This is a genomic window from Mesorhizobium sp. M1348, assembly GCF_040317925.1.
GTDB lineage: Bacteria > Pseudomonadota > Alphaproteobacteria > Rhizobiales > Rhizobiaceae > Mesorhizobium.
The window spans coordinates 1-55555 of record NZ_JAMYLH010000033.1; the positions used below are offsets into that span (position 1 = coordinate 1).

The window sequence follows — 55555 nt, forward strand, 5'->3', positions numbered from 1 at the left end:
TCGGGTCATCCGATGCTGGCCTCCACTCCAGCCAGCATCTTGAATCACAAAACAGATAAATCTGGAATCCCCTTTGATTCCGTCAAAGGGGGAACCGCTCTAGGCTTCTCCGGACATCAGGGCGCCATGAGCTCGGCGGTCAGGCTCGTTCGTCGACCGCCGAACGCCAGGAGCGCACGTAACTTGTCCAGAGTGGATCGGCCGACGGTTCGGTCCTTTCGCCTCTGCCTTGCGGTGTCCCCTGGTCCGACGCCAGCAAGGCGGCGCCGATGCTGGTGCCTGTCGCAGCCTTGGAGGCAATGACGGCGCGCGCTGTCGCCGCAGCCAGCATGCGGGTGAACAGCCGGTTGCGGGCGAAGGGTCCTTCGACGATGGTTGACCCCTCGCCGCCGATCAGGTCGAGGCAGGTCGCGGTCATCAGCGCCAGGTAGAACGAGATGGCGACAAAGCGCTGGCCGGCCGTCATACCTTCGGCATCGAGCCACGCGGCGGTGTGGTGCGGAAACGGCCCCGAGCCCTGTTGCGTGGAAGGCAGTAGCATTGTCTTGTGCGCCAGCACCGCGGCGACATCGTCTTCGGTCCAGTTCTCCGATTGGCCCTCGGTCAGCACGGAAAACTCGCGACCGCCCATGAAGCGCGCCGAGGGCACGGGATCGCCGAGTGCGTTGACATTGACCAGCGTGTCGCGCGCCGGATCGAGCGCGACCTTGCTGCAGCCGACCGCCATCGACACCACCCAGGTGCCGGTCGAGACAACGGAGAAGGGCGGCTTGTCGGACAGGAGATGCGGCAGCAGCGAGGCGTTGGAATCGTGCAGGCCGCAATACACCAGCGTTTGCGGATCGAGGCCGGTTTGCCGCGCCAGAGCGGGCAGGATCGGGCCCAAGCGGTCCTTGGCCTGCCGCACCGGCGCCATTAGCCGGCGCCATTGCAGCCGGTCGACCAGTGAGGAAAAATCCGCTTTCCATGGGTTCCACAGATCGGTGTGGCAGCCGAGCGAAGTCACCTCGCTGGCGGCGACGCCGGTCAGGCGCAAGGCCCAGTATTGCGGATACATCAGCATCGCGGCGGTTCTGGCGAAATCCGCCGGAAAGCGCTTCTGCTGCCAGAACAGCTGCGCGCCGAGATTGAGGCCGGCCGGCAGGCGTGGCGTGCCGGTCTCGAAGAATGCCGGACGGATCGTGTCATAGTCCCCGGCAAGGGCATCCGGCCCGTCGAATTCGTAGTCGAGCACCGGCAGCGCCAGCTCGCCTGATGCGTCGACCAGCACGCCCGTTGCGCCATGGGTGGTGATCGATATCGCATCGATGCGCTGCTCGCGATCGATCTCGGCCAGGCTGCCGAGGATAAACGCCCATAACCGCTCGACGTCATGGTGCGGGTACGGGGCTTGCCGAACCGGCTCGTTCGCCACCGTGCGCAGGGCCACTTCGCTCGATGTGGCGAGATCGACCAGCGCCACCTTGGCGTTGGTCTTGCCGATATCGATAACGGCGACGTGGCGGGTCATTCCATATGGAACATTGTTTCCAGCGGCACCGCCACCGGCTCGTTGTTCGGCCTGGTCTCCATGATGTCCGCCATCTCGGCCCACCAGCGCTGCATCACCGGATGCTTCGGCAATTCGTCCATTCCGTGGTCATCGCGTCGCCACAGCACGCCGAACAGGGTGTTGGTCTCCTCGTCGAGATGGATCGAATAATCGGAGATGCCGGCCTGTTTCAGCAACGCGACGAGTGACGGCCAGATGTCGTCGTGGCGCCTCTTGTATTCGGCCTTCATGCCCGGATTGAGCTTCATCTTGAACGCATATTTTTCGGGCATCAGGCAAAGCGCTCCCGCCGCACGCGCCGCCACAGGATCGGCAGCGCGATGACGATGATCAGCAGCAGGCCGATGAAGATCGACATGACGATCCCGGGCACATTGAGCAGGCCGAGGCCGAAGGTCACCAGTCCCATGATAAAGGCCGCCAGCACCACGCCCAAAATGCTGCCGGCGCCGCCCAGGATGCTGACGCCGCCGAGCACCACCATGGTAATGACTTCGAGCTCGTAGCCCTGCGCGATAGACGGCCGGGTCGAGCCGAGCCGCGATGTGATCAGCACCGACGCGATGCCCGCCATCAGTCCGGTCAGGCAAAACAGGATGAATTTGATGCGGCCTACGCGTACGCCGGAAAACTGCGCCGCGACCGGGTTGTTGCCGATGGCAAAGACCCGGCGGCCGAAGCTCGTGCGGTGCAGAAGGAACCAGTAGATAACTGCCGCGATCAGGAACAGCGTCAGTTCGAACGACACGACCCACCAAACATAGCCCTGGCCGAAGAAGGCGAAACTCGCGGGGTAGCCCTTATAGGCACGGTCGCCCAGGATGATGAAGGCAATGCCGCGAAACAGGCTCATCGTGCCGATTGTGACGACGATCGACGGCAAGCCGAGCCTGGTGACGAGCAGGCCGTTGAATGCGCCGCAGCCGAGCCCGACGACGAGGCCGATTGCCACCAGCACCGGAGTGCCGGCGCCGGCCTGCACCGCCATGCCCATCATCGTTGACGCCAGCGCAATGATGGCGGCGACCGACAGGTCGATTTCGCCGGAGATGATCAGCAGCGCCATGGCCAGCGCGATCAGCGCCTTTTCCGTGAAGTTGAAAGTCAGGTCCGACAGCGACCACGCGTCGAGGAAATAGGGCGAGGCAAAACTGTTCACGGCAAAGATAGCGATGGCCACCGCGATTAGCAGCGCCTCCCATGAGAAAATCGCCGCAGTGAAAGGCTTGTCGAGCCGATCGGGAATGTGGCGTGTGGCAGGGGTGTCGGTCATGCCGCTTCCGCCTTCTTGAGAATGATGCGGCCTTGCCGGCGTTCGCCGCGTGCGTTGAGCACTACGGCCAGGATGATGGCGCTGCCTGAAATCGCCATTTGCCAGAAGGGCGAGATGTTGATGACCGGCAGCGCGTTGGAGATGATGCCAAGGAACAGCGCACCGAGCACCGCGCCGCCGACCGAGCCGATGCCGCCGGCAATCGAAATGCCGCCGATGACGCAGGCGGCGATGATGTTGAGCTCATAGCCATTGGCGACCTCGACCGAGGCGATGACGTAGCGCGAAATCCAGAGATAACCGCAGAGGCCGCCGATCATCCCCGAAATGCAGAAGACGATGAACTTGGTCCGGCCGACATCGATGCCGGCATAGACCGATGCGGTCGGGTTGACGCCGATGGCATAGATCGAGCGGCCGAGCGCGCTGCGCGTCATCACGAGGAAAAACAATGCAATGACCAGCAGGGCGATCCACGACAGCACCCGAATACCGAGGAACGCCGCGCGCTGCAGGCCGATGAAATCAGCGCTCATCTGGTCGGCATTGACCCAGGCGCCGCCTGATATGACAAAGGTGGCGCCGCGGTAGATGGTGAGCGTGCCGAGCGTAACCACGATCGAGGGAATGTTCAGCCGCCATACCAGCAGGCCGTTGATAGCGCCGAGCACCAGGCCGACCAGAAGTGCGATGACGATCAGCAGCGGGATCGGGATTGCCGGATGCGCGGCGTTCAGCATCGCCACCACCATGCCGGTGAAGCAGAGATTGGAAGCCATCGACAGGTCGATCGAGCGGGTCAGGATGACGACCATCTGGCCGAGCGCCAGGATCATCAGGATCGACGTGTCGTTGAACACCTGGCGCAGATTGGCCGGATCGGCAAAACCTGGAAAACGCGTTGAGATCAGCCCGATCAGCACGACGATTGCCGCCAGCAGCCAGACCTCGCGATATCTGAGAAAAGCCTTCATGCCGCGATCCCCGCTGCCGTCTTGACCAAGGTTTCGGCGTCGAGCCCCATATTGTCGTAGACCGCGGCAATGCGGCCCTCGCGCATGACGACGACGCGGTCGGACATGCCGAGGAGTTCCGGCAATTCGGACGACACCATGATCACCGACAGACCTTGCGCGACGAGCTCGGCCATGAAGCCGTGCACGGCCGCCTTCGAGCCGATGTCGATGCCCTTGGTCGGCTCGTCCAAGATGATCACCTTGGGCGCGGTCGCCAGCCATTTGGCGATGACGATCTTCTGCTGGTTGCCGCCCGACAGCGTGCCGACGTCCTGGCTGAGCGAGGAGGCGCGCAGGTCGAGCCGCTCGGTGTAGGCGCGGGCCAGGGCAAACTCCTCCGCCAGCCGCAGCATGCCGGACTTGGAGGTACGCTTGAGCGAGGGCAGCGAGACATTCTGGAAGATCGGCAGGCCGATCACCACACCTTGCTTGCCGCGCTCCTCCGGCACGTAGACGATGCCGGCATTGATCGAATCGGCCGCCGATCTCGGCGCGATCGCCTTGCCTTCCAGCGTGATTGTGCCTCCGCTGGTGCGGGTGATGCCTGATATCGCCTGCATCACCTCGCTGCGCCCGGCGCCGACAAGGCCGTAGAAGCCGAGGATTTCGCCCCTGTGCAGCTCGAAGCCTATGTCGTCGAACTCGGTCGGATGCGACAGGCCGGAGACAGTGAGCACCGGCGCGCCGATCTCGGCCTTGCGCTGCGGAAAGATATGATCGACGGCGCGGCCGACCATCATGCGCACGATCTGGCTCTGGCCGGCATCCCTAATCAGGCCTTCGCCGACCATCTCGCCGTCGCGGAACACCGTATAGCGGTCGGCGATGCGGTAGATCTCGTCGAACTTGTGGCTGATGAACAGGATCGCCTTGCCTTCGCTCTTCAGGAATTCGATCAGCAAGAAGAGCTCTTCGATCTCCTTCAGCGATAGCGCTGCGGTCGGCTCGTCCATAATGACGATTTGGGCATCAATCGACATGGCGCGGGCGACGGCGACGAGATGCTTGTTGGCGATGCCGAGGTCCTTCAGCCGCGCATCGGCGTCGATGTGCCCGGCACGCATCGTGTCCAGCACCTCGCGGGCGTTCTTGCGCATGGTGCGCCAGTCGATGGTTTTGAAACGCGTGCGCGGCGCATGGCCGAGGAAGATGTTTTCGGCCACCGTCAGGTCGTCGAACAGCACGGTTTCCTGGTGGATGGCGGTGATGCCATGCCCGAACGCGGCGTGGGCGCTGGGCAGTGTGACCGGCTGGCCGTCGATGCTGATCGTGCCAGCATCAGGCTGGTAGATGCCGGTCATGATCTTGACCAGCGTCGACTTGCCGGCGCCGTTTTCGCCGATCAGCGCGGTTACCTGGCCGGGATAGAGCGACAGGCCGACATCGTGCAGCGCGCGCACGCCGGGAAAGCTTTTCGAGATGCCGGACAGCGTTAGGCGCGGTCCGGGTGACAAAGGCGCTTCATTCGCCACTTCGTGTTGGGCTGTCGTGTCCATAATCGTATCAAGCCCTGAAACAAGGTTCGTTTGAAAGCGCGGCGGGACCTGAGCCCCGCCGCACCAGTTCGAAGGCTCCAGGATCAATAGATCTTGGAGAACTTTTCGATGTTCGACTTGTCGAACTGGAAGGGCGGAGCCATCGCGGCCGAGTTGGTGTCATCGAGCGTGACTTTGCCGACACGGCCGATCGACAGCGTCGCGCCGGGCTTCGCCTCTTCCTTCTTCACCGCCAGGTCATGGGCGAGGTAGACGGCGGAGTAGCCGAGATCGATCGGGTTCCACAGCGCAACCGCTTGGCTGGCGCCATTGTCGATGAACTTCTTGAACTCCGACGGCAGCGCCAGGCCGGTGACGTTGACCTTGCCGATCAGGCCTTCATCGGTCACCACCTGCGCGGCGGCAACGACGCCGACCGTGGTCGGTGCGATGATCGCCTTGAGGTTCGGATAGGACTTCAAAAGACCCTTGGCCTCGTCCGTGCTCTTGGCCGAGTCGTCGTCGCCATAGACGGTGGCGACGAGCTTGATCTTGGGGAACTTCTCCGGCAGCACCTTCTTGGCCGCGTCGATCCAGGCATTCTGGTTGGTCGCGGTCGAAGAAGCCGACAGGATGGCAACATCGCCGCCTTCCGGCAGGTAGTCGGCGGCAAGCTTGATGATGGTCTCGCCGATCAGGTTGGTGTCGGAGGGGTTGAGGTGAAGCTGGCGTCCTTCCGGCGCGACGCCTGAATCCCACGAGATGACGGTAATGCCGCGCTCCATTGCCTTCTTCAGCACCGGCACCAGCGCGTCGGCGTCGTTCGCCGAAATGGCGATGGCGTTGACCTTCTGTGCGATCAGCGAATTGACCACTTCGATCTGCGCTTCGGCGGTCGCCTTGGTCGGGCCGGTGTAGATGATGTCGACATCGCCGAGCTCCTTGGCCGCCTCTTCGGCGCCCTTGTTGGCGGCGTCGAAGAAGCCGTTGCCGAGCGACTTCACCACCAGCGCGATCTTGACGTTTTCGGCGTAGGCGGCATTCACGAACATGGCGGCGGAGAACGCCGCCGTAACCATCAATTTCTTCAGAAAGCTCATCGAATATCCTCCCTTGAGCGTTGCATTCCATCGCCGCTGCGGGCGTGAGGTTTCTCAGGCCTGCAGCGAAGATTCTTCCTTATTGCCCAGCGTTGTGCGGGCGACGATCAGCGTCACGCCGGCGGTCTCCAGCATCTTGGCCTCGCGATCCTCGATGCCGTCGTCGGTGATCACCGTGGCGATGCGCGACAGGCCGCACAGGATCAGGCTGGAGCGCTTGCGGAACTTCGAGGAATCGACCAGCACCACCAACTCGTCCGCCTGGTCGATCAGCTTCTGCTCGGCCTGGATCAGCAGCGGGTCGCCTTCCATAAGACCCAGCGGCCCCAGCCCCTGAGCGCCCATGAACATGCGGCGCGCGTAGAAATTGCGCGTCACGTCATTGTCGAACGGCGACAGGATGATGTTCTGCTCGCGGTAGATGGTGCCGCCCGACAGCATCACCGTGTTCTTGGAGTGCCTGAGCAAGTGCTCGGCGATCGGGAAGGAATTGGTGAAGATCGGCATGCGGCGGCCGGTCAGGAAATGTACCATCTGGAAGGTGGTGGTGCCGCCATTGATGATAATCGGCTCGCCGTCCTTGCAGAGTTCCACGGCTTCCCGCGCGATTGCCCGCTTCTGCGAAGCGTTGATGGTCTCGTTGACGGAAAAGGGCCGGCCGGCAAGGCCGATGAATTGCGGCGGCGAGAGCGCCTCGGCGCCGCCGCGCACCCGGCGCAGGCGCTTTTGCACGTGCAATGCCGCGATGTCGCGCCGGATTGTCGCCTCGGACGACTCCGTCAGGTCGACCATCTCCTGCACCGTCACCACAGGCTTTTCCTGGACGGCGGACAGAATGATCCTGTGGCGCTCTTTCTCGTGCATGGTTCCTCCCTGCCTGAGCATCTAGGCACCCAAAGCGCGCAGTGTCAATCATTTCCGATCAGATAATTTCATTGTGCAGTGCAATATGATTGATGTTGATCGTTTGTGATTGACAAGACGGCCGCTTGCGTAGAAATTCGCACAAAAGGGACCCGCGCCGTTTGCGTGTCCCAAAGGGAGGATATCTATGCTCGACAAGCGCTCCGGCACGCGCCTCGCCAATCTTTGGGATGACCCAAAAGCGCAAGCAATGAGCGAGCCCGAACGTCTGGTCTATCGCTCGAACGTCCTTGGCTCCGACAAGCGCGTCACCAATTATGGCGGCGGCAACACCTCCTCCAAGATCTGGCAAAAGGATCCGCTCACCGGCGAGAGCGTGGAAGTGCTGTGGGTCAAGGGCTCGGGCGGCGACAGCGCCTCGATCAAGCTCGACGGCTTCGCCACGCTCTACATGGACAAATTGCGCGCGCTGAAAGGTCTCTATCGCGGCCTCGAACATGAGGACGAGATGGTCGGCTATCTGCCCCATTGCACCTTCAACCTCAACCCGCGCGCGGCTTCCATCGACACGCCGCTGCATGCCTTCGTGCCGAAGCCTTATGTCGATCATATGCACCCCGATGCCATCATCGCCATTGCCGCCGCCAAGGATTCGCAGGCGCTGACCAAGGAGATCTTCGGCGACACGATCGGCTGGCTGCCATGGAAACGGCCAGGCTTCGAGCTCGGCCTGTGGCTGGAGAAATTCTGCCTCGAGAACCCCGAGGCCAAGGGTGTCGTGCTGGCCAGCCATGGCCTGTTCAGCTGGGGCGACACGCCGAAGGAATGCTACGAGACGACGATCTCGGTGATCAACCAGGCGATCGACTGGTTCGAGCGCAAGAGCCAGGGCAAGCCGATCTTCGGCGGCGAAGTCGTCAAATCGCTCGATGCGCCGGCGCGTCGCGCCGTGGCCGCAAGACTGATGCCGAGGATCCGCGGCTTGATCTCGGAGAAAAGCCACAAGCTCGGTCATTTCGATGATTCTCCTGCGGTGCTCGAATTCGTCAATTCCAGGGATTTGCGGCCGCTGGCGGCACTCGGCACATCCTGCCCGGACCACTTCCTGCGCACCAAGATCCGGCCGCTGGTCATCGAGTTCGATCCCAACAATCCGGACGTCGATGCCGTCATTGCCCGTCTTGCCGACGATGTGGCGGAGTATCGCGTCGGCTATCAGGCTTATTATGACCGCTGCAAGCACGCGGATTCGCCGCCGGTGCGCGATCCCAACGCCGTCGTCTATCTGATGCCCGGCGTCGGCATGTTCACCTTCGCCGGCGACAAGGCGACGGCGCGCATTTCGGGCGAATTCTACGTCAATGCCATCAACGTCATGCGCGGTGCCTCGACGGTCTCGACCTATGTCGGCCTGCCCGACCAGGAAGCCTTCGACATCGAATACTGGCTGCTCGAAGAGGCAAAGCTGCAGCGCCTACCCAAACCAAAGGCCCTTGCCGGCCAGATCGCGCTGGTCACTGGCGGCGCCGGCGGCATCGGCCGGGCGACCGCCAACCGGCTGTTGCGCGAGGGCGCCTGCGTCGTGCTGGCCGATATCGACGAAGCAGCCCTCGCCAGCGCCAATGACGAACTGGCGAAAGCCTACGGCAAGGATTTCGTGCGGCCCGTCGTCATCAACGTCACGTCCGAGGATCAGGTGATCTCCGGTTTTGCCGAAACGGCGGTCGAATTCGGCGGCATCGATATCCTCGTGTCGAATGCCGGTCTGGCAACGTCGGCGCCGATCGAGGACACCACGCTGGCGCTGTGGAACAAGAACATGGACATCCTGTCGACCGGCTATTTCCTGGTTTCGCGGGAGGCGTTCCGGCTGTTTCGGGCGCAGAAGATCGGCGGCAACGCCGTCTTCGTCGCCTCCAAGAACGGGCTTGCCGCATCGCCAAACGCCGCCGCCTATTGCACGGCCAAGGCAGCCGAAATCCATCTGGCACGCTGCTTGGCGCTGGAAGGCGCGGAAGCGCAGATCAGGGTCAATGTCGTCAATCCCGACGCCGTGCTGCGCGGCTCGAAGATCTGGACCGGCGAGTGGAAGGAACAGCGCGCCGCCGCCTACAAGATGTCGACCGATGATCTCGAAGAGCACTACCGCTCGCGTTCGATGCTGAAGCGCTCGGTGTTCCCCGAAGACATCGCCGAGGCGATCTATTTCTTCGCCTCCGACATGTCGGCAAAATCGACCGGCAACATCATCAACGTCGACGCCGGCAACGCGCAGAGTTTTACGCGATAAGCAGTCATTTGAGGGTTGGCGCCGACGCCGGACCTTTACCCTTCTCCCCGTCACTATACGGGGAGAAGGTGCCGGCAGGCGGATGAGGGGCAGCGCCAACCGAACGCATTTGGGAGGAACCATGTCCGAAACCATCATCTCCGCCGACCTCGTGGACAGGCACAATGCCGCGCGCGATGCCGACCTCAAACGCGACTACGAGTCTCTCGGCGAGCGCCTCGACCGCCGCGGCATCGCCATCGATGCAATCCGCGACAAGGTCGAGAAATTCGCCGTCGCCATCCCGTCCTGGGGCGTCGGCACCGGCGGCACCCGCTTTGCCCGCTTTCCCGGCGCCGGCGAGCCGCGCGACATTTTCGACAAGATCGAGGACTGCGCCGTCATCCGGCAATTGACGCAGGCGACGCCGAGCGTCTCGCTGCACATTCCCTGGGACAAGGCCGATCCGAACCGGCTGAAGCAGGCGGCCTCCCGCTTCGGCCTTGGCTTCGACGCCATCAACTCCAACACCTTCTCCGACGCCAGGGACCAAAGACTTTCCTATAAGTTCGGCTCGCTGTCGCATGCCGATGCAGCAACACGCCGGCAGGCGGTCGAGCACAATCTCGAATGCATCGAGATCGGCAGGACGCTGGGCTCGAAAGCGCTGACGGTGTGGATCGGCGACGGCTCGAATTTTCCCGGCCAGGTCAATTTCGCCAAGTCGTTCGAGCGCTATCTCGACGCGATGAAGGAGATCTATGCCGGGCTGCCGGACGACTGGAAGCTGTTCACCGAGCACAAGATGTACGAGCCGGCCTTCTATTCGACCGTCGTGCAGGATTGGGGCACCAACTACATCATCGCCAAAGAGCTTGGCGACAAGGCGTTCTGCCTGGTCGACCTCGGCCATCACGCCCCCAACGTCAATATCGAGATGATCGTGTCGCGGCTGATCCAGTTCAAGAAGCTCGGCGGCTTCCATTTCAACGATTCGAAATATGGCGACGACGACCTCGACGCGGGCTCGATCGATCCATACCGGCTGTTCCTGGTCTTCAATGAGCTGGTCGATGCCGAGCTTGCCGGTGCCGAGGGGTTCGATCCGGCCCACATGCTCGACCAGAGCCACAACGTAACCGATCCGATCGAAAGCCTGATGCTGTCGGCGATAGAGGTGCAGCGCGCCTATGCCCAGGCGCTGCTGGTCGACCGCAAGGCGCTCGAGGGCTTCCAGGACGCCAATGACGCGCTGATGGCGACGCAGACGCTGAAGACAGCCTATCGTACCGACGTCGAGCCGATCCTCGCCATGGCACGGCTCAAGACCGGCGGCGCCATCGATCCGGTCGCCGCCTACCGCGCCGCCGGCTACCGGGCGAAGGTCGCAGCGGAACGGCCGGCGGTGGCAAGCGTCGGCGGCGGGATTGTTTGAAGCTGGGGCGAAAATTGAAAACCCGCCACGAAGGGCGGTCGTTGGAGCCAATTAGCACCACAGCCAGATTAGTAGCATAGCTGCCGGCACAAAGCAAGAACAAAATTGCCTGTCAGCGTTGAATGTTGGCGAAAACCAAAGCCGAAATCCGATCTCCCCGCAAGGCGGAGATCGGCAGCTTAGCCGGAGGCGCGAAGCCTCGCCGTATCTTCCCATTAATGTCAGTAGACTCAACCCCGCCAAGCGCGTTTCCTAGGCCTATCCCAAGCCCGGAGAACGGCCATGCACCACACCCGCCGAACCCTAATCGCTGTCAGCCTTTCCCTCACCCTGACCTTCGTCCCGTTCCTCGCCTTTGCCGCCTCGCCGCAGCCGGCGAGGGGCGAGCACGGCATGGTGGTGAGCGCCCAGCATCTGGCCTCGGAAGTCGGCGTCGAGGTGCTGAAGAAGGGCGGCAATGCCGTCGATGCCGCGGTCGCCGTCGGCTATGCGCTGGCCGTGGTCTATCCGACCGCCGGCAATATCGGCGGCGGCGGCTTCATGACCATCCGCTTCAAGGACGGCCGCTCGACCTTCCTCGATTTCCGCGAGCGCGCGCCGCTGGCCGCGACCAAAACCATGTATCTCGACAAGGACGGCAAGCCGGTGAAGGGCGCCAGCCTCGACGGCTATCTGGCGGTCGGCGTGCCGGGCTCGGTCGCTGGTTTCGAATTGGCGCGGGAGAAATACGGCACGCTGACGCGGCAGGATTTGCTGGCGCCGGCCATCCGCTTTGCCAAGGAAGGCTTCCTGCTGGAGCAGGGCGATGCGGCCTCGCTCCAGGGCGGCGCGGAGCGGTTGGCGAGGGACCAATCGGCGGCAGCCATTTTCCTCAAGCCGGACGGCAAGCCTTATGCCTTCGGCGAGCGCCTCGTTCAGCCCGATCTCGCGGCTTCGCTTGCCGCCATTTCCGAACGCGGGGCGGATGCCTTCTACAAAGGCGCGATCGCCGACGCCATCGTCAAGGCGAGCGGCGAGAAGGGCGGCATTCTGGCCAAGGCTGATTTCGAAAACTACGCGGTGCGCGAGCTCAAGCCGGCGACCTGCAATTATCGCGGCTACGAGATCATTTCCTCGCCGCCGCCGAGCTCCGGCGGCGTCATCATCTGCGAGATCCTCAACGTGCTTGAGTTCTATCCGCTGTCCTATCTCGGCGCGGGTTCGGCCGAGACGGTTCACGTCATGGTCGAGGCGATGCGCCACGCCTATGTCGACCGCAATTCGGCGCTCGGCGACCCCGGCTTCGTCGACAATCCGGTCGCAAAACTGCTCGACAAGAATTACGCTAGGGAAATCCGCGAAAAGATCGATCCGTTCCGGGCCGGCGTGTCGCAGGAACTGATGCCGAAGGGCTTTGGCGAGAGCAGCGAGACAACGCATTATTCGATCATCGACAATGATGGCAACGCCGTCGCGGTAACCTACACGCTGAACGGCTCTTTCGGCGCCGGCGTTGTCGCCGCCGGCACCGGCATCCTGCTCAACAACGAGATGGACGATTTCACCCAGAAACCCGGAGTGCCCAATCTCTATGGCCTGGTCCAGGGCGAGGCGAATGCGATTGCGCCGAAAAAGACGCCGCTGTCGTCGATGAGCCCGACCATCCTCGCCAAAGACGGCAAGCCGTTCATGGTCATCGGCAGCCCCGGCGGTTCACGCATCATCACCATTACGCTGGAGGCGATCGTCAACGTCGTCGACCACGGCATGAACATCCAGGAGGCCATCGACGCACCGCGCATCCATCACCAATGGTTGCCCGACACGGTCTATATCGAACCTTTCGGCCTGTCGCCCGATACCGAAAAGCTGCTCACCGGCATGGGCTACCACCTCGATCTTGCCGACAAGACCTGGGGCCAGGCGGCCGGCATCCTGGTCGGCGGCAAGAGCCTGGCAGAAATCGAGAAGGGTGGCGGCGCCCGCTACAATGGCGCCATCGACAGCCGCGCCGCATCCGGCAAGGCTATCGGGTATTAGACCCCAAAAGTGGGGACCGGTTTTCGGATAAGATCATGGTCAACAAGAAGATTACGCTCTGAATCAGGTGACCAGCGCGATCGTGGACGCTATCAGCATCAGTGCCGCGATGCCGACGAACAGCGCGTAGATGCGCGGCCGGTCGAGCAGAAGCGCATTGCCGGATATCCATGCCGCGGTAGCGCCGCCAAGCGCGAAAAAGAAGGTGCTGCGGCGCCCGAAGCTCAAGCCGGCAGCCATCAGGCCACCGATGATCAGGGCGCCGAACACGATGATCACGGCGACTGCGTATTTTTCGAAATCGTTGCTGCCGGCGCTCGGGCCGATCGCGTTCAACCTCGACAGATCGTCCGGATCGAACGGGCTGGTCGACCCATATTCGTCTTGACCGACAGGCTCATGCATCATTCGTTCTCCGCAAACCGACAGCAAATCATCAAGCCTCGCCGAGCGCAACCGCTCGCCGAATGTGATCGGCACGGTGTTCAACACTTTCTGGCGGCGGCTTGCCAGAGATTTTTGGGTGCGCGCTTTGATCGGCCCGTTGCGCGGCCTGGTCAAGCGCTTTGTCCGAGCTGAATCTTCAAGCCGCCCTGGCCAAAGACTGCGTCGCCTGAACGGAAGCCCCAAGCACCGCCTGTGCGGTGTCGCCCTGCCTTTCGTCGACATGCGCCAGCACCAGGATCACACCTTGTTCGGCATCCCGCTGGCCCGGCTGCTTGCCGATTTCGGACAATTTACCCAGAAGTCTGCCGGTAACGCCGCCCAAGACTGCACCGACGAGCGCCGATGCCAGCCATCCCGCGCCGAGGGGATCGATGCCGGGCATGTCAAAGGCGCCGAGGCCGGCCAACAAACCGGCTGCCGCGCCAAGGGCGGCACCGGTGCCTGGACCGCGCAAGACGGCGTCGATTTCGTCATCGTAGGGTCCGATGACACTGATCTGGTGGCGGGCAATTCCTGCCGCCTGAAGCGTTTCGACGGACGCGCCGCCTGGTCATGGGAATCGAAAAGTCTGCTGATTGTTCGCATTGAAACTGCCTGTGAGGCCCCCCGGCCCTCCACGGTACGGCGGGGTTCCTGCCGAGCGACGACGCCGGGGAACCCCTGACGCATACGTCGCCCGCCGCCCATTTTAAGCGCGGCGGGCGACGGCTGCACGAGCTTTCACGTCACTCGATGACCTTGACGATCTTGCGCGTGCCTGGGTCGACGACAACTGTGCGGTTGTCAATGACGACATAACGATATTTGACGTTCGGGACCTCACGAAGCTCGACGGTGTCCGGGAGCGTCGAGCCGATATTGAGCTCCACCCCAGGGATTTTCACCGAGGCCAGCGGCTGCTTCTTCACATACTCCTTGATGACCGTTTCCTGCTCCGGCTCGATGACAACGTCTTGCGCCGCAGCGGCGCCGACGCCTGCCAGCAGCAACAGTCCCGCCACCGCGGTGGAAAAATGCATTCTCATAGTCGTCTCCTTTGCGAACTCGGTCCGCTCTTCGCGCCAAGGCTCACTCGAACGGAAGGCAGTTGAAAACGTTCCGTCGACGGGGCTTCGGTCCCGCCCGGCAGGGACCAACCGACATGTCGCCGCAGGACCTAAGTCTGATCCTTGCGCGCAAAGGGTGAGTTTGTCGCCTGACCCGGAACCGCGGCGGCGCGTGGCCGTTGCTGGCTGCACGTTCCGGGAGGATTCCATGGAAAAAGTCGACGGTTGCTCGCACCGATCTTGGCTGTTCCATTCCGATCGAACCCGGCATCTGCGCAGCCCTGTCCCTTCCTGCGCCGATAGGGTTCGCGCGTCACTTTGTGGCGGGCGAACCCTCAAATTGCTGCGTGCTTCTGACCAAAGTTGACCCCCTGAAGCGAAGAGAAGGGGCCAGGAGAAGAGAAATGGCCGACGACAAGAGCAAGCGAGACTTTAGCGACCGCAATCGCGTTTCGGCGGATGAGTATTATGAGGTCGAATATTTCGCGCGGAAAAATGGTGTTTCGCCCAGCCAGGTGAGCAAGCTGATCAAGAGGACCGGTGGCGACCGGATGATCCTCTCGCAGGCGGTGAAGGCATTGCGCGCGCGCAAGTGAGATGCCGGCGAAGCCAACGGTGGAAAAGGCACTGATCACGATCGGCCGAGATCCGGCCAGCTATCGACAACGTGCCCGGATGCCGCCGCTTCGGCCAAGCGCAATGCCCCGTTACTTCTTCGATTCCGATGAAGACGGAATCGTCTATTCCGACGATCAGGGAACGCTATATGTCGATTTCCCGCTGGTCAGGAAAGAAGCTCTTCGCACATTGGCCGAGATGGCCAGGGATGGCCTTCCTCATCGCAGAATTGCAGTCAAAGTCCGGGACGACCGTGGCGGTCTGGTCCTCGAAGTGGCTTTGACCTTTGCTGTCGAAACGCGGCACCTCGACGAGCGGATTTTCCAGATCGACTTGCGCACGAACTGACGCCTCGATCGTGATCGCGCCGATCATTAGATTTCTGGCGCAGCCGGCATCTTCCCCAAAGGGAACATTAGAAGTCTCTAATTGTTATCTTAAGCAGCGGGAACCTCCCGGGTTTCTGCTGCAGATCGGGGTGCAACCCGGTCGGCCCGCGCCCTCCGCCAGAGGCGCGGGCTTCGTTTGTTTAGCTGATGCGCAACGCCGTCCAGCAGCAGCATATTGGAAACCTGCGGGAGCATTAGTAGCCTCAGTCGCTACCGTGGCGCCCTGGCGCCCAGGCAACGGAGCCCGTCGTCCGACAGGGCGGCGGGCTTTTTGACGCGAGTCAGTCATCACGCAACCGGTGGAATTCTGGCCGGCGCCGCTTCGTGTGGCATGGGTAAGGTGCCCCGACGCAGCGCCGGCCAAGCGGAAATCAGGTCCGCCGCAGCCAGATAGTAGCCGCGCTGGCGCAGCAGGTAATTGCGTGATCGCGGAAGCTATACCATTGCAGAGCACTCGCCACGAGCCCGGCCTGTCCAGTGGCTGAACCGGGGCATTCATTCATTCTGACGATGCACCGGACGCCCGGACGGCGGAGATTGGACGCTGCGCTCGCTCTCGATTCAGCGGTGTCCCTGCAGATTTCGGACGAAAGGCCATTCTATCCTTGTTGCGCCTGGATTCTTATCAGATCGTGGCAAGGATTGCCTTTCCCGCCGCGTTTGCCGGCGTTCTGCTGTTCGCCCTTTTGCCGGAGCAGCTGCTGCAGGGTCTTGGCCTGGCTTTCACGTTTGATCACGACAAGCTCAATCACGCCGCCGCCTTCGTCGTCCTGGCGGCTCTCGGAAGTCTCGGCTGGCCGGAACACAAGGCGAAGCTGATCGTGCTCCTCGTTCTCACGGGCGCAGCGATCGAGGGGCTTCAGGCCGTGCAACTGATAGGGCGCGACCCGGATCTATTCGACTGGGTGGCCGACTGCGCGGGAATGGCGGGCGGGCTGACAATTGCAGGCTGGACAAAGCGGCTCGCCGGCGGATTGCCATAGCTCGAAAGCGCATAACGGAATCGGCGCGTCCGTGCCCCAATAAGGGGAAAATGGCCGGCGCCACTTGGGGGGCGCGTTGGGGTAAGTTGCCTGATGGGGCGCCGGCCAGCGGAAAAATCAGGTCCGCCAGAAAGTAACATAGCAGGAATGGCAATGCGCGGCAGTAGCGTGATCGCGGAAGGTCCGCGCTCGCGCCTCCGGTGCGGTGACCCGTTTTGGGTCAACAATTCTGGCACCTGAATTGCATTGTAAGCAATGCCGGGGAATCCCGGCAATGTCCCCGAATATGGGGCCTCGCCGCTTCGCAAATGGAGCGGCGGGCCTTTTTGCCGGACGCCGTCAAATAGGTCGATCAGCGGCTGATCACGGTGTGCTTGCCCCATTTCCCTTCCAAGTGGTTATTCTCACAAGAGAAATTCTAACGCGTGCAAGCTTCGGTGCTTGACACAGGTCGCGACAGCTGGATAAGTGGATACACGGATACGCTCGGATCGGACCAAGGATATGGCAGCAGACGCAATCGAGCCGTCGGGCATCACGACCGCCGAGGAGGAGGCTTATCGCCACATTCAGCGCGCCCTGAGGATGGGGCGTTATCGGGCTGGGGACCGGCTGATCCCGGAAGAGATCGCGACGGAAATCGGCATGAGCCGCATGCCGGTTCGCGAAGCATTCCGCCAGCTGGCCGCGGAAGGTCTTGTGGTCATTCGCCCGAACCGTGGCTGCATCGTCGCCGGGCTTACCCTCGATGAGATCTATGAAACCTTTGAAATGCGCTCGGTGCTCGAAGGGCTGGCGGTGAGGCTTGCCATGCCGCACATCGATGTCGATGTGCTTGAAGAACTGGAACGCCAGCTCGACCGGATGGAGCGCGCCAGCCAAACCGGCAGCAGCGACTGGGTCGTGCGCCATCAGGCCTTCCATTTGCAGATTTGCCAATTGAGCAACAGACCCAAGCTGGTCCGGCAGATTGCCGGCCTGCACGTCGTGATCGAGCCCTACCTGCGCATCTGGTTCGACTATGTCGACAAACCCGCGAGCGCGCGCGCCGAGCACGAGATCCTGATTGAGGTGTTGCGGTCAGGTGATGCCGGCAAGGCAGAGATCGTCATGCGGGATCATATCGTCGAGACGGCGCCCCTTCTGGCCAACTTCGCAAGTCCCGGCCGCCGCTAGAGAATACCATCTAACTCGTTGAAGCCGGAAGATAATCCGGCACGACGAAAGGGAACTGCCATACCGGCAAAAGAGGAGAATGACATGAAAATTAGCCGCATCGCAGCCATTGCGTCGGTTCTGTTCGGCCTGGTCCAGGCCGCCGTTGCACAAGAAACGCCAAAGGCAATTACCATTGCCACCGAAGGAGCCTACGCGCCCTGGAATTTCACAACTGCCGACGGCAAACTGGACGGCTTCGAAGTCGATCTCGCCAATGATCTGTGCGGGCGAATGAAGATCGAGTGCAAGATCGTCGCACAGGACTGGGACGGCATGATCCCCGCGCTGACCGTCGGCAAGTTCGACGTGATCATGGCGAGCATGTTCATCACTGAAAAACGTCTGAAGATCATCGACTTTACCCAGCCATATGCGGTGGATCCCTCAGGTTTCGCGGTCGCAAAGGATAGCGAACTGGGCAAGCTCGGCATTTCCAATGAGCGGTTCAAGCTGGAGAATGACGCCTCTGCGCAGGCGGCAATCGACAAGCTCAAGCCATTGCTGAAGGGAAAGATCATTGGAGTTCAGGCTGCAACGGCGAACCTGGAATTCGTAAAAAAGTACTTCTCGGACGTCGCCGAGATTCGCGAATACAAGACCACCGAGCAACACGATCTCGATCTTGCCGCGGGTCGCATCGACGCGCTCTTCGCACAGCAGACAGCGCTGGCCGCCACGCTGAGCAAACCGGAGTTCAGCGACTATACGCTTGCAGGACCAGGATTTGACGGGGGGCTCTTCGGTCTTGGCTCCGGTGCCGGTATCCGCAAAGAGGACACCAAGCTGAAAGACATGCTCAACGGGGCCATCGACGGCGCGATCGCCGATGGCACGATCAAAACCCTGTCGCTTAAATGGCTCCAGAGCGACGTCACTCCAGTCAAGTAGGCGCTTGTCGGCGAACGGCCATTCCTGACCCGTTCCGGAGTTGAGCCGTTCGCCCTGCTGGGGGTATCAATGGTTGACGCATTCCGGCTGCTTGGTTTCCAGCACGGAGGTTGGGGGGCGGCTCTTCTCGTGGCGGCCTGGGTTACAGTGCTTCTGTCTGTGCTGGGCTTTGCGCTTGGCGCTGTATTCGGCGGGCTGGCAGCGGCCGGGCGTCTCCGCAACTCCAAGGTATTGAGGTTCTTGGCCCTTGGCTATTGCACCGTTTTCAGAGGCGTGCCCGACCTTCTGACCATTTATCTGCTTTACTATGGAGGAAGCGTCGCCCTGACCTCGCTTGGTCATAGCCTGGGCGGGTCCGGATTCGTCGGCGTTCCGGCCTTTGCCACTGGAACCTTGGCTATCGCCATCATCTCGGGCGCCTATCAAGCCGAGGTCTATCGAGGGGCTTACCTCGCCGTTGACCAAGGACAGCACGATGCCGCTTGCGCGCTTGGTCTCAACCGGCTGCAGCGGCTGCGACAGGTTATTTTTCCCCAGCTCCTGAGATACGCGCTGCCAGGTCTCGGCAATGTGTGGCAGTTGGTTCTGAAGGACTCGTCCCTGATATCGGTAATCGGCCTCGTTGAACTGATGCGCCAGGCACAGATCGCTGCAGGTTCGACTCGTGAACCATTCATCTTCTACATTGCTGCAGCCTTGCTCTATCTGGCTATCGCTTCCGTCACCGGCCATGCCTTTTACCGTCTGGAACGAAAGGCGCCGTGGCGCGTCCGGTCGGCATGATAGATTTCGGTTTTTTCCTCGAAATCCTGCCGAAGCTCCTCGCCGGCCTGCCGCTTACGATGGAACTGGCCCTGACTTCCATTGTTGCCGGCTTCGTTCTTGCCGTCACATTGGCGCTTGCCCAGCAATCGGAATCGCCCTTCGTCGTCTTGCCGATCCGTGGCTTCGTTGCCGTGTTCAGGGGCACGCCCCTGCTGGTGCAGATTTTTCTGACCTATTATGGCCTTGGTCAGTTCCGGCACCAACTGTCGGCAATTGGACTATGGGCCGTTTTCCGCGAACCCTACTGGTGCGCAATCATCGCGCTGACACTCAACACCACCGCCTATGGCAGCGAAATCCTCCGCGGCACGATTCAATCGGTGCCACGCGGCCTTGTCGAGGCGGCCCGGTCTGTCGGCCTGTCCACCTATCTGACCTATCGGCATGTTATCCTGCCGCTGGCCTTTCGCCAGGCGCTGCCGAGTTACGGCAATGAAATCATCCTGATGATCAAGGGCACGTCTCTGGCCTCCATCGTGACCTTGATGGAGGTGACTGGAATTGCCCAGGGATTGATCTCACAGACCTACCGCGCCTTTGAAGTCTTCATCTGCGCGGGCGCCATTTATCTCACTTTGAATTTCGCGATCATCCGTGCCTTGGCGGCACTCGAATACTGGATGTCGCGGCATCTGCGGCACCGCCCCTCGACGATGAGCGACGTCGCCTCTTGAGCACGATCAGAAGGGCATAGCATGCGAAATTTTGAGAAACCAACGCGCTCGGTCGTCGTTTCACGCGAGGCCATGGCCGCCACCTCTCATCCGTCTGCGACCCTGACGGCGGTGGAGATCATGGCGGCCGGCGGCAACGCCATGGATGCCGCCATCGCAGCCTGCGCAATGCAATGTGTCGTCGAGCCAGCCTCGACCGGCATTGGAGGCGATTGCTTCGCTCTTCTGTCGCGAAACGGATCCGGTGAGGTCATCGGCTACAACGGATCGGGCAGGACACCCGCCGCCCTCACAATTGACTGGTTCCTCGAACGTGGCATGGCCGAGGTGGCCCGCAATTCTCCTGGCTCTGTCACCATCCCGGGAGCGATCGATGCCTGGACCAAATTGCACGTTGATCATGGGCATATGCCCTTCGATCAAATCTTGGCCCCTGCTATACGTTTCGCCGAGGAAGGCTACGCCATTTCACCGCGGGTCCATCGTGACTGGGCGCTGGAAGAAGAACTTCTGGCCTCCGATGTTACCGCGAAAAGGATTTTCCTGCCAAACGGTCGCGCGCCAGGCGTTGGCGAAGTGCATCGCCAGCCTGAGTTGGCTGCAACGCTGCGGCTGATCGCCAAAAAAGGACGAGAGGCCTTCTACACTGGCCCTGTGGCCGAAGACATGGTCGCCTATCTTCGTGGGCTCGGCGGATTGCACACACTCGAAGATTTCGCCTCGGCAACAGGCGAGTACGTGACCCCGATCAGCACGGCGTTTCGAGGCCGCGATGTGTTCGAATGTCCGCCGAATGGCCAGGGTGTGATCGCGCTGCTGATTCTAAATATCCTCTCGCGCTTCGAAGCTCACGGCGATCCGCAATCCGCGGACCGGCTTCACCTGGAAATTGAAGCGACACGCCTCGCCTACGCCGCGCGCGACCTGCTCGTCGCCGATCCCGACACGTCCGAGGTGCCGGTGGCCGACATGTTGTCGAATGCTTGGGCCGATCATCTGGCCGGCATGATCGACCTAAAGCGCGCCCGCGCGGACCTGCCGGCGTTCGATATGCCGCTGCACAGCGACACGGTCTATATTTCCGTTGTCGACAAGGATCGCAATGCGGTCAGTTTCATCAACTCGGTGTTCGACAGCTTTGGCTCGGGCCTGGTCTCTCCACGCTCCGGTGTCGTCTTGCACAATCGCGGGCAAAGCTTTTCGCTTGACCCCAGGCACCCTAATGCAGTGGCGCCGAACAAGCGACCTTTGCATACCATCATACCCGGGATGCTTGCGAGAGGCGGCCGGACAGAAATGCCTTTCGGCGTCATGGGAGGCTACTACCAGGCAATGGGCCACGCGCACCTGCTGACGAAGGTGCTCGACTTCGGGATGGATCTGCAGGAGGCGATCGATCTGCCGCGGGTCGCCCCCGTCAGCGGCACGATGAACGTCCAGGCCGAACACGGGCTCGCTGGCGAAACCGCAGCTGAACTTAGCCGGCGCGGTTTCGAAATCATTCCTGCCACGGACCCGATCGGCGGTGCCCAGGCTATTCGCATCGATTGGGCAAACGGGACGCTGCTGGGTGGTTCCGAGCCGCGCAAGGACGGCTGCGCCCTCGGTCTGTAGAGCGGTTGTGGCCAGGGCGGGATCCAAGGCGCTGAAGACGTTCTTCATCGACATTTGACCGGCAAGCAGGAGTCGCTGGCGCCATGGTCCCACGCCAGATAATTCTTGCACGCCATCGACAATTCGCTCGGCGCGAGATCGTCACAAACTGTTACCCATGTCTCCGGGCCAGGGAAAAAATGGTGCCCAGAGGCGGATTCGAACCACCGACACGCGGATTTTCAGTCCGCTGCTCTACCAACTGAGCTATCTGGGCCTGCTCCGGCGGGCGGCAATCTGCACACCGGGTTCATGAAAGCGCCGTCGGCACCCCTTGAAAGCGCGTGGGTTATAGCACGGGAATTCGGCCTGTCCAGCGCTTAGAGCATGATCCCGAAAAGTGGAATCCGGTTTTCGGAAAAGATCTTGCTCAAACAAAACGCCAGAGCCTGTTCCGTCCGATTCTATCCGGGTGGAACAGGCTGGATATTGATTTCAGGCAGAAACGATTTGCCCTCAATGCGGGCCGGTTCACCGGCGCGGTCAGGGCGGGCAAGCCGCCCCAAGCTTGTGGAAAACCGCAGGCGGACGGCGCTATTTCTGGTCGTCGTTGTCGTCCTCGTCGTCGCGACCCGGGATGACGTAGACCCCCTTCAGCCAGCGGTTGAGGTCGATGTCCTTGCAGCGCGTCGAGCAGAACGGGTAGGTTTCGCGCGCCGATGGCTTGCCGCATTCGGGGCAGGGCCGCTTGGGCCGCAGCGGCGTGACCTTGTCGTCCGCGCTCATAGCCGCGTACCCGACAGCCAGTTGGCGTGGACCTTAAACCCTTCGCCGCTCAAAAGCGCTACCGTCTCGTAGAGTGGCAGGCCGACGACGTTGGTGTAGGAGCCGACAAGCTTGACGACGAAGGCGCCGGCAAGCCCCTGGACGCCATAGCCGCCGGCCTTGCCGCGCCATTCTCCCGACGCGATGTAGGCCTCGATCTCCTCGCGCGGCAGCCGCTTGAAGCGCACCCTGGTCTCGACCAGCCGCAAGCGCTGCTTGCCGCCCGGCGTGATCAGGCAGATGCCGGAATAGACGCGGTGCGAACGGCCGGACAAAAGCCCGAGGCAGTTGGCGGCGTCGTCGAGCGTCTCGGCCTTGGGCAGGATGCGCCGCCCCACCGCAACCACCGTGTCGGCGGCCAGCACGAAGCTCGGCGCGTAGTCCGTCTCGGTCTTCAGCGAGGCCAGCGCCTTTTCGGCCTTCTGTGTCGCCAGCCGCTTGGCCAGCGAGCGCGGGTGTTCGGCGCGCAGCGGCGTCTCGTCGACATCGGCCGGCAGCACACGGTCCGGCTCGATGCCGGCCTGCTGCAGCAGCTCGATCCGGCGCGGCGAACCCGAGGCAAGCACGAGCTTCTGCAAAATGCCCATCGCGATCCCGGCCGGGTCCTTGAACTTACTTGAAGCGGTAGGTGATGCGGCCCTTGGTCAGGTCGTAGGGCGTCATCTCGACCAGGACCTTGTCGCCGGTCAAAACGCGGATGCGGTTCTTGCGCATGCGGCCGGCCGTATGGGCGATGATTTCATGTTCGTTTTCGAGCTTGACCCTGAACATCGCGTTGGGCAGCAGTTCCGTCACGACACCCGGAAACTCGAGGACTTCTTCCTTCGGCATTCGATACCTTTGCTTGGATGGGTACTTCCAGCGCCCCGGCCGGAAAGTTGCGCGGAACCTATATGATAAACGTCCGCTTGTGAACATGCTTAATCCGCGGCGTTTTCAGCCCCGTTGCCGAGAAAACGGCGGCCGATCCGCGCCTTCAGCCGCTCGCGCACGTCGCGGTAGGCGGCCATGATTTGCTCGCGCGTGCCGCTGACGCCGGTCGGGTCGGGCATCGGCCAATACTCGACTTCGACGGCCAGCGAGCGGGTGAGCTCGAGCGCGGTGTGGTGGGCTTCCGGCGCCAGAGTCACGATCAGGTCGAAATAGTCGTCCTCGAGGTCGTCCATCGTTCTCGGGTGCCGTTCGCCCAGCGACAGCCCTTCTTCGGCCAGCACGGCATCGACGAACGGATCGCGTTCGCCGCCGCGCACCCCGGCCGAGGCGACGAAGGTGGTGGGCGGAAGCACCTTGCGCGCTAGCAATTCGGCCATCGGCGAGCGCACGGCGTTCATGCCGCAGACAAACAGGATCGAGCGGGGCAGGATCGGGCGGGGCAGCGGGGCGGCCAGTTCAGCCTCGCCAGTGCAGCACGCAAACCAGCGTGAACAGCCGGCGCGCCGTGTCGAAGTCAATCTCGATCTTGCCGGCAAGCCGGTCCATCAGCGTCTGCGAGCCTTCATTGTGCAGGCCGCGCCGGCCCATGTCGATCGCCTCGATGTGGCTGGGCGTCGCGGTGCGGATGGCATCGTAATAGCTTTCGCAGATCATGTAGTAATCCTTGACGATGCGCCTAAGCGGCGTCAGCGACAGGATGTGGGTGACCACGGATGCGCCGTCCTCGCGCGCCACCGCAAACACCAGGCGCGACTCGGCCAGCGACAGTTTCAGCCGGTATGGCCCGGCACCGTCGTCATTGACCGGCTGGAAACGGTTCTCCTCGATCAGGTCGAAGATCGCCACCGCCCGCTCATGCTCGACATCGGGCGTCGAACGGCCGATCGTCTCGTCGAGCTCGACATCGATCAGCCTGGCGCGGGTTTGGTCGTAGTCGGACATTTCTACATGTTCAGCCGGATGCCGACGGAGCGACCATGCGCATCGAGCCCTTCCGCCTTGGCCAGCGTGATCGCCGCCGGCGCCAGCGCCCGTAATTGCTCCGGCCCGAGCTTCAGGACCGAGGTGCGCTTGACGAAATCGAGCACCGAAAGCCCGGACGAAAAACGCGCCGAGCGCGCCGTCGGCAGCACGTGGTTGGAGCCGGCGACATAGTCGCCGATGGCCTCCGGCGTGTGGCGGCCGAGAAACACCGCACCGGCATTGCGCATCCGCGCCAGGAAAGCCTCGGGGTCGTCGATTGCAAGCTCGACATGTTCGGCCGCGATGCGGTCGACCAGCGGCAGTGCTGCCTCGATCGTCGGCACCAGGATCACGGCGCCGAAATCGCGCCAGCTCGCCGCCGCCGTTTTTCCGCGCGGCAGGTGCTGCAACTGGCGTTCGACCGCCTGTTCGACCGCTGCGCCAAACGCGCGGTCGTCGGTGATCAGGATCGACTGCGCCGACACGTCGTGTTCGGCCTGGGCGAGCAGGTCGGCGGCGATCCAGTCCGGATCGTTGCTGCCGTCCGCCACGACCAGCACTTCCGAAGGCCCGGCAATCATGTCGATGCCCACCGTGCCGAATACCTGGCGCTTGGCCGCAGCGACATAGGCATTGCCGGGGCCGACGATCTTGGCGACGGGCTTTATCGTCTCGGTGCCATAGGCAAGGGCTGCAATCGCCTGGGCGCCGCCGACACGGTAGATTTCGGAGACGCCGGCAAGGTCGGCTGCCACCAGCACCAGCGGCGGCACCTCGCCGCCGGAGGCCGGCACCACCATTGCGATGCGCTCGACGCCGGCGACCTTGGCCGGCACGGCGTTCATCAGCACCGAGCTTGGATAGCTCGCCGTGCCGCCCGGCACATAGAGCCCGACGGCCTCGATCGCCGTCCAGCGCGAGCCGAGCTCGACGCCGGCGGCATCGGTGTAGCGGTCGTCCTGCGGCAGCTGCCGCTGGTGATGGGCGCGGATGCGCTCGCGCGCGAATTTCAACGCCCCGACCGTCTGCGGATCGGCTGCATCGTAAGCCTTGGCAATGTCGTCCCTGGAGACGGCGATGCCGAGCTCGGCCAGGTCGCCGCCGCCGAATTTCTGCGTGTACCCGATAAGCGCCGCATCGCCCTCGGCGCGCACCTTGGCGATGATCTCGCGCACCACGGCGTCGACATCGGCCGAGACTTCCCGCTTGGTCAGCAGGAACGCGGCAAAGCGCTGCTCGAAATCGGCGTCGGACTGGCGAAGCGTGACGGCCATCGGCTCAAACCCTGTGGACCGGGCGCGACGTCGCTTCCCAGGCGCCGCCGACATCGGCAAGCCGCGCCTCGATGCATTCGACATCGAGCATGATCGCGCCGCCGCCCGAAAAGATCAGCTCGACGATGCCGGCCGGCTTGTCGAGCGCGAGAAAGCTGATCGCCAGCAGCGATAGCGCTTCGTCGGGCTTGTCGCGGGCAATGCCGCTGGTCTTGGCGCCGAGCACCCGGTCGAAATGCAGCACGGCCTGCCGCCGCTCATTGTGCCGGCGCAAGAAGCCGGATTTCGCCTCCCAGACAAAGCGGTTCATGGTCAGCACGAAGCGCTTGACCGAAGGCAGGTATTCGAGATCGCTGACCTTCATGACGGCATCCTGGACATGCGCCGAGATGATGCTCAAATCCTGATCGTCGAGCGCGACAAGCTTAAGGCCATTCATGCGGAATTCGCACCTGCGAAGGTTTTACATTTGGCCTTCTGTTAGGCGGTCTTGGCGATCCGCGCAACCGGACCGCAAGCCTTGCGGAAAGGCTCTAGCCCGAAATGCGCTCGATCTCCGCGCCGCAGCCGGACAGCTTTTCCTCCAGCCGCTCGAAGCCGCGGTCGAGATGGTAGACGCGGTTGACCGTGGTTTCGCCTTCGGCCGCAAGGCCGGCGATGACCAGCGACACCGAGGCGCGAAGATCGGTCGCCATGACCGGCGCGCCCTTGAGCTTCGCTACGCCGTCGACGATCGCCGTCTGGCCGGACAGGGTAATGTGGGCGCCGAGCCGGGCGAGCTCCTGGACGTGCATGAAGCGGTTTTCGAAGATCGTCTCGGTGATGCGCGACTTCCCCTTGGCCATCGTCATCAGGCCCATGAACTGCGCCTGCAGATCGGTCGGGAATGCCGGGAACGGCGCCGTCGTCACGTCGACCGGCGAAATGCCGGCGCCGTTGCGCCTGACGCGGATGCCGGAATTGGTCTGCGTGATCTCGGCGCCGGTCTGCGAAATGATGTCGAGCGCCGTCTGCAACAGGTCGGGCCGCGCGCCTTCCAGCACGACGTCGCCGCCGGTCATCGCCACCGCCATCGCATAGGTGCCGGTCTCGATACGGTCGGGGATCACCCTGACGCGGGCGCCCGACAGCGCCTCGACGCCGTCGATGGTGATGGTCGCCGTGCCGGCGCCGGAGATCTTCGCGCCCATGGCGTTGAGGCATTCGGCGAGGTTGACGATCTCGGGCTCGCGCGCGGCGTTTTCGAGTACCGTCTCCCCCTTGGCCAGCGAGGCCGCCATCATCAGCACATGGGTGGCGCCGACCGAGACTTTCGGGAACACATAGCGGTTGCCGACAAGCCGGCCGTTCCTGGTCTTGGCGATGACATAGCCGGTGTCGACGTCGATATCGGCGCCCAGCGCCTGCAGGCCTTCCAGGAACAGGTCGACCGGGCGCGTGCCAATGGCGCAGCCGCCGGGCAGCGACACCTTGGCCTCGCCCATGCGGGCCAGCAGCGGCCCGATCACCCAGAACGAGGCCCGCATCTTCGACACCAGTTCGTAAGGCGCCGTCGTGTCGACAATGTTGCGGGCGGAGAACGTGATGGTGCGCGAATAGCCTTCCTGCTGCTTTTCGCGGCGGCCATTGACTGAATAGTCGACGCCGTGATTGCCGAGGATGCGGATCAGCTGCTCGACATCGGCCAGATGCGGCACGTTTTCCAGCGTCAGAGTGTCGTCGGTCAAAAGTGCGGCGATCATCAGCGGCAGCGCGGCGTTTTTCGCGCCCGAGATCGGGATGCTTCCGGCAAGCTTGTTGCCGCCGACAATTCTGATGCGATCCATGAAGAGCGTCCCCTCGGCCGAAAGGCCGGTTTAAATCGGTTGAGTCTGTTGCGGCCCATCTAGACCATTGGCCGGCTTGGTTCAAGAAACAGGCTATTCCCCACTTTGGCCCACGCTGACTTGGCCAAAAGTACCGGCGACCAACATAGCCGATTCGCGTTAATCTTCGTTCATCACCGCCTGCAGCCCGTCCGGCCGCTTGTCGGCGTCGCCGGTCCGTCGCGACCGCGATTGCGCCTTGCGCTTCTGCAGATTGGCGCGCAGCTGCTCGGCCAGCCGGTCCTTGCGGCCCGTTCCGGCCTTTTTCGCTGAACCATCCTTCTTCGGTGGCCCATCCTTGTTCGGAGAAACTATCTTGTCGTTCATCGTTCCGTCCCCGGCCGGCGAACCGCCGGTGCGGATCAAGGGATAGCCAACATTGTGGCACGGCCATGTCCGCAACGATCGCCCGGTGCGGCCTTTCAACCCGTATTTGTCTTGGCCTTGCGCTTGCCGGTTCGATATGGCAGAAGCCCCGCCATCGGCGGCTGCGGTAGCTCAGTGGTAGAGCACTCCCTTGGTAAGGGAGAGGTCGAGAGTTCAATCCTCTCTCGCAGCACCAGCAAATTCAGCATGCACCTGTCAGCGCCAACTGGTCGCTAGTACCCGGGCAGACTCCAGCATCATTCGAACCACACTGAAGCGATCGATGCATGCGCCATGATGCGCGCGGGGAAAGCATTCTGGTCTGCCCCTGCTGCAGGCGGCTTAACAAAGCTCCAGTCGGGAACAATCACTCAATGACTCGCGTTTCTTGGTAGGGCGCGCATTTTGTGCACGGCAGCGGGCCTCGAAGGCTCGCAAATGTCGCGCCAGCGTTTCAATCGCACTCGCCTCAGCCCTCACGATTTGGCTATTTGTGAACGCGTGTTTGATCAGGTTTGCACAGATGAACACATTGACCCTCTAAGCCTGGATGCCGAAGCCTTGGCGGTGATGATTGTCGCAATCTTCCGAAACCTGACTACCAATGAGCGCGAACTGCTGGAGGAAGTTAGGTCTCTTCGTCGCTCAAAAGGCACAGAGAAGGCGCACTAGCTTGGCGGCGTTCCGAGGCGAATTGGTCTAGTCCCGCTTTGGCACAGCCGTTTGGCATCTGAATTGCTCATTGAGACTCGCCAGAGTGTAGCCACCGAGCCTGCGAAGGGGATGAAAATGGGCTTAGCCGAAGACTTATCGGATGTCGCGCTCACATTCGAATGTCCGGATTGCTCGCATCCGGCGGTAAGAAAGGGCTCCGCACTAAGAACGATCGCGCACTTCAAATGCGACGGGTGCAACGCGAAGGTGCGGATCACCTATCCGCAGAAGCTAGCGATCTTCGAAAAGCACAGGCTATTGGCCGCAGGCGGCCGTCGCCAGCGAGGCCAGGAACACTACGGTGCCCGCAACATCGATCGGGCCGCCGATGCGGCCGAAGTGGCTTCGCGACCTCTGCCGCGTGCAGCGACGCGTGCTTAAGCCTTCCTCATCCGCGCGGCCTTCCCCCTTTTGACGCATGTCGACCATGACAATGCCGTCCATCGGAATAATTCGGGCGAAGGGCTCGTTAGTTCCTTAGACGATGCTAAAATACGGCAAAGTGTCCGCATGTCACTTCATGAAGCCCGCCAGACAGGCTGCGGCTTGCTCTGGCCTAACCTCGAAGGGAACCAGGGATGAAAATTTCGACCTCTTTGACAAGACGAAGTGTTGTCGCCGGGCTGGCACTGGCCGCCGCATCGACGGCGGTGTTGCCTGCCGACAACGCGCTCGCCCAGGCCAAGAAAACCACATCTGAGAAAACTCTATACGAGCGGCTGGGGGGTGTGTTCGCCATCGCGGCGGTGATCGATCATTTCAGCGACGCCGTAGTGAAGAACCCGATCGTCGGCAAGAAGTCGAAGAACCCACAATTGCGCAAATGGCACACCAAGAACCTTGAAAGGTTGCCCGGCCTCAAGTTCATGCGCACGCTGTGGGTCTGCGACGTTTCTGGCGGGCCCTTCAAGTTCGTCGCCACCAAGCCCGGCACGACGCCGCTCGGCCTCGAGGAGGCGCATCGCGACCTGCGGATTTCCCCCGCAGAATTCGATGAGGTCGCAGCGGAACTCGGGCGGACCTTGGATCATTTCAAAATTCCGAAGCCTGAGAAAACCGAAGTCTTGGAAGCTTTCGCCGCCCACAAAGACGAGGTCACCGCCGGCTACGTCAAGCGGGGCTGAAGCGCTTATATCGTGCGGGCATTCGATCTGAGCATGGCGCGCGTCGCCGTGACTATGCGGCGCGGCCGCAGCTCAGCGGGCAATTATCCGATGGTTCCTACTCCGAACCTGCCCGAGCTGTTTCCACACTGAGCGACCCCTCCGGCAGCGGTCGCAAGAGTTCAGCCTCGGACTTCGTCAGATGGATCCAGGCCGCCCAGTTCGATGGCGGGAGCACAACCACTTGCCGGTTGTGATATGGCGCGACATCCGGCCCTGGCTCGGTCGTCAGCATCGTGAACGTCGGCGGCTTGTTGCCGACACCCTCGCGCCACAGCCCGGCAATCGCCATGAACGAATGGCCATCCAGCGTGAATCTGTGCTTGGTTTTTGGATACTTCGTTCCCGTGAATTCGAAGAATGCCGAGGCCGGAACGAGGCAGCGCTTGCTGTTGCCGAACTGTCGGCCCTCGGAGCGAAAGTTGAATAGAGGTCCGCCTTTTGGTCCGGCCGGAGGAAAGCCGAACGTCATCGACGCCAGTTCGATTGTGTCGCCGGCCGCGCGCATTACAGGCGCGGGGTCGTTGATGTGGATGTCATCCGCCTGCGGCAGATCCGGTTCGGTTTGATGGCTGGGGATATTGAGCGCCAGCGATTCCATCATCCGGCAGTATTCGGCCCAGGCGATGTGCTGCTCGTAGTCATTGCACATTAAAGGGCTCCGTACGCTCGACCGAGATCAGTTCAACATAGCGTTTATCGGTTCGCGCCGATTGCTGGCGGATTTGATATAAGCCTATTTGGGCCGGCGTGCGGCAGCGATGGCCTGCAACAGATTGATGCTGTTCATGTCAGGTTGACTGGATGCGGCAACGGCAAGTGCTGCGGCCTCGGCTATTTTCGCGACGTCGTCGCTGCTGATCGTTCCGCGCTTTTCCAGCAGATTTACAAGTTCGACAACGAGAAGAAAGGCGTTCACGCCATATCGTTCGGCTTTGAGCTCGAACTCGCCTCGAGCGAATTTCTCGGCGTCTCCTTCAGCCCGTTTGTCCACGTTGGCGTCCTCTCCCATGGCTACAAGCTATTAACGCTTAGCACGAATGGTTTAATCCTTCGAACTGGCCACACCTTCGCCAGTTGCCAATTTGCCGGAGCTCGGCACCGTGTCGCCGATGGCAAGGGCATGGGTTCAGCCAAGGATGAGACCAGCCAACAGAACGGTAAGAATAAGGGACAGCACGACGGCAAGCAGCCCGCATGCCTCCAAAGTGTTGGTTTATCAAGCTTTCGTCGGGCGTTTCCGGCTTGAATTCCCGTTTCGCGAAACAAACTTCATCGGGCACCAGATCGGACGCGGAGCCGGCTTGAATTTGACAAAGCGCTCCTCTTCATCGGCCCGGCAGGCATCTCCGCGGAACTCCGGAGCACCATATGCGCGGCGCCGACCTGCTTTTCATCGACGCGGGCCATCACTAGCACGACACCCTCTGCGATCTTCGGCTTGCGCGGCTTCTGGGCAAAATTGGCGAAAGTTCCGAGAAGCACGCCGGCAAAGCCGCCCCACGCCGCACCGACCAGGGCCATGCCGGTCATCCCCGCAGGATCAACGCCTTGAGCTCCAAAAGCGCTAAAACCGGCCAACAGACCAGCCGTCGCGCCAAGTGCGGCACCAGCAATCGCACCCCGCCAGAGGACGCTCACCTCATCGTCGTAATATCCAGCAACGCTGATCGGTTCGTCGTTGTCATTGGAAGATCCGACGACGCTAATTTGCCGGCGACGAATCCCGGCAGCCTGAAGCCTGGCAACGGCACGTGCTGCCTGGGCATGGGAATTGAACAGTCTGCTGATGGTTTGCATTTACGCCCAGGCCCGACGCTCGTTCGGAGCGTCGGGCCTCTCCTCCCTGGCTTGAACTCTTCCGCCCGGACGCATCTTCGTCGCGCCAAAGCTCACCACAACGTGCGCCGGCGGGCTACGTTCCTCAGCCGGGGCTTCGGTCCAATCCTCGAGTATTTTGCTTGGGACCTAAGTCTGACCTGCTTGAGCGCAACGGGCAGTGAGGCCGCGCCGAGAGGGGAGCCGTTGCCGAATCGAAGAGGTCGAGGAGAGGGTTAAGAGGCTATCGAAGACCCAAAAAGCTCAAAATGGCGATTACGATACAATGGCGCCGACCAGCCAGATAATGTTGTTCATGATTGCACTCCTTCGTCTCCGGGCTGTGCACACGCCGAGGCGAAGCCCACCACGCAAGTAGAACATTAGATGCGGCTAAAGGTTCCTGACGGGCCTCGCTGGTCGAAAGCGCCCGCCGCACCAGCGGCACGGCAGGCGACGCAGAGTTTCACCCCGGTGGTGGGGTAGCAGGCGGCGTTGCGTCCAAGGCTCAGCTGATGCTTCTGGACCAGTTATCAACCTGGCGCTCTGCCTCTTCCTTGGCGATGCCATATCGCTCCTGGATACGTCCCAAGAGCTGGTCTCGGTTGCCCTCGATGCGATCAAGATCATCGTCGGTGAGGTCACCCCACTGCTCTTTCGCCTTGCCTTTGAACTGCGTCCATTTTCCCTTGATTTGATCCCAGTTCATATGTTCCTCCTTGCTTCCTGGGCCCGTACTGAAGCGGAGCGCGGACCGATCGGCATTTCAATGTTGTTACGAATGAAGATTAGCAGCCGCTAAAAGTTCCGGTGCCGGCGCAAAAAGCCCGCCGTGCCCGTGCCGGACTGCGAGCTGACATTGATGATGCCCGGAGCTTGATGCTCTCTTGCAGCGCCATCCTATCCCGTTGAAGTCGCCGAGCTTCTTGCTGGCTGGCTTTGGCTGGCGAGCCTCGAAAGGCTGCCCGGCAGCATTGTTCTGTCCTTACCGATCATCAGCACGCCGCTGTCGGGCGCCAACAGTGCCGAGAACGGCAGCATCGCCGCGCCGATCGGCGAAGCCTCGGGGCCGAATTGTCCCGATACGATTTCCGGGGCCACGATGCCGATGGCGCTGATCCTGTTGAACTGGGTCTGCACCTTTGCCAGCAGCTCGAGATGGATCGGCCGCGGCAGGATGCTGTCGAGAACGATCGCCTCGATGTCGATGACGGAGGTGATGGCGATGATCGCCTCGACCAGCGCATTGGCGCAATCGTCGATCCATTCGGACAGCGGCTCGCGCGCGCCCGGCGGCAAGGGGTCGAGTTCGCGCACGCGGTTGATCTCGATGCCGCGCGATTTGAGATGATTGACCAGCACATAGATCGAAGCGCGATGCAGCAGGCTCTGGTAGCGCGCCGGCTTGGCCGCCACCGAATCGAGGCTTGAAGGCGAGACCGGCAAAGGACCGAGCGCGGCGCTGTTGCCGTGCGGCCCGGTATGGACCTTGCCGCCTTGCACCAGTCCACCGCCGACAAAGGTGTCGATCGAGATATGCATGAAGTCGCGGAACCGCGCGCCGGTCCCCTGGATGAGTTCGGCGAGTGCGGCCGACGACGCGTCGTTTTCCACGAAGACCGGGGTCTTCGGCTTTGTGGCGAAGAAAGTCGTCAGATCGATTGCCTCCCAGCGGCTGCCGAGGTCGTCGGGAAAGCCGAGCTCTTCGCTCCAGCCGCCGAGGAAATATGGCGAGGCGATGCCGACGCCGACGATGCTGGCATCGCCAAGCCTCTCGACCAGCTTGTCGAAATTGGCCAGCGACATGTTGCCGGCCTTGAGCACCATGTCGGGATCCGGAAAGCGATATTCGTGCGACTCGCGAGAGCGGACCTCGCCGGCAAAATCGACGAGCACGGCGTCCAGCGCGCGCCGGCCGATCTTGATGCCGACGCTGTAGATACGCTCAGGTGCAAGTCGGTAGAGAGTGGATGGCGATCCGCGTTGGCCGAACCTTTTCCCCACTTGCTTTACGAATCCGGACGATTCCAGCCCGTCGACAATGGTGGCGACCGCGGCCGGCGTCAGATTTGCGGCGCGCGCCAGATCGGACTTGGATGCCTCCTTCAGGCGGCGAATGGCATCAAGCACGAAGCGCTCGTTGTAATGCCGCACTTTGACCGAATTGCTACCTTTTCCGGACAAAATCCGCGCCTCCCCATTCATTCCCGCAGAGCCACTCCAGCCGCCTGCAGCCTTGCAGCTGCCACGGGGTCGAGCACTCCAATCGCACCCGTGCGCGGCGCGACAGTGCCCTTCGGGGCCATGGAAGTCAATTTTCCAGTTGCGGCGCTAAACCATTTAATATAGCAAATTGAAAAAACAGGACCAGGGAGGAAGGGTGCTGCACTTGGGCGCATTAGGCGAAGCCGATGCCGTGGTGAAGAGCGACGCCGCTGTCCCAGTTGCCTTGGTTCAGGCGACAAAGGCCTTCGGCGGCACGATTGCCCTCAAGGACGCCTCCTTCGAATTGCGCTCAGGCGAGGTGCTGGCTCTGCTTGGCGAAAACGGCGCCGGCAAGAGCACCTGCGTAAAGCTGCTGGCCGGCGTGTATCTCCCGACCGGCGGCCATGTCGAAGTCGACGGCAAGCCTGTGGTCTTCCATTCGCCGCACGACGCCCAGGCTGCCGGCATCTCGGTCATGCACCAGCATCCCGGTCTTTTCCCGGATCTTTCGGTGGCGGAAAACATCTATCTCGGCCATATGCCGCGCGACCGCTTCGGCGGCATCGACAACGCCGCCATGCTTGCCGGCGCACGCAGGGTGCTGGCGACAGTTGGCCTCGACGTGCCGGCCGAAACCCGGCTCGGAACGTTGCGCACCTCCGAACAGCAACTGGTCGAGATCGCCCGCGCCCTGTCGCTCGACGCGCGGGTGCTGATCATGGACGAGCCGACGGCCGCCCTGTCGCAGCGCGAGGTCGAGCGGCTGTTCACCGTCGTCGCCGACCTGCGGCTGCACGGCGTGGCGATGATGTTCGTCGGCCACCGCATGGACGAGATTTTCCGCATCGCCGACCGCATCGCGGTGCTGCGCGACGGGCGCCTCATCGGCGTCAAGCCGAAGGCCGAGCTTGGCCGCGCCGCCGCCATCGGCATGATGGTCGGCCGCGAGGTGACCGACCTCTATCCGCAACGAAACCACGCCACCGGTGCGCTGGTGTTGGAGGCGAAGGGGCTTTCGCATGCCGGCGGCTTTTCCAATATCGACCTCAAGCTCCACGCCGGAGAGGTGCTCGGGCTCGGCGGCCTGGTCGGCAGCGGGCGGACCGAGATCGCGCGCGTGCTGTTCGGAATCGACCAGCCCGATGCCGGCGAAATCCTGATCGACGGCGAAGCCGTGCGCTTCGCATCGGCACGCGACGCCATGGATGCGCGCATCGCCTATGTCTCTGAAGATCGCATGGGCCAGAGCCTGGTGATGGATTTTTCCATCCTCGACAACGCGGTGCTGCCAGTCCTCGACAAGGCAGCCCGCTCCGGCTTCTACGGAACGGACCGCGCGATCAATCTGGTTTCGGACTGGCTGAAGCGCATGAAGCTTCGCTTTTCCGGCTACGCGCAGCCGGTGAAGGAACTGTCCGGCGGTAACCAGCAGAAGGTGGTGTTGGCCAAATGGCTGCGCACCGAACCGCGCGTCCTCATCCTCGACGAGCCGACGCAAGGCATCGACGTCGGCACCAAGGCGGAAGTGCATGCGATGATCGCCGACCTTGCCGCGCAGGGCATGGCCATCATCCTGATCTCCTCCGAAATGCCCGAGCTCATCGGCATGTGCGACCGCATCATCGTCCTGCGCGAAGGCCATCGGACGGCCGAATTTGCCAGGGGCGAAGCCACCCAGGAAAAGGTGCTGGAAGCAGCGACCAAGGCCGGCGAAAGCACAGACCGGGCAGCACAGGCGGAACGCGCCGCCGGCGAGGAGACAAGAAAAGGACCGCTCGGCATACTGAAGCGGCGGGAGTTCGGCCTGCTCGCCGCGATGCTGGCGGTCGCCATCCCGGTCACCATCATCAACCCGCGCATGGTGAGCGCCGCAAACCTGACCGCCGTGTCGATGGATGCCGCCCTGCTCGTGGTTGCAGCACTCGCGCAGATGCTGGTGCTGATCACCCGCAACATCGACCTTTCGATCGCCGCGGTGATCGGCCTGTCGGCTTACATGGCGGCCAGCATGGTTCAAGCCTATCCGGGGCTCGACATCGGCATCGGCCTGATGACCGCATGCGCCGTCGGTGGTGTCGCCGGCCTGATCAACGGCCTCGTCGTCACCAGGGGAAAGATCCCGGCGATCGTAGTCACGCTGGCCTCGATGTCTATCTTCCGCGGCTTCAACTCGATCTGGGCAGCCGGCGACCAGATCAGCGCCGACGAAGTCACGCAAGCCTGGCTCGACATGACCGGCCTGAAGATCGCCGGCGTGCCGCTGATCGTCGTCATCGCGGTCGTCATCCTGTGCCTGGGTTACGTGCTGCTCTATCGCACGGCCATCGGGCGCGAACTGTTCGCCGCCGGCTCCAATCCGGACGGCGCGCGTCTGATCGGCATCCCCGTCGACCGGCGCATTCTGCTGGCCTTTGGCATGGCCGGCCTGCTCGGCGGCCTGTGCGGCGCGCTGTGGGCATCCCGCTATGCGACCATCGACGCCCGCGTCGCGCTCGGCTTCGAACTCACCGTGATCGCGTCGGCGGTGGTCGGCGGCGTCGCCATCCGCGGTGGTTCGGGCACATTGCTCGGTATCATCCTCGGAGCCCTCACGCTGCTCGTCATCAAGAATGGGCTGACGCTGGTGCGCGTCGACCCGCTGTGGCTGCAGGGCGTCTACGGCCTGGTTATCCTGGTCGCCATCGGCATCGACACCTTCATCGTGCGGCGCGCCGAGCAGGCAAGACAGGCGAGGGCGAGATGAAAAAGTTCCTCCGTTCGATCGACTTCTGGGATCTGCTGCTGGCGGCCTCTTGCGTGGCCATCTTCCTCTATGCGGCTATCTTCGTGCCGAATTTCGTTTCCGGCTTCAATCTCTCGCAACTGGCCGCCAGCGCCTCGGAAAAGGCATTGCTGATCCTGCCGATGACGCTGCTCATCATTACCCGCGAGATCGACCTGTCGATCGCCTCGCTACTGGCGCTGACCTCGGTCGTCTTTGGCTTGCTGGTCCAGGCCGGTGTGCCGACGCTTGCCGCAATCCCGCTGACGCTCGTCGTCGGCGGACTGCTCGGCGCCTTCAACGGCTATCTGGTCTCGGGCCTTGGACTGCAGTCGTTGGTTGTGACGCTCGGCACCATGGCGCTCTATCGAGGTATTGGCTATATCCTGCTCGGCACCGGCTCGGTCAACATCCTGCCGCCCGCGGTCGTGGATTTCGGCATCAACAACCTGCCTGGCACCGAGATACCGTGGACCATCGTCCCCTTCCTGGTGCTGGCGCCGGTGTTTGCGATCGTGCTGCAGAAGACGCCGACCGGCAAGCGCATCTACGCGCTCGGCGGCAGCCCCGAAGTGGCGCGCTATTCCGGCATAAACACGCGCCGGATGGTGCTGAACCTGTTCGTCGTCTCGGGCGTCGTCGCGGCGATAGCCGGCATCGTCTATACCGCGCGCCTTTCCAATGCCCGCGCCAACAATGCGCTCGGCATGGAGCTCGATGTCATCACCATCGTGCTGCTCGGCGGCGTCAGCGTCTTTGGCGGCAAGGGCCGCCTGACCGGCGTCATGCTGGCGCTGGTCCTGATCGCCATCATCCGCAACGTGCTGGCGCTGAGCCAGATCGGTGGCGACGCGCAGGGCATGATCATCGGCCTGCTTCTGATCGGTTCGCTGCTGGTCGGCAATTACTGGCGCTCCACACAGGAGATGCTCAGCAGATCCCGCGCAATGCGCGAGACAAAGGGGTGATCTCGGGCCCCTTCCTTCAAGCCCGAATTTTGACGGAGGAGTCACAATGAAAGCGTTTAGATTAGCCCTGCTCGCATCCGCGGTTCTGCTTGCGCCAACGTCGCTGGCCTTCAGCCAGGAGTGCGCCAAGGAACCCGTAACGGTCGGTTTCCTGCCCAAGCTCGACACAGACCCCTACTTCAAAGTGGCCTTCGGAGGCGCACAAGAGGCGGCCAAGGAAATTGGCGGCACCGCTACCCAGGTCGCCCCATCGCAGGCGACCGCCGAGGCGCAGATCGAATTCATCAACAGCCTCGTGTCGCAGAAGGTCGGGGTCATCGCAATTGCCGGCAACGACGCCAATGCCGTCGCGCCGGCGCTGAAGCGCGCCGTTCAGCAGGGCGTCAGGGTGATTTCGTATGACTCCGATGTGGCCGCCGATGCCCGCGCGGTGTTTGTCAATCAGGTCAAGGGCGACAGTCTGGCAGAAATGATGCTGGAAAGTGCATTCGCCCTCAGCGGCGGTGAAGGCGAATTCGCGATCCTGTCGTCGACGCCGACGGCGACCAACCAGAACGCCTGGATCGACTTCATGAAGGCGACGATGGCGGCCGAGCCGAAGTTCTCCAAGATGAAGCTGGTGCAGGTGGCTTATGGCGAAGAAAGCGAACAGATCAACCAGCAGCAGGCATTGGCGCTGGTCCAGGCTTTTCCCGATCTCAAGGTGATCATCGTCCCGGCAGGCATCGGCCTTCCAGCGGCCGCGCGTGCACTCGAGGAGGCGGGCATGATCGGCAAGGTCAAGCTGACCGGCCTCGCGCCGGCCACTCTGATCTCGAAATACATCAAGGACGGGGCGGCTCAGGATATCTGGTGGAACGTCACCGATCTTGGCTATCTTACCTACCAGACGGCCCAGGCGCTTGCGCAGTGCAAGATCACCGGCAAGGAGGGTGAGAAGTTCACGGCCGGCAGGCTCGGCGAATACACGATTGGCGCCGGCGGCGAACTGATCCTTGGTCCGGCCAAGATCGTGACCCCCGAAAATCTGGCCGAGTTCAAATTCTGATCCTATAGAGCTTGAGTTCTAGGGGGCGCCGTCCATCCGGCGCCCTTCCTAAAACCTCTCGAATGAAAACAGTGCGGGGCGGCAATGAAGATATTGCTTGCAGGCGAAACCTTTGCGGCGACGACCTCGGTCGCCATCGGTAGCGATGTGCTTACAAGTGCGACCTCGACAAATGGCGCGACGGCCTTCAACGCCGCGATGGCCGATGAGGGCATCGCGGTCACGCAGGTCGGCGGCGAGCGTTGCGGCGCGGAGTTTCCCTATGACCTCGATGCGCTCGCCCAATATCAGGCGGTGGTGATCTCCGACGTCGGCGCCCTGACATTGCTGGTGACGCCGGATGCCCGCGCCGGGCGTGTCGGCGTCAACCGCCTCGATGTGCTCAAGGCCTATGTCGAAGGTGGCGGCGGGCTGATGCTGGCCGGCGGTTACATGGGCTTTCAGGGCATGTTCGGGACGGCGCGGTTCCACGACACTCCGGTCGAGGACGTTCTGCCGGTCCGTTGCCTACCCTACTGCGACGGCATGGAGGTGCCGCAAGGCCTGCAGGCCTCCATCCTGCAGTCGTCACATCCGATTTTTTCCGGGGTGGAGGGGCCTTTGCCGCCGATTCTCGGCATGAACAAGCTGGAATTCAGGCGCGACGGTTCGTCCCGGCTTCTGGCGACCTGCCACCACCGCGCCACCGACTGGCCCCTCCTTGCCGTCGGCAGCCACGGCCGTGGCCGCACGATTGCCTGGGCAACCGATATCGGCCCGCATTGGCTCTCGCAGGATTTCCTCGGATGGCCGTTCTACGGAAGACTGATGGGGAACATGGTCCGTTGGCTCGCCGGCAATGAATGAGAGAGCTGGTTTGACCAGTGCGGTTGCCCAATCCTCCAAGGAAAGACCAGGCCATCAAGCATGCGTTGAATCAGGACGGCAGTGGCTCATAAACCGAAACCCCGATGTATCGATCGTATGAGCCACGATCTTTCTCAGGAAGCTTGTCTCGGGTTACGCGCAATGTGAACCCCCCCTGCAAGTGCCCCGCGTCGAGAACCATCCAATCGAAAATATCGTCGCCTTCAAATGCAAGCCGCTGTCCAACCTGATGCCATTTCTGAAGCTCGGGCGGCACCTCGAAAAACGTACCCGAAAATAGCCGCTCCTCAGCATGATAATGCACTGCGGCAAGCCAAAGGAAAACAAAGTGGTCCTCCCCAAGACGTTCGGACTCGTCGGGATCGCGAAACCGAAGCTCGCGGAACAGAAGGCATCTGCATTTCCCTCGATATGTTCGACAAATGTCGGCACACTCGCAAGCGCGCGATCGTAAGCTGCTAGGAAGGCGGGGTCTGTCTGCGAGATAGCCGTGAAGAGTGGCTCATTCCGCGGTTCGTCGAATTCACCGTTCGATTGAGATTTTTCGCTCATAAAAGACCTCTTGGACTAACCTTGCGAAGTCCGCGCGCTTCTTCCCGGTGTGGGGAGACGGCACTCGCGAGGTGGTGTCGCACTGCCAGCCAAAGAGCCCTATCACGCTACCGACCAACCGCCATCCACCAATATACTCGCGCCAGTGATTAGTGACGCCGCCGGCGAGGCGAGGAACACCACGGTGCCCGCGACGTCGATCGGGTGGCCGATGCGGCCGTGCGGGATGTGGCCAGCACATGCAGGCGAGTGCGCAGGCGCCGCCGCTGCCGCGCGAGGCGCCGGTGACCAGCACCACCTCGCCGGCCAGGTCGAATTTCGGCGTGAACTCATTTGTCATGCAATTCCACCTTGTTCTTCAAATCGGGCCGGCTGCCGTGTCGAACCGAATAGGCTCGCGTGAATTCGGCGCCCAGCAGAAATATCTCGGCCGAATAATAGACCCATAACAGCACGACGAGCAGGGCGCCGGCCGCGCCGTATGACGACGAGATGGCGCTGGTTCCGATATACCAGCCAATCAGCGACTTGCCGATGGTGAACAGAAACCCGGTGACCACCGCACCGAGGCCGACATCGCGCCATTGCAGGCTGCGGTCGGGCAGCACCTTGTAGATCGCGGCAAACAGCAGCGCGATCAGGGCAAACGAGACGATCCCGTTGATGGCGCTCAGGATGATGGTGCCGAACGGCAGATAGGCGTTGATGACGTCTCCGAGCGCCGAAATCGCGGCGCTTACAACCAGCGACACCAACAGCAGAAAGCCGAGGGCGGCGACCAGGCCCAGGCTTGCAATGCGTGCCCGCACCAGCCGTGAAATCGTTGCCCCGCTCGGTTTGACTTTCCAGATTTCGTTCAGCGCCAGCTGCATTTCGCCGAACACGCCGGATGCGGCAACGAACAGCGTGACCAGCCCCAGAATGCTGGCAACGGTTCCCGCTTCCTTCTGCGAAGCGTTTTCGATCGTCGCCTGCAGCAGCTCGGCACTTTGTGGCCCCATCAGGCCGGCGATCTGTGCCGAAAGCGCGAGTTGCGCCGCCTCGTGCCCGAAGGCCATGCCGGCGATAGCGACAACGATGAGCAGGATCGGCGCAAGCGAGGTCGTGGCATAAAACGCTATCGCCGCCCCATGGCTCAGCGCATTGTCTTCGATGAAGCCGAGGACGCTCTGCTTGAGAAGCCTCCAGCCCTCTGCTGCCAAAATCCACATGTGGGCCTCGCGCATGCCTGTCACTAACAAGTAGCGGCGGCGCAGCGCTGGGCGAGGGGTGGGGGCTCGGCCGGAACAAAGCCGGCAACGGCACGCTGTACAAGGCGATCGCCTATAAAGGCGACGCGCAGCGAACATCGAAAGGTGCCGCTCGACTGGCCAGGACGTGCTCACGATGCAATCAGGGGAACTGTGACGGTTGTCTGATAATTTATCGGATATCGGTCGAAATACGGGAACTCGATTACGAACGCATATTGGGCGGTCAGATGTGCCATGCGAAAGCCGCCGCTGGGGGCGTCGATTGCTATTGTCACCTTGACGTCTTTCAATCCCAAATCCAGTAATTTTTCCGTGGCAATGGCTTGGATCTGGGCCTGCGTCAGCGAGTTCTTCATTTGCAGCGCACGTGACGACGTTTCCAGCGTGTACCGAACACTCGACATAGCATTCAGAGCCCAGCCGAATGCAAAGATGCCGATCAAAAGCATTATCAGAAAAGGCGCGATCAGCGCGAACTCTAACGCAGCTCCGCCTGATGCATCCCCCGTGAAAGCTCTCGACTTAGCGGACACGAATCACCTGTTGATGACTGAGTTCGCGCGAGAAGGAAAACGCGCCAAAACTGAAGGGCGGTGACCAGGTGGCTGTCGCCTGTATTACGAGGAAGACCGAGGGGGCTTTCAAAGTGTCGCACAGGATCGATGGATCGGCCACGATGTTCCCGCACATGTATTTCCGGCTCACTGCCACCTGCGCGCCATCAGGATGGTTTTCCCAGCTCGAAAGAGCGACAGCTTGGATAGTCGTATCCTCGACTGCTCCTTGCATCACGAGGTTTGCCGCGGTTTTGACGCCTGCACGCATCGACAATGCGCTCGAGACAAAAGACCAGCCGTCGATGATGCCAAGAAGTACCAGGCAAAGGATGGGCAGAACCAGCGCAAACTCTACCGCGGCAACACCCGAATCACTCCGGAACATCCGGACTTGTAGCCGATCCACGAAAACTACTCGACAAGCTGAAGGGTTTGCGTGGCCGGAATGTCTCGCATTCCAAGGCTCGTGCAATCCTGAATGATGTTTGCGTTGCCGGACCATTGCACGGTATTGGCGACGACCTGTGTGCAACCACCTTTGCCCGAGAAATTGCCGAGATAATTGACGTCCTGTGTTGGAAAATACAGAGCGCCGGTCAATAGCGAATCCGCCGTGCCATTAAACGTGTTGGATCCCGCCAGGTTGGCTCTGTCGCCATAGAACAGTACACCCGAATAGGTGCCCGACGTCGGTGCGCTGAGCTTGACGGTCGCCGTGCCGTTCATGCTAACGCCGGAGGTACCGGCCAGATAAATGACGACATCCTCGCCGGAAATATTTGCATTCGAGCTCGCTTTGAAATCGCCTCCCTCAATGACGTATATGCCGGGCGATAGGGTTACATTGCCGCTCAAGCTGAGCCCCTTGCAGTATGTTCCAGGTTGCAAGGTTGACTGATTGCCGTTTTGACAAGGGTTCATGGCCGGCGGCGCCGGCAGGTCGGCAAAAGGATCAGCAGCGGGCAGCGCCTGAGTTATCAGGCTGGCGCAAACGGTCTTCACGACGTTGCTCAACGAAACACCGCCTGCCGATATCAGGCAATCGACATCAAGGCTTGCCGATCCCTGAAGTTTGATGGCGTCCGGAGCTATCGAATTCGACATGACAGAGCAGCCTGTCAGTTTTGTGGTCGAACTGCCGGAAAAGAGCACCGCTTTCGAAGCGGAAGGATCGACCGTCAAGATGCAGGCTTTTGAAGCATCCGTAATAAGAGCCACCGCCCTTGCTTGTGCGCCAACTGCGTTTTGCGTGAATATCGACGTAAAGAACCGATCGAGGTTCTGATGAACGACTACCTCAACCGCCTTTTTTCCGACATTTGGACCGGCTGACGGAGGCGAGAAGACCTCTATTGTACCTACTGACGGTCCCCAGCCGTTCGTGGTCGCTGACGCTGTCGCTGCGGAGACAATCTTTGGCGTGTCGGATCCCGAAACCTTTTCCAAAGCGCCAGCATAGGCCGCCGCATCCGCCACCGCTTGTAGCTTCAGGCTGCTGTAATACCAATAGGAAGTCTCAATACCGAGGCCCGCACCGCCGACGACAATCGGCAAAGACAGAGCAAAAATAGTAGCAACGTTGCCGCTCTCGCCGATCGGTCGCATAGCGCGGAAAAAACACCTAAAAATGCGGGCACGCCAGTCCATTTTCCTATTAAAGCAGGATTGCATAAAAGAATGACTAAGAATTTCCGTACATTTCTTGGCTGCGGTCCATCCGGGCTTAACGGTCCGTTCCGCCGCTTCAACGCGAGCCTTTGGCGCCACAGGACCCTCGTTAGTCCTTCGGCCGGGTGCATGTCTTCATAGGAACAATTCTGGTTTCCGGGGTCACGCGCAAGAAAAGACCGCCGCGGCCGGTTTCGATTGGCAATGGGTTGCCGTTCCCTGCTATTCCCGCTTCAAATCAAAAAGCAGTGGACGTTTCCAGTATGACCAATGTCGCATTGACCGGGCTTGCCCGCGATCTTGCCAAGCGTGCCGCGGAAGGCCGCCCGGTGCGCATCGGCGTTATCGGTTCGGGCGAGATGGGCACCGACCTGGTGACGCAAGGCATGCTGATGCCGGGCATTTCGATTTGCGCGATCTCGACCCGCCGCCCGCATACGGCGCGTGACGCTATCCGCATTGCTTATGGCGACGAGGCGATGGCAGCCGAAGCGGACAGCGCTACGAAGGTCAGCCAGGCGATCGAAAGTGGCAAGATCGCCATCACCTCGAACGAAATGCTGGTCACCAATCCGCTCATCGATGTCGTCATCGACGCCACCGGCAAGCCCGGCGTCGCCGCCGATTTCGACCTGATGGCGATGCAGCACGGCAAGCATCTGGTGATGATGAATGTCGAGGCCGATGTCACCATCGGCTGCTATCTGAAGCAGCAGGCGGACCGGCTCGGCGTCGTCTATTCGGTCGGCGCCGGCGACGAACCGTCGAGCTGCATGGAGCTGATCGAGTTCGCCTCGGCGCTCGGCTACACCATCATCTCCGCCGGCAAGGGCAAGAACAACCCGCTCAACCACGACGCCGTTCCCGACGACTACCGCTCGGAAGCGCTGCGCCGCAACATGAATCCGCGCATGCTGGTCGAGTTCGTCGACGGCTCCAAGACCATGGTCGAGATGTGCGCCATCGCCAACGCCACCGGGCTGGTACCCGACGTTCCCGGCATGCACGGCCCCAAGGCCGACCGTGACGAGTTGGTCAAGGTGCTCATCCCGCACGAGCATGGCGGCATCCTGTTGAAGAAGGGCGTCGTCGACTACACCGTCGGCAAGGGCGTGGCGCCCGGCGTCTTCGTCATCGTCGAGGCGACGCATCCGCGGATCATCGAGCGCATGGACGATCTGCATATCGGCCACGGCCCCTATTACAGCTTCTTCAGGCCCTACCATCTGACCTCGCTTGAAGTGCCGCTGACGGCCGCTCGCATCGTGCTCTACGGCAAGCCCGACATGGTGCCGCTGCCGCGGCCGGTGGCCGAGGTCTGCGCCGTGGCCAAGCGGGATCTGGCGGCGGGCGAGGTTTTCGACGCGATCGGCGAGACCTGCTACCGCTCCTGGACCATGACCGTCGAGGAGGCCCGCGCCCATCGCGCCGTGCCGGTCGGTCTGCTCGAAGGCGGCAAGGTGCTGAAACCGGTGAGGAAAGGCGAATTGCTCACCGCCGACAATGCCGCGCCCGACCCGACGACCAGGCTGTTCGCCTTGCGCCGGCTGCAGGACGAGATGCTGTATGGGGCGGGGTAGGTGCATCGCAGTGGTGAGCGGAGCGCCCAAACTGCCAATCTCCCCCCTCGTGGGGGAGATGTCCGGCAGGACTGAGGGGGGCGCGAAGGAGCACTGCGCAGCGGCTTTTCTACAGGCGGCTATTGCCGCTGAAATGCACGGCAGACCATCGCCGCCGACCGGCTCCCCCAAAAGCCCTACTTCCCCAGCTCTATCGACCGCAGCCGCGCCGCTTCCACCGCCTCGGTGAGCAGTTGCGTCAGCCGGTTCTCGCCCATCAGCACGGCAAGTGCGGCAGCCGTCGTGCCGTTGGGGCTGGTCACCTGTTGTCTGAGCACGCCCGGCTCCTCGCCGCTTTCGGCGGCCAGCGAGGCGGCGCCGTAGACCGTCTGCATTGCCAAGAGCTTGGCAGTCCTAGTCGGCAGGCCAGTCTTCTCGGCGGCCACCGTCAGCGCTTCGATGAAGTGGAAGATATAGGCCGGCCCCGATCCGGAGACTGCCGTCACCGCGTCCATCAGGCCCTCGTCGTCAATGTCGGCCACTTGCCCGCTCGCCGAAAGCAGGTCGGCGACAAGGCGTTTGGTGTCCTCGGAAACCAGCCTGTTGGAAAACACCACCATCATGCCCTTGCCGATCGCCGCCGGCGTGTTGGGCATGCAGCGCACGATCGGTGCGCGGTCGCCGAGAATGCCTTCGAACGTGGCGACCGGCGTCCCGGCGGCGATGCTGAGGAAAGTGGTTCGGCCATCGTTGAAGCGGATGTAGCCGGCGGTCACGTCGCGGATGACCTGTGGCTTGACCGCAAGGACGACGAGGGCGGGCACGGCGTCCGCCGGGATGGCACCGGCATCCGCGGCAGCAGAGCAGCCCAGCGCTTCGGCAGGCCTACGCAACTCGGCATTCGGCTCGACCACGAATACCGCAGCCGGAGCGAGCTTGCCGGCTTTCAGCCAGCCCGAGAGCATGGCGTAGCCCATATTGCCGCAACCGGCGAGAACAAGCCTGATCGTCATCGAAAGCCTCCCATAGAGATGGCTTCCCCATAGACGTTCGCGGCAGGGCGGGGAAGCCCTGTTGGGACCGTGATCAGGCGGAAACCCGGACCTTGCGGTTGTTGGGATGCACATGTAGTCGCACAGCCGCGCGGCGACCAAATTAACCTTTTGTTTCCTATGCCTGTTTAGCATCGCTTAACCAGTGGCGGTCGCTACGTCCCAGCCCGAGGGGAAAGCTCCAGAAACCATGGCTTATAGGAATAATCGTGAACACTGGAGGAACGAGCAGTCCCTGCTGTCGTTCGTCGAGGCAGCGCGCGACGGGGACGAAGCGTCGCTGGTTTCGCTAGAGGACCGTGCAGGCCCGTCATGGCGCGAGGATGCCGCCACACGCCATCGTCTCGCCCGCTCGCGCCGGGAAGCGCGTGCCAGCCCGATCCTGTTGGCAGCCGCCGGCATAAGCCAGCCCCATCCTGATGAGCCAAAGGCCGGCACCATGCTGATGGAAGACGCTGCAGCTGCCGATGTAGTTTTCGACCCCGCTGGCTCTGTTGGCGGCCCCGATGCCGGTTCCGCCGAGGACAAAGCGTACCGGGCCGCGCGTGCGGGTCCGATCGGCGTAGTGTTGTCGGCGCTGAGCAGGCTCATTCCCGGCAGAGCGCCGGAGGAGATGGCGTCCGGCGAGACTTCCGCCGCCACAAATTCCAGCGCAGCGATGCCGCCTGCCTTCTACCCGCAGCCGCTCTATGCCGGACAGGCACCTTACCCGCAGCAACCCACGCCGCCGCATTCGGCTCATGCTCAGGCCTGGTCGAAGGCAGCAAATCAGGCTTCGGAAGCCGCCGATCAGCAATGCCAGATCGAGGAAATCCGCGCCAGCCTGCGTGAATTTCGCGAGGCGGTTCGCGAGCTCACCGAAAACCGCACGCGCCGCCGCTATTTCTGAGCGTCGAATAAAACATGCCGGTTTCGAGTTAACGGCATGGGACGGCGCATTGACGGGATTGCCAGGCTCGATTTTCGTGAAAATGCCGCGCTGCATGTCCGCCCGCCAGCGCACGGTTCTGGGCAACGACATGCATAAAGATATCTGGAGCACGCCGCATGGATGCTTTAGCGCGGCAGGCTTAGGCGATAGGCGTCGAGGGTGGTTCATGGCTGAGTTGATTGACGGAAAAAGCGTCGCCGAAGACGTGGTGCGGCGGGTCAAGACCCTGACCGCCGAACTGGCGGAAAAGGGCGGGCGGCAGCCCGGTCTCGCGGTGGTCATCGTCGGCGAGGATCCGGCGAGCCAGGTCTATGTCGCCTCCAAATCCCGCACCGCCAAGGAATGCGGCTTCCATTCGGTTCAGCACACGCTGCCGGCCGAAACCTCCGAGCCGGACCTGTTGAAGATCATCGGCCAGCTCAACACCGATCCGGCCATCAACGGCATCCTGGTGCAGCTTCCGCTTCCCGGCCATATCGATTCCGGCAAGATCATCCAGACCATCGCGCCGGAGAAGGATGTCGACGGCTTCCACTTCATCAATGTCGGCAAGCTCGGCACCGGCGAACTCGAGACCGCCTTCGTGCCTTGCACGCCGGCCGGCTCGATGCTGCTGATCGAACGGGTGCGTGGCAAGGACCTGTCCGGTCTCAATGCGGTCGTCGTCGGGCGTTCGAACATCGTCGGCAAACCGATGGCCAATCTTCTGCTTGCCGCCAACTGCACTGTGACCATCGCACACAGCCGCACCAGGGACCTGCCGGCGCTTGCCCGCACCGCCGATATTCTGGTTGCAGCCGTCGGCCGGCCTGAAATGGTCAGCGGCGACTGGGTCAAGTCTGGCGCCACCGTCATCGATGTCGGCATCAACCGCATCGCCGCACCTGAAAAGGGCGAAGGCAAGACGCGCCTCGTCGGCGACGTCGCCTTTGCCGAAGCAGCGAAGGCGGCCGGCGCCATCACGCCGGTGCCTGGCGGCGTGGGGCCGATGACCATTGCCATGCTGATGGCCAACACGTTAGCTTCCGCCTACCTCGCAGCCGGGTTGAAACGGCCTTCCTTCTGACCAGAGAGCAGCGTCCTTGCCGAACCTCACTGTTCCCTTAGAGCGGCCGGTCACCAATGATCCCGTTCAGGGCGGCCGACAGTTCGGGTTTCTGCTGGTCGACAAGTTCTCCATGTTCTCGCTGGCCGCGGCAATCGACACGTTCCGGTCGGCGAACCGGCTGCTCGGCCGCGATTTCTATGGCTGGACGACGGTGTCGGCCGACGGCGATGCCGTCATGGCCTCCAACGGCCTGCCGCTCAAGATCGACTATGCCGTCGCCGATCTGCCGCCGGTCGATATCCTGTTCGTCTCGGTCGGGCTGACGACGGAATTTCCCGGCAAGAGCAAGGTGCTGGCGGCGCTGCGCAGCTGGGGCCGGCGCGGCAATGCGCTCGGCGCGCTTTCGGTCGGCTCCTATCTGCTTGCCGAGGCAGGGCAGCTCGATGGCTATCGCTGCACCATCCATTGGGAAAACCGCGCCGGTTTCCTCGAACGCTTTCCGGAGATCAACTGCACCGGCAACGTCTTCGAGATCGACCGTAAGCGCTACACCTGCGCCGGCGGCACCACCTCGATCGACCTGATGCTGGAGATCGTGCGCGGCGATTTCGGCTCGAGCCTCGCCAATGGCGTCGCCAACCAGTTCCAGCATGAGCGCATCCGCTCGGCCGGTGACCGCCAGCGCGTCGGCCCGGAGCGCGATCTGACCGGCAAGTCAGAAAAGCTGCGGCGCATCGTCGAGCTGATGGCCGACCATCTCGACGAGCCGCTGTCGGCGGTGCAGCTCGCCAAGTCGGCGGGCCTGTCAGTGCGCCAGGTCGAGCGCCTGTTCCTGCGCCATCTCAGCGTGACGCCCGGGCGCTATTATATGCGGCTTAGGCTCGAGCGGGCGCGCGAATTGCTGCGCCAGACCAACATGCCGATCCTCGACGTGGCAATCGCCACCGGCTTCACCTCGCATTCCTATTTTGCCCAGAGCTACCGGCTGCAATTCGGCCGGCCGCCTTCCGAGGAACGCCGCACGACCTATTGAGGGTTTTGCACAGAGGCGGCGCAGCTTCATGCTCCGCCCGGGCTTGTGTCGCGACGCAGCGTCAAATAGCTTTCCGGCGCCGAGCGGCGCCGAGCGGCGGCGACCGAGGGGGAGATATTGATGGCCGGATTTGTGCGGAGCGCCGCTGTGGCGGCCCTGCTGCTGTGGATGACGGGGTTCGGCTTCGCCGCCGATCGCGTCATCGTCATTCTCGATGCCTCCGGCTCGATGTGGGCGCAGATCGACGGCAAGCCCAAGCTCGAAATCGCCCGTCAATCGCTGCGGAACGTGCTGCAATCGGTCCCGGCCGACGAGGAAATCGGCCTCATGGCCTATGGCCATCGCGAGAAGGCCAGTTGCGACGACATCGAACTCATCGTGCCGCCGCAGGCAGGCTCGGCAAGTGCGATCTCAGCCGCGGCCGACAGTCTGAAATTTCAGGGCAAGACGCCGCTGACCGCCGCGGTCAAGCAAGCGGCGGAGGTGTTGAAATACACCGAGGACAAGGCGACGGTCGTGCTCATCACCGATGGCATCGAGACATGCAACGGCGACCCCTGTGCGCTCGGCAAGGAACTGGAGGCTGCCGGCATCGACTTCACCGTCAATGTCGTCGGCTTCGGCTTGACGGCTGCCGAAGGCAAGCAGGTCGCTTGCCTCGCCGACAACACCGGCGGCAAATATCTCGAAGCGTCGGATGAAAAGGCATTGCAGGACGCCCTCGTCGAGACCGTCGCGCCTCCGCCACCCGCCCCTGAACCGGCTCCCGCCCCGCAGCCTGTTCTCCAGCCGGCGCCCGACCAGCCGGCGGAGTCCAATTTCGTGCCCACCGTCGTGCTTGCCGAGGGTGGCGATCCCGTCACCGACGGCAATGCCTGGGAGATCTACAAGGCGAATTCCGACGGCGCGCGCGGCGATCCCGTCACCACCGAATATGGCGCCTACAAGGGCCATCTGGAGCCGGGCGACTATATCGTCGTCGCACGCGCCGGCGAGGCCAGGGCCGAACAGAAGATCAAGATCGAGCCTGGCCAGGTCGCCAAGCCGCACTTCAACCTGAATGCCGGCACGCTGGTCATCCACCCCAGGCCAAGTGAAGGAGCGGACGTTGACGGCGGCGCGGCTGTCGTAGTCGGCTATCCGGGCGTCGACACCCCGCCGACCTATTACGGCGACACGAAAGTCGTGCTGCCGGCCGGTGACGAGAAGGTGACGGTCACGATCGGCCAGGGCATGGTTACCGAGACGATCCCGCTTGCCGCCGGCAGGGTCATCGACAAGGACATCATCGTCGGCGTCGGGCGTATCGTCGCCAACGCCTATTATGCTGCCGGCGGCGACAAGGCCGAGGGTTCGGGCGTCGGCTTCAAGGTGCTCCAGGCGAAAAAGAACGTCGACGGAATCAGGCAGGAGGTGACTTATGCCTACGGTCCGGACAGCAAGTTCGATCTGCCGCCCGACGATTATGTAATGGTCGCGACGGTCGACCTTGCGGTGGCCGAGCAGCCGTTCAGCGTCAAGGTTGGCGACCATCAGGATCTGAAGATCGCGATGAACGCCGGCATGCTGACGATTACCGCGCCAGGGGCCTCGAAGATCGAGATATTCGAGGCCAGGAAGAACATCGACGGAACCCGCAAGTCGGTCGGCTACGCCTATGACCAGAAGTATGAAGCCACCCTGTCGGCCGGCGACTACGCGGTGGTTTCGGAGAAATCGGACAACAGCTCGAAAGAAGGCACGGTAACTGTCAGGGCCGGCGCGCGAGCCGAGCTCACGGTTCAATAGATCTAAGGGAGAGCAGCGATCGGCCGCTCTCCGAAAAAGTCACGCCGTACCGAAGGCGCTGGCGCCATGGTCGGCGCGGCCTACCAACTGCCGGAACCCGGCGAAAAGCTCGCGGCCGAAGCCGAATTCATTGCCTATGAGGTCGCTGTCCGCGGGCCGGCGCAGGGCAAAGTCTCCGGCCGGCACCAGTACTTCGAGCGTTCCGGCCTCCGCATCGAGCCTGATGATATCGCCGTCATGGATCCTGGCGATCGGCCCGTCCTCCGCCGCTTCCGGCGTCACGTGGATCGCCGCCGGCACCTTGCCTGAAGCGCCCGACATGCGGCCGTCGGTGACCAGCGCCACATGCTGGCCGCGGTCCTGCAGGATGCCGAGCACGGTGGTCAGCCTGTGCAATTCCGGCATGCCGTTGGCCTTCGGACCCTGGAAACGAATGACGGCGATGAAGTCGCCGGTCAGCGACCCCGCCTTGAACGCCTCGTTCAGCCCTTGCTGGCTGTCGAACACCTTGGCCGGCGCCTCGATGATGCGCCGCTCCGGCTTGACCGCGGATGTCTTGATGACGGCGTGGCCGAGATTGCCTGAAAGCACTTTCAGCCCGCCGCTCGGCTGGAAGGCCTTCTTGAACGGCGCCAGCACCTTCTCGTCGCCGCTCTCGCGCGGCGATGCCTCGCGCAGAACGCCGCCGTCGGCGCCGAGCTTGGCCTCGACCGCGTAGGGGCGCAGCCCTTCGCCCCACACTGTCTGCACATCCTCGTGCAGGATGCCTGCGTCGAGCAGTTCGCGGATCAGGAAGCCGAGCCCGCCAGCGGCGTGGAAGTGGTTCACATCGGCAAGGCCGTTCGGATAGACCCGCGCCAGCAGCGGCACCGCTTCCGAGATGTCGGAAATATCCTGCCAGGTAATGGCGATGCCGGCCGCCGCCGCCATGGCGATCAAATGGATGGTGTGATTGGTCGAACCGCCGGTGGCGTGCAGGCCGACGATGCCGTTGACGATCGAGCGCTCGTCGATCATCCGCCCGACCGGCGTGTAGGCGTTGCCGAGCGCGGTGATCGCCAGTGCCCGCTTGGTCGCTTCCCTGGTCAGCGCGTCGCGCAGTGGTGTGCCCGGATTGACGAACGAGGCACCAGGCGTGTGCAGGCCCATGATCTCCATCAGCATCTGGTTGGAATTGGCCGTGCCGTAAAAAGTGCAGGTTCCCGGCCCGTGATAGGATTTTGATTCGGCTTCGAGCAGTTCGGCGCGCCCTGCCTTGCCCTCGGCATAGAGCTGGCGGATCTTGGCCTTTTCGTCGTTCGGAATGCCGGTCGTCATCGGCCCGGCCGGAATGAACACGGCCGGCAGGTGGCCGAAGGTCAGCGCCGCGATCACTAGCCCCGGCACGATCTTGTCGCAGACGCCGAGATAGACGGCGGCGTCGAACATGTTGTGGGACAGGCCGATCGCCGCGGCCATGGCGATCACGTCGCGCGAAAACAGCGACAGCTCCATTCCGGGTTGGCCCTGGGTGACGCCGTCGCACATCGCCGGCACGCCGCCGGCCACCTGGGCGATGCCGCCGGCCTCGCGCGCCGCGTCCTTGATCAGCGCCGGAAACGTCTCGAAAGGCTGATGCGCCGACAGCATGTCGTTATAGGAGGTGATAATGCCGAGATTCGGCACCCGGTCGCCGCCAAGCGCCACCTTTTCGGATGGACTGCACACGGCAAAGCCATGAGCCAGGTTGCCGCAGGACAGCACGGCCCGGTTGGCGGTGCGGTTCGAGGCTTCGGCGATGCGGCCGAGATAGGCCTCGCGACCGGGTTTGGAGCGCTCACGGATGCGCTGGGTGATGGCTTCGATGTCGCGTCTTGCGGTCATGGCGGTCGGTCCTTTCAGGCGAGGTCCCGCAACTTCCGGCTGTTGCCGGGACCTGCAGCCAAGTTGAGATCAGGGTGCCCAGAAAACCTCTACGGGCTTTTGAGTGGCATCGAGCACGGCGCGAATGGGCTTTCGTGCTCCAGCTCCAAGCGCGGCCTCGAATGCGGTGCGTTTTTCCGCGCCCTCGATATGCAGCGCGATGAAGGCGGCATTGATGATCCGCGCCAGTGACAGCGTCAGCCGTGGCTCGCCGGCGCTTGCCGCGTGAACCGGAAGCACGATCCTTTGCGACGACGGATCGAGCAATCTTGCCAGGTTGTCGGCATCCGGAAAGAACGAGGCGGTGTGGCCGTCAGTTCCCATGCCGAGCACAACGACGTCGAGTGGCCAGGGCAGCACTTGCAGCGCCTCACTGTCGGAGACCGCTGCGCCCTCGATAGTTGCCGTGTCGTGGTAGAGCGGCACGAAATTCGCGGCGGCGGCCGCGTTCTGCAGCAGGTTGGCGGCAACCAGGCCGGCATTGGAACGCGGCGATGAGGGCGGCACGAAGCGCTCGTCGACCAATGTTATCGTTACCTTTTCCCAGGCGATCGGAACGGTCGAAAGCGCCGCGAAGAATTTCGCCGGCGTCGTACCGCCCGAGACCGCAAGCAGTGCCGTGCCGCGCTCGGCGATTGCCTTTGACAGGCAACTGGCGACGTGGCCGGCAAGCGCTGCCGCCAACTCCTGGCGTCCGGCAAATTCGTGCCAGTTGTAGGCGCCGCCTAATTGCTCTCGTGCCATGTCCGCCCGTCGCGTTCGATCAGCGCAATCGAGGCCGAGGGGCCCCATGTGCCGGCGGTGTAGCCTTGCGCCTCTTGCCTTCCGCTTTCCCAGGCGTCCTGGATCGGGTCGATCCATTTCCACGCCGCCTCGACCTCGTCGCGGCGCATGAACAGCGTCTGGTTGCCACGGATGACGTCCATGATCAGCCGCTCATAGGCATCGGGGGCGCGGCCGTCGAAGGATTGCGCAAAACTCATGTCGAGCGGAATCTGGCGCAGCCGCATGCCGCCCGGCCCCGGATCCTTGATCATGATGAACTGCTTGACGCCTTCGTCGGGCTGCAGCCTGATGACCAGTTGGTTGGCGGAAATCGGCCCGGCGCTCTCGCCGAAGATCGAATGCGGGATCGGCTTGAATTCGATGACGATCTCCGAAACGCGGGTCGCCAGCCGCTTGCCGGTCCGAAGATAGAATGGCACGCCCGCCCAGCGCCAGTTGCCGATCTCGGCCTTGAGCGCAACGAACGTCTCGGTGTTGCTGTTCTTGCCGAGTTCCTCGACATAGCCTTTCACCGGCCCGCCGGCAGAGGCGCCGGCGCGGTATTGCCCGCGCACCGTGTGCTTGGGCGCTTCGTTGCCGTTGATGCGCTTCAGCGCTCGCAGGACTTTCAACTTTTCGTCACGGACGGCATCGGCGTCCATCGACGACGGCGCCTCCATGGCGACCAGGCAGAGCAGTTGCAGCATGTGGTTCTGCACCATGTCGCGCAATGCGCCGGCCTTGTCGTAATAAGTGACGCGGTCTTCCAGGCCGACTGTCTCGGCCACGGTGATCTGCACATGATCGACATTGGCGGAATTCCAAAGCGGCTCGTAGAGCGCATTGGCAAAGCGCAGCGCCATCAAATTCTGCACCGTCTCCTTGCCGAGATAGTGGTCGATGCGGAAAATCTGGCTTTCATGGAAGTCGTCGCCGACCAGGTCGTTGAGCGCGCGCGCCGAAACGAGATCGCGGCCGATCGGCTTTTCCAGCACGATGCGCGAATTCGGCGTGATCAGCCCGTGCTCCTTCAGCTTGTGCGAGATGTCGCCGAACAGCGCCGGCGCCACTGCCAGATAGAAAGCGCGGATGTGTTCGCTGTTGCCGATCGCCTTCTTCAGCCCGTCGAAGCCGGCACCTGTGGTTGCATCTGCCGGGACATAGGAGAGCCGTGCGAGGAACGTCTTCAGTTCCGTGGCGTCGATATCTTCCGGTTTCACATGATCGGCAATCGCCTGCCTGGCGAAAGACTGGAATTCCTCGTCAGTCATCTTCGAACGTGATGTGCCGATGATGCGCGTCGGCTCAGAAAACTGATGGTCGCGCTGCCGGTGGTACAGCGACGGCAGAAGCTTGCGTTCCGACAGATCGCCGGTGCCGCCGAAAATGATGAAGTCGAAAGGATCGACGGGAATGATCTGGCTGGTCATGGTCTGTCCGCTTTGACACCGGTCGCGATAACGCGGCTGATATAATCTAATCGATTTAAACTTGCCAGTGCCATTGCGTCACATCCGCGTGTGCCCTTGACACCGGCGCTGGCCGGAGGCTTGTCGGCAAGCGATGCTTCCGGGAGCGTTCGCAGTTGCAGCATAGAGCGGGATCAAGGCGAAAGCCAAAGGAGAAATCGGCAATGGACACACATCTTTCGATGGCCATGGCCAAACGCGTCGTCGATCGTCTTCAACGAAGAGTGAGAAAAGCATGCGCCTCGAAAACAAGGTCGCCATCATCACCGGCGCTGCCTCGGGCTTTGGCGAGGGCATGGCCAGGCGCTTTGCCGAGGAGGGCGCGCGGGTAGTTGTCGCCGATCTGAACGCCAAGGGCGCAGAGCGCGTTGCCGGCGAGATCGGCGAAAAGGCGATCTGGACCCAGACCGACGTCTCGCTGCGGTCCGAATTCGACGACATGGTTCATGCTGCAATGAGCGCCTTCGGCCGCATCGACATCATGGTCAACAACGCCGGTTACACCCATCGCAACGGTGACATGC

General features: G+C 62.3%; 57 protein-coding genes and 2 tRNA genes (1 of these 59 cut by a window edge). 24 read left to right on the plus strand and 35 right to left on the minus strand.

Annotated elements, in window-relative coordinates:
• Positions 1-139 precede the first annotated feature (139 nt).
• The 7 genes from NKH13_RS30725 to NKH13_RS30755 form a co-directional block, all read right to left on the minus strand.
• On the minus strand, positions 140-1510 hold the full coding sequence (locus NKH13_RS30725) for an FGGY-family carbohydrate kinase (protein WP_352916576.1): 1371 nt from the start codon (positions 1508-1510) through the stop codon (positions 140-142).
• Positions 1507-1824, minus strand: a complete 318-nt coding sequence (gene rhaM, locus NKH13_RS30730) for an L-rhamnose mutarotase (protein WP_352702258.1) — start codon at positions 1822-1824, stop codon at positions 1507-1509. Before rhaM ends, NKH13_RS30725 begins: the two co-directional genes overlap by 4 nt.
• The gene (locus NKH13_RS30735; protein WP_352916578.1) at positions 1824-2825 is read right to left on the minus strand and encodes an ABC transporter permease; all 1002 of its coding nucleotides are present in this window, start codon (positions 2823-2825) and stop codon (positions 1824-1826) included. The genes rhaM and NKH13_RS30735 overlap by 1 nt, the downstream gene beginning before the upstream one ends.
• On the minus strand, positions 2822-3799 hold the full coding sequence (locus NKH13_RS30740) for an ABC transporter permease (RefSeq protein ID WP_352916579.1): 978 nt from the start codon (positions 3797-3799) through the stop codon (positions 2822-2824). The genes NKH13_RS30735 and NKH13_RS30740 overlap by 4 nt, the downstream gene beginning before the upstream one ends.
• Entirely contained in the window at positions 3796-5337 is a 1542-nt protein-coding gene (locus NKH13_RS30745) for a sugar ABC transporter ATP-binding protein (protein WP_352916581.1), read from the minus strand. The genes NKH13_RS30740 and NKH13_RS30745 overlap by 4 nt, the downstream gene beginning before the upstream one ends.
• Positions 5338-5420: 83 nt before the next feature.
• Positions 5421-6416 carry a rhamnose ABC transporter substrate-binding protein gene (gene rhaS, locus NKH13_RS30750; protein WP_292660985.1) on the minus strand — a complete coding sequence of 332 codons (996 nt, stop codon included), beginning with the start codon at positions 6414-6416 and terminating at the stop codon, positions 5421-5423.
• Between the two features lie 54 nt (positions 6417-6470).
• Positions 6471-7280, minus strand: coding sequence for a DeoR/GlpR family DNA-binding transcription regulator (locus NKH13_RS30755; RefSeq protein WP_292660987.1), 810 nt, complete (start codon positions 7278-7280; stop codon positions 6471-6473).
• A gap of 187 nt (positions 7281-7467) precedes the next feature.
• On the opposite strand from NKH13_RS30755, the gene NKH13_RS30760 reads away from it, so the two are divergent.
• The 3 genes from NKH13_RS30760 (at position 7468) to ggt (NKH13_RS30770) (ending at position 13003) form a co-directional block, all read left to right on the plus strand.
• Positions 7468-9570, plus strand: a complete 2103-nt coding sequence (locus NKH13_RS30760; RefSeq protein WP_352916583.1) for a bifunctional rhamnulose-1-phosphate aldolase/short-chain dehydrogenase — start codon at positions 7468-7470, stop codon at positions 9568-9570.
• Between the two features lie 121 nt (positions 9571-9691).
• On the plus strand, positions 9692-10984 hold the full coding sequence (rhaI, locus tag NKH13_RS30765; RefSeq protein WP_352916585.1) for an L-rhamnose catabolism isomerase: 1293 nt from the start codon (positions 9692-9694) through the stop codon (positions 10982-10984).
• Positions 10985-11266: 282 nt separating this feature from the next.
• Complete coding sequence (ggt, locus tag NKH13_RS30770) at positions 11267-13003, plus strand: gamma-glutamyltransferase (RefSeq protein WP_352916586.1); 1737 nt, start codon at positions 11267-11269, stop codon at positions 13001-13003.
• Between the two features lie 63 nt (positions 13004-13066).
• Here ggt (NKH13_RS30770) and NKH13_RS30775 read toward each other — a convergent pair whose 3' ends face one another.
• Positions 13067-13411 (minus strand): hypothetical protein, encoded by a 345-nt coding sequence (locus tag NKH13_RS30775; protein WP_254820014.1) that lies wholly within the window; start codon positions 13409-13411, stop codon positions 13067-13069.
• A gap of 61 nt (positions 13412-13472) precedes the next feature.
• On the opposite strand from NKH13_RS30775, the gene NKH13_RS30780 reads away from it, so the two are divergent.
• Entirely contained in the window at positions 13473-14114 is a 642-nt protein-coding gene (locus NKH13_RS30780; RefSeq protein ID WP_352916588.1) for a hypothetical protein, read from the plus strand.
• 61 nt (positions 14115-14175) lie between these two features.
• Here NKH13_RS30780 and NKH13_RS30785 read toward each other — a convergent pair whose 3' ends face one another.
• On the minus strand, positions 14176-14475 hold the full coding sequence (locus NKH13_RS30785; protein ID WP_352916590.1) for a DUF1236 domain-containing protein: 300 nt from the start codon (positions 14473-14475) through the stop codon (positions 14176-14178).
• Positions 14476-14900: 425 nt separating this feature from the next.
• On the opposite strand from NKH13_RS30785, the gene NKH13_RS30790 reads away from it, so the two are divergent.
• The 8 genes from NKH13_RS30790 to ggt (NKH13_RS30825) all read left to right on the plus strand — a co-directional run bounded on the left by NKH13_RS30790 (position 14901) and on the right by ggt (NKH13_RS30825) (position 21705).
• Positions 14901-15092: a DUF3606 domain-containing protein gene (locus tag NKH13_RS30790; protein ID WP_352464919.1), complete on the plus strand. Its 192-nt coding sequence runs from the start codon at positions 14901-14903 to the stop codon at positions 15090-15092.
• A 19-nt stretch (positions 15093-15111) separates the two neighbouring features.
• Positions 15112-15462, plus strand: a complete 351-nt coding sequence (locus NKH13_RS30795; RefSeq protein WP_352916592.1) for a DUF6894 family protein — start codon at positions 15112-15114, stop codon at positions 15460-15462.
• A 646-nt stretch (positions 15463-16108) separates the two neighbouring features.
• Positions 16109-16486 carry a VanZ family protein gene (locus tag NKH13_RS30800; RefSeq protein ID WP_352916593.1) on the plus strand — a complete coding sequence of 126 codons (378 nt, stop codon included), beginning with the start codon at positions 16109-16111 and terminating at the stop codon, positions 16484-16486.
• A gap of 504 nt (positions 16487-16990) precedes the next feature.
• Positions 16991-17662, plus strand: coding sequence for a GntR family transcriptional regulator (locus NKH13_RS30805; protein ID WP_352916595.1), 672 nt, complete (start codon positions 16991-16993; stop codon positions 17660-17662).
• An 84-nt stretch (positions 17663-17746) separates the two neighbouring features.
• A complete protein-coding gene (locus NKH13_RS30810) occupies positions 17747-18592 on the plus strand; it encodes a transporter substrate-binding domain-containing protein (RefSeq protein WP_352916596.1) in 846 nt (281 codons plus the stop codon).
• A 69-nt stretch (positions 18593-18661) separates the two neighbouring features.
• Positions 18662-19375 carry an ABC transporter permease gene (locus NKH13_RS30815; RefSeq protein ID WP_352916598.1) on the plus strand — a complete coding sequence of 238 codons (714 nt, stop codon included), beginning with the start codon at positions 18662-18664 and terminating at the stop codon, positions 19373-19375.
• The gene (locus NKH13_RS30820; RefSeq protein ID WP_352916648.1) at positions 19372-20091 is read left to right on the plus strand and encodes an ABC transporter permease; all 720 of its coding nucleotides are present in this window, start codon (positions 19372-19374) and stop codon (positions 20089-20091) included. Before NKH13_RS30815 ends, NKH13_RS30820 begins: the two co-directional genes overlap by 4 nt.
• A 21-nt stretch (positions 20092-20112) precedes the next feature.
• Positions 20113-21705 carry a gamma-glutamyltransferase gene (gene ggt / locus NKH13_RS30825; RefSeq protein ID WP_352916600.1) on the plus strand — a complete coding sequence of 531 codons (1593 nt, stop codon included), beginning with the start codon at positions 20113-20115 and terminating at the stop codon, positions 21703-21705.
• Between the two features lie 180 nt (positions 21706-21885).
• On the opposite strand, the gene NKH13_RS30830 is transcribed toward ggt (NKH13_RS30825), so the two are convergent.
• The 10 genes from NKH13_RS30830 to NKH13_RS30875 form a co-directional block, all read right to left on the minus strand.
• Positions 21886-21961, minus strand: a tRNA-Phe gene (locus NKH13_RS30830).
• A 317-nt stretch (positions 21962-22278) separates the two neighbouring features.
• Entirely contained in the window at positions 22279-22470 is a 192-nt protein-coding gene (yacG, locus tag NKH13_RS30835) for a DNA gyrase inhibitor YacG (RefSeq protein WP_352916602.1), read from the minus strand.
• A complete protein-coding gene (locus NKH13_RS30840; RefSeq protein WP_352916604.1) occupies positions 22467-23096 on the minus strand; it encodes a Maf-like protein in 630 nt (209 codons plus the stop codon). Before NKH13_RS30840 ends, yacG begins: the two co-directional genes overlap by 4 nt.
• A 25-nt stretch (positions 23097-23121) precedes the next feature.
• A complete protein-coding gene (infA, locus tag NKH13_RS30845) occupies positions 23122-23340 on the minus strand; it encodes a translation initiation factor IF-1 (protein WP_006200926.1) in 219 nt (72 codons plus the stop codon).
• An 89-nt stretch (positions 23341-23429) separates the two neighbouring features.
• Positions 23430-23897 (minus strand): arsenate-mycothiol transferase ArsC, encoded by a 468-nt coding sequence (locus NKH13_RS30850; protein WP_292663983.1) that lies wholly within the window; start codon positions 23895-23897, stop codon positions 23430-23432.
• Position 23898: 1 nt separating this feature from the next.
• On the minus strand, positions 23899-24384 hold the full coding sequence (locus NKH13_RS30855; RefSeq protein WP_352916606.1) for a UPF0262 family protein: 486 nt from the start codon (positions 24382-24384) through the stop codon (positions 23899-23901).
• 2 nt (positions 24385-24386) lie between these two features.
• On the minus strand, positions 24387-25679 hold the full coding sequence (gene hisD, locus NKH13_RS30860; RefSeq protein ID WP_352916608.1) for a histidinol dehydrogenase: 1293 nt from the start codon (positions 25677-25679) through the stop codon (positions 24387-24389).
• A gap of 4 nt (positions 25680-25683) precedes the next feature.
• Entirely contained in the window at positions 25684-26118 is a 435-nt protein-coding gene (locus NKH13_RS30865; protein WP_352916610.1) for a DUF2948 family protein, read from the minus strand.
• A gap of 94 nt (positions 26119-26212) precedes the next feature.
• Complete coding sequence (gene murA / locus NKH13_RS30870; RefSeq protein ID WP_023677408.1) at positions 26213-27505, minus strand: UDP-N-acetylglucosamine 1-carboxyvinyltransferase; 1293 nt, start codon at positions 27503-27505, stop codon at positions 26213-26215.
• 159 nt (positions 27506-27664) lie between these two features.
• Positions 27665-27871, minus strand: coding sequence for a hypothetical protein (locus NKH13_RS30875; protein ID WP_352916611.1), 207 nt, complete (start codon positions 27869-27871; stop codon positions 27665-27667).
• 160 nt (positions 27872-28031) lie between these two features.
• Between NKH13_RS30875 and NKH13_RS30880 the strand changes: the two genes are divergently transcribed.
• Positions 28032-28106, plus strand: a tRNA-Thr gene (locus NKH13_RS30880).
• A 773-nt stretch (positions 28107-28879) separates the two neighbouring features.
• Here the strand turns inward: NKH13_RS30880 and NKH13_RS30885 are convergent.
• Positions 28880-29068, minus strand: a complete 189-nt coding sequence (locus tag NKH13_RS30885; RefSeq protein WP_352916613.1) for a hypothetical protein — start codon at positions 29066-29068, stop codon at positions 28880-28882.
• A gap of 134 nt (positions 29069-29202) precedes the next feature.
• Here NKH13_RS30885 and NKH13_RS30890 point away from each other — a divergent pair, with 134 nt between their 5' ends.
• Positions 29203-29748 carry a group I truncated hemoglobin gene (locus NKH13_RS30890; RefSeq protein WP_352715566.1) on the plus strand — a complete coding sequence of 182 codons (546 nt, stop codon included), beginning with the start codon at positions 29203-29205 and terminating at the stop codon, positions 29746-29748.
• A 97-nt stretch (positions 29749-29845) separates the two neighbouring features.
• Here the strand turns inward: NKH13_RS30890 and NKH13_RS30895 are convergent, their stop codons facing one another.
• From NKH13_RS30895 to NKH13_RS30915, 5 genes are all read right to left on the minus strand, one after another.
• Complete coding sequence (locus NKH13_RS30895; RefSeq protein ID WP_352916615.1) at positions 29846-30439, minus strand: SOS response-associated peptidase; 594 nt, start codon at positions 30437-30439, stop codon at positions 29846-29848.
• A gap of 84 nt (positions 30440-30523) precedes the next feature.
• Positions 30524-30799, minus strand: coding sequence for a hypothetical protein (locus NKH13_RS30900; RefSeq protein ID WP_352715562.1), 276 nt, complete (start codon positions 30797-30799; stop codon positions 30524-30526).
• A 260-nt stretch (positions 30800-31059) separates the two neighbouring features.
• Complete coding sequence (locus NKH13_RS30905; RefSeq protein WP_352916616.1) at positions 31060-31311, minus strand: hypothetical protein; 252 nt, start codon at positions 31309-31311, stop codon at positions 31060-31062.
• 802 nt (positions 31312-32113) lie between these two features.
• Positions 32114-32314 carry a CsbD family protein gene (locus tag NKH13_RS30910; RefSeq protein WP_023719429.1) on the minus strand — a complete coding sequence of 67 codons (201 nt, stop codon included), beginning with the start codon at positions 32312-32314 and terminating at the stop codon, positions 32114-32116.
• Between the two features lie 191 nt (positions 32315-32505).
• Complete coding sequence (locus NKH13_RS30915; protein ID WP_352715556.1) at positions 32506-33789, minus strand: ROK family transcriptional regulator; 1284 nt, start codon at positions 33787-33789, stop codon at positions 32506-32508.
• 196 nt (positions 33790-33985) lie between these two features.
• On the opposite strand from NKH13_RS30915, the gene NKH13_RS30920 reads away from it, so the two are divergent.
• From NKH13_RS30920 to NKH13_RS30935, 4 genes are all read left to right on the plus strand, one after another.
• Complete coding sequence (locus NKH13_RS30920; protein ID WP_352916617.1) at positions 33986-36553, plus strand: ATP-binding cassette domain-containing protein; 2568 nt, start codon at positions 33986-33988, stop codon at positions 36551-36553.
• Positions 36550-37539 carry an ABC transporter permease gene (locus NKH13_RS30925; RefSeq protein WP_352916619.1) on the plus strand — a complete coding sequence of 330 codons (990 nt, stop codon included), beginning with the start codon at positions 36550-36552 and terminating at the stop codon, positions 37537-37539. Before NKH13_RS30920 ends, NKH13_RS30925 begins: the two co-directional genes overlap by 4 nt.
• A 46-nt stretch (positions 37540-37585) precedes the next feature.
• The gene (locus tag NKH13_RS30930; protein WP_352916621.1) at positions 37586-38587 is read left to right on the plus strand and encodes a rhamnose ABC transporter substrate-binding protein; all 1002 of its coding nucleotides are present in this window, start codon (positions 37586-37588) and stop codon (positions 38585-38587) included.
• Positions 38588-38671: 84 nt separating this feature from the next.
• Positions 38672-39433, plus strand: coding sequence for a glutamine amidotransferase (locus NKH13_RS30935; RefSeq protein ID WP_352916623.1), 762 nt, complete (start codon positions 38672-38674; stop codon positions 39431-39433).
• A gap of 70 nt (positions 39434-39503) precedes the next feature.
• Here the strand turns inward: NKH13_RS30935 and NKH13_RS30940 are convergent, their stop codons facing one another.
• From NKH13_RS30940 to NKH13_RS30965, 6 genes are all read right to left on the minus strand, one after another.
• A complete protein-coding gene (locus NKH13_RS30940; protein WP_352916650.1) occupies positions 39504-39878 on the minus strand; it encodes a DUF2314 domain-containing protein in 375 nt (124 codons plus the stop codon).
• 230 nt (positions 39879-40108) lie between these two features.
• Positions 40109-40339, minus strand: coding sequence for an SDR family oxidoreductase (locus tag NKH13_RS30945; RefSeq protein ID WP_352916624.1), 231 nt, complete (start codon positions 40337-40339; stop codon positions 40109-40111).
• Positions 40336-41217, minus strand: coding sequence for a YihY/virulence factor BrkB family protein (locus NKH13_RS30950; RefSeq protein ID WP_352916626.1), 882 nt, complete (start codon positions 41215-41217; stop codon positions 40336-40338). Before NKH13_RS30950 ends, NKH13_RS30945 begins: the two co-directional genes overlap by 4 nt.
• Positions 41218-41387: 170 nt before the next feature.
• Positions 41388-41792, minus strand: a complete 405-nt coding sequence (locus tag NKH13_RS30955; protein ID WP_352916628.1) for a TadE/TadG family type IV pilus assembly protein — start codon at positions 41790-41792, stop codon at positions 41388-41390.
• Positions 41782-42201: a TadE/TadG family type IV pilus assembly protein gene (locus NKH13_RS30960; RefSeq protein WP_352916630.1), complete on the minus strand. Its 420-nt coding sequence runs from the start codon at positions 42199-42201 to the stop codon at positions 41782-41784. Before NKH13_RS30960 ends, NKH13_RS30955 begins: the two co-directional genes overlap by 11 nt.
• Before the next feature lie 26 nt (positions 42202-42227).
• Positions 42228-43463 carry a pilus assembly protein TadG-related protein gene (locus NKH13_RS30965; protein ID WP_352715537.1) on the minus strand — a complete coding sequence of 412 codons (1236 nt, stop codon included), beginning with the start codon at positions 43461-43463 and terminating at the stop codon, positions 42228-42230.
• A gap of 284 nt (positions 43464-43747) precedes the next feature.
• Between NKH13_RS30965 and NKH13_RS30970 the strand changes: the two genes are divergently transcribed.
• The gene (locus tag NKH13_RS30970; RefSeq protein ID WP_352916632.1) at positions 43748-45064 is read left to right on the plus strand and encodes an NAD(P)H-dependent oxidoreductase; all 1317 of its coding nucleotides are present in this window, start codon (positions 43748-43750) and stop codon (positions 45062-45064) included.
• Positions 45065-45240: 176 nt separating this feature from the next.
• Here the strand turns inward: NKH13_RS30970 and proC are convergent, their stop codons facing one another.
• Positions 45241-46056: a pyrroline-5-carboxylate reductase gene (gene proC, locus NKH13_RS30975; protein ID WP_352916633.1), complete on the minus strand. Its 816-nt coding sequence runs from the start codon at positions 46054-46056 to the stop codon at positions 45241-45243.
• A 229-nt stretch (positions 46057-46285) separates the two neighbouring features.
• On the opposite strand from proC, the gene NKH13_RS30980 reads away from it, so the two are divergent.
• The 4 genes from NKH13_RS30980 to NKH13_RS30995 all read left to right on the plus strand — a co-directional run bounded on the left by NKH13_RS30980 (position 46286) and on the right by NKH13_RS30995 (position 50895).
• On the plus strand, positions 46286-46984 hold the full coding sequence (locus NKH13_RS30980) for a hypothetical protein (protein ID WP_352715531.1): 699 nt from the start codon (positions 46286-46288) through the stop codon (positions 46982-46984).
• Between the two features lie 208 nt (positions 46985-47192).
• Complete coding sequence (gene folD, locus NKH13_RS30985) at positions 47193-48092, plus strand: bifunctional methylenetetrahydrofolate dehydrogenase/methenyltetrahydrofolate cyclohydrolase FolD (protein WP_352916636.1); 900 nt, start codon at positions 47193-47195, stop codon at positions 48090-48092.
• Positions 48093-48108: 16 nt separating this feature from the next.
• Entirely contained in the window at positions 48109-49107 is a 999-nt protein-coding gene (locus tag NKH13_RS30990) for a GlxA family transcriptional regulator (RefSeq protein WP_352464953.1), read from the plus strand.
• A 120-nt stretch (positions 49108-49227) separates the two neighbouring features.
• Complete coding sequence (locus NKH13_RS30995; protein WP_352916638.1) at positions 49228-50895, plus strand: vWA domain-containing protein; 1668 nt, start codon at positions 49228-49230, stop codon at positions 50893-50895.
• Between the two features lie 39 nt (positions 50896-50934).
• Here the strand turns inward: NKH13_RS30995 and edd are convergent, their stop codons facing one another.
• The 3 genes from edd to zwf form a co-directional block, all read right to left on the minus strand.
• Positions 50935-52758, minus strand: coding sequence for a phosphogluconate dehydratase (gene edd, locus NKH13_RS31000; RefSeq protein ID WP_352715523.1), 1824 nt, complete (start codon positions 52756-52758; stop codon positions 50935-50937).
• 69 nt (positions 52759-52827) lie between these two features.
• Positions 52828-53541 (minus strand): 6-phosphogluconolactonase, encoded by a 714-nt coding sequence (pgl, locus tag NKH13_RS31005; RefSeq protein ID WP_352916640.1) that lies wholly within the window; start codon positions 53539-53541, stop codon positions 52828-52830.
• On the minus strand, positions 53523-54992 hold the full coding sequence (gene zwf, locus NKH13_RS31010; protein WP_352916642.1) for a glucose-6-phosphate dehydrogenase: 1470 nt from the start codon (positions 54990-54992) through the stop codon (positions 53523-53525). Before zwf ends, pgl begins: the two co-directional genes overlap by 19 nt.
• 274 nt (positions 54993-55266) lie before the next feature.
• Here zwf and NKH13_RS31015 point away from each other — a divergent pair, with 274 nt between their 5' ends.
• Positions 55267-55555, plus strand: the beginning of a protein-coding gene (locus NKH13_RS31015; RefSeq protein WP_352916644.1) for an SDR family oxidoreductase. The gene runs 458 nt beyond the window's last position; only the first 289 of its 747 coding nucleotides appear in the window; its start codon is at positions 55267-55269; the stop codon falls past the right edge of the window.

Excerpts from the sequence above, each read along its gene's own strand:
- NKH13_RS30725 (WP_352916576.1), bottom strand. The coding sequence starts at position 1,510 with ATGACCCGCCACGTCGCCGTTATCGATATCGGCAAGACCAACGCCAAG.
- rhaM (WP_352702258.1), bottom strand. The coding sequence starts at position 1,824 with ATGCCCGAAAAATATGCGTTCAAGATGAAGCTCAATCCGGGCATGAAG.
- NKH13_RS30735 (WP_352916578.1), bottom strand. The coding sequence starts at position 2,825 with ATGACCGACACCCCTGCCACACGCCACATTCCCGATCGGCTCGACAAG.
- NKH13_RS30740 (WP_352916579.1), bottom strand. The coding sequence starts at position 3,799 with ATGAAGGCTTTTCTCAGATATCGCGAGGTCTGGCTGCTGGCGGCAATC.
- NKH13_RS30745 (WP_352916581.1), bottom strand. The coding sequence starts at position 5,337 with ATGGACACGACAGCCCAACACGAAGTGGCGAATGAAGCGCCTTTGTCA.
- rhaS (WP_292660985.1), bottom strand. The coding sequence starts at position 6,416 with ATGAGCTTTCTGAAGAAATTGATGGTTACGGCGGCGTTCTCCGCCGCC.
- NKH13_RS30755 (WP_292660987.1), bottom strand. The coding sequence starts at position 7,280 with ATGCACGAGAAAGAGCGCCACAGGATCATTCTGTCCGCCGTCCAGGAA.
- NKH13_RS30760 (WP_352916583.1), top strand. The coding sequence starts at position 7,468 with ATGCTCGACAAGCGCTCCGGCACGCGCCTCGCCAATCTTTGGGATGAC.
- rhaI (WP_352916585.1), top strand. The coding sequence starts at position 9,692 with ATGTCCGAAACCATCATCTCCGCCGACCTCGTGGACAGGCACAATGCC.
- ggt (WP_352916586.1), top strand. The coding sequence starts at position 11,267 with ATGCACCACACCCGCCGAACCCTAATCGCTGTCAGCCTTTCCCTCACC.
- NKH13_RS30775 (WP_254820014.1), bottom strand. The coding sequence starts at position 13,411 with ATGATGCATGAGCCTGTCGGTCAAGACGAATATGGGTCGACCAGCCCG.
- NKH13_RS30785 (WP_352916590.1), bottom strand. The coding sequence starts at position 14,475 with ATGAGAATGCATTTTTCCACCGCGGTGGCGGGACTGTTGCTGCTGGCA.
- NKH13_RS30790 (WP_352464919.1), top strand. The coding sequence starts at position 14,901 with ATGGCCGACGACAAGAGCAAGCGAGACTTTAGCGACCGCAATCGCGTT.
- NKH13_RS30805 (WP_352916595.1), top strand. The coding sequence starts at position 16,991 with ATGGCAGCAGACGCAATCGAGCCGTCGGGCATCACGACCGCCGAGGAG.
- NKH13_RS30810 (WP_352916596.1), top strand. The coding sequence starts at position 17,747 with ATGAAAATTAGCCGCATCGCAGCCATTGCGTCGGTTCTGTTCGGCCTG.
- NKH13_RS30815 (WP_352916598.1), top strand. The coding sequence starts at position 18,662 with ATGGTTGACGCATTCCGGCTGCTTGGTTTCCAGCACGGAGGTTGGGGG.
- NKH13_RS30820 (WP_352916648.1), top strand. The coding sequence starts at position 19,372 with ATGATAGATTTCGGTTTTTTCCTCGAAATCCTGCCGAAGCTCCTCGCC.
- ggt (WP_352916600.1), top strand. The coding sequence starts at position 20,113 with ATGCGAAATTTTGAGAAACCAACGCGCTCGGTCGTCGTTTCACGCGAG.
- yacG (WP_352916602.1), bottom strand. The coding sequence starts at position 22,470 with ATGAGCGCGGACGACAAGGTCACGCCGCTGCGGCCCAAGCGGCCCTGC.
- NKH13_RS30840 (WP_352916604.1), bottom strand. The coding sequence starts at position 23,096 with ATGGGCATTTTGCAGAAGCTCGTGCTTGCCTCGGGTTCGCCGCGCCGG.
- infA (WP_006200926.1), bottom strand. The coding sequence starts at position 23,340 with ATGCCGAAGGAAGAAGTCCTCGAGTTTCCGGGTGTCGTGACGGAACTG.
- NKH13_RS30855 (WP_352916606.1), bottom strand. The coding sequence starts at position 24,384 with ATGTCCGACTACGACCAAACCCGCGCCAGGCTGATCGATGTCGAGCTC.
- hisD (WP_352916608.1), bottom strand. The coding sequence starts at position 25,679 with ATGGCCGTCACGCTTCGCCAGTCCGACGCCGATTTCGAGCAGCGCTTT.
- NKH13_RS30865 (WP_352916610.1), bottom strand. The coding sequence starts at position 26,118 with ATGAATGGCCTTAAGCTTGTCGCGCTCGACGATCAGGATTTGAGCATC.
- murA (WP_023677408.1), bottom strand. The coding sequence starts at position 27,505 with ATGGATCGCATCAGAATTGTCGGCGGCAACAAGCTTGCCGGAAGCATC.
- NKH13_RS30875 (WP_352916611.1), bottom strand. The coding sequence starts at position 27,871 with ATGAACGACAAGATAGTTTCTCCGAACAAGGATGGGCCACCGAAGAAG.
- NKH13_RS30885 (WP_352916613.1), bottom strand. The coding sequence starts at position 29,068 with ATGGACGGCATTGTCATGGTCGACATGCGTCAAAAGGGGGAAGGCCGC.
- NKH13_RS30890 (WP_352715566.1), top strand. The coding sequence starts at position 29,203 with ATGAAAATTTCGACCTCTTTGACAAGACGAAGTGTTGTCGCCGGGCTG.
- NKH13_RS30895 (WP_352916615.1), bottom strand. The coding sequence starts at position 30,439 with ATGTGCAATGACTACGAGCAGCACATCGCCTGGGCCGAATACTGCCGG.
- NKH13_RS30900 (WP_352715562.1), bottom strand. The coding sequence starts at position 30,799 with ATGGGAGAGGACGCCAACGTGGACAAACGGGCTGAAGGAGACGCCGAG.
- NKH13_RS30905 (WP_352916616.1), bottom strand. The coding sequence starts at position 31,311 with ATGGCCCTGGTCGGTGCGGCGTGGGGCGGCTTTGCCGGCGTGCTTCTC.
- NKH13_RS30910 (WP_023719429.1), bottom strand. The coding sequence starts at position 32,314 with ATGAACTGGGATCAAATCAAGGGAAAATGGACGCAGTTCAAAGGCAAG.
- NKH13_RS30925 (WP_352916619.1), top strand. The coding sequence starts at position 36,550 with ATGAAAAAGTTCCTCCGTTCGATCGACTTCTGGGATCTGCTGCTGGCG.
- NKH13_RS30930 (WP_352916621.1), top strand. The coding sequence starts at position 37,586 with ATGAAAGCGTTTAGATTAGCCCTGCTCGCATCCGCGGTTCTGCTTGCG.
- NKH13_RS30935 (WP_352916623.1), top strand. The coding sequence starts at position 38,672 with ATGAAGATATTGCTTGCAGGCGAAACCTTTGCGGCGACGACCTCGGTC.
- NKH13_RS30945 (WP_352916624.1), bottom strand. The coding sequence starts at position 40,339 with ATGAGTTCACGCCGAAATTCGACCTGGCCGGCGAGGTGGTGCTGGTCA.
- NKH13_RS30950 (WP_352916626.1), bottom strand. The coding sequence starts at position 41,217 with ATGTGGATTTTGGCAGCAGAGGGCTGGAGGCTTCTCAAGCAGAGCGTC.
- NKH13_RS30960 (WP_352916630.1), bottom strand. The coding sequence starts at position 42,201 with ATGTTCCGGAGTGATTCGGGTGTTGCCGCGGTAGAGTTTGCGCTGGTT.
- NKH13_RS30965 (WP_352715537.1), bottom strand. The coding sequence starts at position 43,463 with ATGGACTGGCGTGCCCGCATTTTTAGGTGTTTTTTCCGCGCTATGCGA.
- NKH13_RS30970 (WP_352916632.1), top strand. The coding sequence starts at position 43,748 with ATGACCAATGTCGCATTGACCGGGCTTGCCCGCGATCTTGCCAAGCGT.
- proC (WP_352916633.1), bottom strand. The coding sequence starts at position 46,056 with ATGACGATCAGGCTTGTTCTCGCCGGTTGCGGCAATATGGGCTACGCC.
- NKH13_RS30980 (WP_352715531.1), top strand. The coding sequence starts at position 46,286 with ATGGCTTATAGGAATAATCGTGAACACTGGAGGAACGAGCAGTCCCTG.
- folD (WP_352916636.1), top strand. The coding sequence starts at position 47,193 with ATGGCTGAGTTGATTGACGGAAAAAGCGTCGCCGAAGACGTGGTGCGG.
- NKH13_RS30995 (WP_352916638.1), top strand. The coding sequence starts at position 49,228 with ATGGCCGGATTTGTGCGGAGCGCCGCTGTGGCGGCCCTGCTGCTGTGG.
- edd (WP_352715523.1), bottom strand. The coding sequence starts at position 52,758 with ATGACCGCAAGACGCGACATCGAAGCCATCACCCAGCGCATCCGTGAG.
- pgl (WP_352916640.1), bottom strand. The coding sequence starts at position 53,541 with ATGGCACGAGAGCAATTAGGCGGCGCCTACAACTGGCACGAATTTGCC.
- zwf (WP_352916642.1), bottom strand. The coding sequence starts at position 54,992 with ATGACCAGCCAGATCATTCCCGTCGATCCTTTCGACTTCATCATTTTC.